59 protein-coding genes and 1 riboswitch (1 of these 60 running past the window's edge) are annotated in these 56,270 nt (G+C 52.1%); of the genes, 19 read left to right on the forward strand and 40 right to left on the reverse strand.

Going from position 1 to position 56,270, the window contains the following annotated elements; all coding sequences use genetic code 11:
* The 6 genes from NP589_RS08475 to aroG all read right to left on the reverse strand — a co-directional run.
* A partial coding sequence (locus NP589_RS08475; RefSeq protein WP_256606592.1) for an SMEK domain-containing protein occupies positions 1-370 on the reverse strand: 370 nt, incomplete at its 3' end.
* Positions 371-411: 41 nt separating this feature from the next.
* Positions 412-618: a DUF2283 domain-containing protein gene (locus NP589_RS08480; protein ID WP_256606593.1), complete on the reverse strand. Its 207-nt coding sequence runs from the start codon at positions 616-618 to the stop codon at positions 412-414.
* A gap of 9 nt (positions 619-627) precedes the next feature.
* Positions 628-948, reverse strand: a complete 321-nt coding sequence (locus NP589_RS08485) for a hypothetical protein (protein ID WP_256606594.1) — start codon at positions 946-948, stop codon at positions 628-630.
* Positions 949-952: 4 nt separating this feature from the next.
* Positions 953-1,153: a (2Fe-2S)-binding protein gene (locus NP589_RS08490; RefSeq protein ID WP_256606595.1), complete on the reverse strand. Its 201-nt coding sequence runs from the start codon at positions 1,151-1,153 to the stop codon at positions 953-955.
* 84 nt (positions 1,154-1,237) lie between these two features.
* Positions 1,238-2,215, reverse strand: coding sequence for a sulfur carrier protein ThiS (thiS, locus tag NP589_RS08495; protein WP_305890965.1), 978 nt, complete (start codon positions 2,213-2,215; stop codon positions 1,238-1,240).
* 3 nt (positions 2,216-2,218) lie between these two features.
* Positions 2,219-3,298: a 3-deoxy-7-phosphoheptulonate synthase AroG gene (gene aroG / locus NP589_RS08505; RefSeq protein WP_256606596.1), complete on the reverse strand. Its 1,080-nt coding sequence runs from the start codon at positions 3,296-3,298 to the stop codon at positions 2,219-2,221.
* Positions 3,299-3,404: 106 nt separating this feature from the next.
* Here aroG and NP589_RS08510 point away from each other — a divergent pair, with 106 nt between their 5' ends.
* Positions 3,405-4,199: an RMD1 family protein gene (locus tag NP589_RS08510; RefSeq protein WP_256606597.1), complete on the forward strand. Its 795-nt coding sequence runs from the start codon at positions 3,405-3,407 to the stop codon at positions 4,197-4,199.
* Positions 4,200-4,415: 216 nt separating this feature from the next.
* Positions 4,416-5,108 carry a hypothetical protein gene (locus tag NP589_RS08515; RefSeq protein ID WP_256606598.1) on the forward strand — a complete coding sequence of 231 codons (693 nt, stop codon included), beginning with the start codon at positions 4,416-4,418 and terminating at the stop codon, positions 5,106-5,108.
* On the opposite strand, the gene cobD is transcribed toward NP589_RS08515, so the two are convergent.
* From cobD to NP589_RS08535, 4 genes are all read right to left on the reverse strand, one after another.
* Positions 5,079-6,098, reverse strand: coding sequence for a threonine-phosphate decarboxylase CobD (cobD, locus tag NP589_RS08520; protein ID WP_256606599.1), 1,020 nt, complete (start codon positions 6,096-6,098; stop codon positions 5,079-5,081). The genes NP589_RS08515 and cobD overlap by 30 nt on opposite strands.
* Complete coding sequence (gene cbiB / locus NP589_RS08525) at positions 6,091-7,008, reverse strand: adenosylcobinamide-phosphate synthase CbiB (RefSeq protein WP_256606600.1); 918 nt, start codon at positions 7,006-7,008, stop codon at positions 6,091-6,093. The genes cobD and cbiB overlap by 8 nt, the downstream gene beginning before the upstream one ends.
* 107 nt (positions 7,009-7,115) lie before the next feature.
* Positions 7,116-7,691, reverse strand: a complete 576-nt coding sequence (locus NP589_RS08530) for a hypothetical protein (RefSeq protein WP_256606601.1) — start codon at positions 7,689-7,691, stop codon at positions 7,116-7,118.
* A 19-nt stretch (positions 7,692-7,710) separates the two neighbouring features.
* On the reverse strand, positions 7,711-9,534 hold the full coding sequence (locus tag NP589_RS08535) for a TonB-dependent receptor domain-containing protein (protein ID WP_256606602.1): 1,824 nt from the start codon (positions 9,532-9,534) through the stop codon (positions 7,711-7,713).
* Positions 9,535-9,653: 119 nt separating this feature from the next.
* Positions 9,654-9,870: riboswitch (cobalamin riboswitch) on the reverse strand.
* Positions 9,871-10,008: 138 nt separating this feature from the next.
* On the opposite strand from NP589_RS08535, the gene fliW reads away from it, so the two are divergent.
* A complete protein-coding gene (fliW, locus tag NP589_RS08540; RefSeq protein ID WP_064006712.1) occupies positions 10,009-10,467 on the forward strand; it encodes a flagellar assembly protein FliW in 459 nt (152 codons plus the stop codon).
* Positions 10,468-10,514: 47 nt separating this feature from the next.
* Here the strand turns inward: fliW and panD are convergent, their stop codons facing one another.
* The 5 genes from panD to pcnB all read right to left on the reverse strand — a co-directional run bounded on the left by panD (position 10,515) and on the right by pcnB (position 14,396).
* Positions 10,515-10,895 carry an aspartate 1-decarboxylase gene (gene panD / locus NP589_RS08545; protein ID WP_256606603.1) on the reverse strand — a complete coding sequence of 127 codons (381 nt, stop codon included), beginning with the start codon at positions 10,893-10,895 and terminating at the stop codon, positions 10,515-10,517.
* A 98-nt stretch (positions 10,896-10,993) separates the two neighbouring features.
* The gene (gene panC, locus NP589_RS08550) at positions 10,994-11,845 is read right to left on the reverse strand and encodes a pantoate--beta-alanine ligase (RefSeq protein WP_256606604.1); all 852 of its coding nucleotides are present in this window, start codon (positions 11,843-11,845) and stop codon (positions 10,994-10,996) included.
* A gap of 4 nt (positions 11,846-11,849) precedes the next feature.
* A complete protein-coding gene (panB, locus tag NP589_RS08555; protein ID WP_256606605.1) occupies positions 11,850-12,659 on the reverse strand; it encodes a 3-methyl-2-oxobutanoate hydroxymethyltransferase in 810 nt (269 codons plus the stop codon).
* Positions 12,656-13,159, reverse strand: coding sequence for a 2-amino-4-hydroxy-6-hydroxymethyldihydropteridine diphosphokinase (gene folK / locus NP589_RS08560; RefSeq protein WP_256606606.1), 504 nt, complete (start codon positions 13,157-13,159; stop codon positions 12,656-12,658). The genes panB and folK overlap by 4 nt, the downstream gene beginning before the upstream one ends.
* The gene (gene pcnB, locus NP589_RS08565; RefSeq protein ID WP_371929658.1) at positions 13,146-14,396 is read right to left on the reverse strand and encodes a polynucleotide adenylyltransferase PcnB; all 1,251 of its coding nucleotides are present in this window, start codon (positions 14,394-14,396) and stop codon (positions 13,146-13,148) included. Before pcnB ends, folK begins: the two co-directional genes overlap by 14 nt.
* A gap of 385 nt (positions 14,397-14,781) precedes the next feature.
* Between pcnB and NP589_RS08570 the strand changes: the two genes are divergently transcribed.
* From NP589_RS08570 to NP589_RS08580, 3 genes are read left to right on the forward strand one after another with little or no spacing between them, the layout of a single operon-like run.
* Positions 14,782-14,961 carry a hypothetical protein gene (locus NP589_RS08570; protein ID WP_064006717.1) on the forward strand — a complete coding sequence of 60 codons (180 nt, stop codon included), beginning with the start codon at positions 14,782-14,784 and terminating at the stop codon, positions 14,959-14,961.
* Between the two features lie 39 nt (positions 14,962-15,000).
* Complete coding sequence (locus NP589_RS08575; protein WP_256606608.1) at positions 15,001-15,426, forward strand: RDD family protein; 426 nt, start codon at positions 15,001-15,003, stop codon at positions 15,424-15,426.
* Positions 15,427-15,485: 59 nt separating this feature from the next.
* Positions 15,486-15,872 (forward strand): hypothetical protein, encoded by a 387-nt coding sequence (locus NP589_RS08580; protein WP_256606609.1) that lies wholly within the window; start codon positions 15,486-15,488, stop codon positions 15,870-15,872.
* 80 nt (positions 15,873-15,952) lie between these two features.
* On the opposite strand, the gene lptG is transcribed toward NP589_RS08580, so the two are convergent.
* On the reverse strand, positions 15,953-17,023 hold the full coding sequence (gene lptG, locus NP589_RS08585) for an LPS export ABC transporter permease LptG (protein ID WP_305890967.1): 1,071 nt from the start codon (positions 17,021-17,023) through the stop codon (positions 15,953-15,955).
* A complete protein-coding gene (lptF, locus tag NP589_RS08590; RefSeq protein ID WP_256606610.1) occupies positions 17,020-18,153 on the reverse strand; it encodes an LPS export ABC transporter permease LptF in 1,134 nt (377 codons plus the stop codon). Before lptF ends, lptG begins: the two co-directional genes overlap by 4 nt.
* 91 nt (positions 18,154-18,244) lie before the next feature.
* On the opposite strand from lptF, the gene NP589_RS08595 reads away from it, so the two are divergent.
* Positions 18,245-19,729: a leucyl aminopeptidase gene (locus NP589_RS08595; protein ID WP_256606611.1), complete on the forward strand. Its 1,485-nt coding sequence runs from the start codon at positions 18,245-18,247 to the stop codon at positions 19,727-19,729.
* Between the two features lie 76 nt (positions 19,730-19,805).
* Positions 19,806-20,261, forward strand: a complete 456-nt coding sequence (locus NP589_RS08600; RefSeq protein ID WP_256606612.1) for a DNA polymerase III subunit chi — start codon at positions 19,806-19,808, stop codon at positions 20,259-20,261.
* 13 nt (positions 20,262-20,274) lie between these two features.
* Here NP589_RS08600 and NP589_RS08605 read toward each other — a convergent pair whose 3' ends face one another.
* The 4 genes from NP589_RS08605 to NP589_RS08620 all read right to left on the reverse strand — a co-directional run bounded on the left by NP589_RS08605 (position 20,275) and on the right by NP589_RS08620 (position 24,496).
* The gene (locus NP589_RS08605) at positions 20,275-20,910 is read right to left on the reverse strand and encodes an FMN-binding negative transcriptional regulator (protein ID WP_256606613.1); all 636 of its coding nucleotides are present in this window, start codon (positions 20,908-20,910) and stop codon (positions 20,275-20,277) included.
* Positions 20,911-21,662: 752 nt separating this feature from the next.
* A complete protein-coding gene (locus NP589_RS08610; RefSeq protein ID WP_256606614.1) occupies positions 21,663-22,013 on the reverse strand; it encodes a hypothetical protein in 351 nt (116 codons plus the stop codon).
* A gap of 634 nt (positions 22,014-22,647) precedes the next feature.
* Positions 22,648-23,169 (reverse strand): YcxB family protein, encoded by a 522-nt coding sequence (locus NP589_RS08615; protein WP_256606615.1) that lies wholly within the window; start codon positions 23,167-23,169, stop codon positions 22,648-22,650.
* A gap of 25 nt (positions 23,170-23,194) precedes the next feature.
* Positions 23,195-24,496: an NAD(P)/FAD-dependent oxidoreductase gene (locus NP589_RS08620; protein ID WP_256606616.1), complete on the reverse strand. Its 1,302-nt coding sequence runs from the start codon at positions 24,494-24,496 to the stop codon at positions 23,195-23,197.
* A gap of 385 nt (positions 24,497-24,881) precedes the next feature.
* On the opposite strand from NP589_RS08620, the gene NP589_RS08625 reads away from it, so the two are divergent.
* Positions 24,882-25,382, forward strand: coding sequence for a septal ring lytic transglycosylase RlpA family protein (locus NP589_RS08625; protein WP_256606617.1), 501 nt, complete (start codon positions 24,882-24,884; stop codon positions 25,380-25,382).
* 119 nt (positions 25,383-25,501) lie between these two features.
* Here NP589_RS08625 and NP589_RS08630 read toward each other — a convergent pair whose 3' ends face one another.
* The 8 genes from NP589_RS08630 to NP589_RS08665 all read right to left on the reverse strand — a co-directional run bounded on the left by NP589_RS08630 (position 25,502) and on the right by NP589_RS08665 (position 34,628).
* Positions 25,502-26,173: a hypothetical protein gene (locus tag NP589_RS08630; RefSeq protein ID WP_256606618.1), complete on the reverse strand. Its 672-nt coding sequence runs from the start codon at positions 26,171-26,173 to the stop codon at positions 25,502-25,504.
* A gap of 368 nt (positions 26,174-26,541) precedes the next feature.
* Positions 26,542-27,486 carry a FecR family protein gene (locus tag NP589_RS08635; protein WP_256606619.1) on the reverse strand — a complete coding sequence of 315 codons (945 nt, stop codon included), beginning with the start codon at positions 27,484-27,486 and terminating at the stop codon, positions 26,542-26,544.
* Positions 27,487-27,630: 144 nt separating this feature from the next.
* Entirely contained in the window at positions 27,631-28,137 is a 507-nt protein-coding gene (locus NP589_RS08640) for an RNA polymerase sigma factor (RefSeq protein ID WP_256606620.1), read from the reverse strand.
* A gap of 1,163 nt (positions 28,138-29,300) precedes the next feature.
* Complete coding sequence (gene guaA, locus NP589_RS08645) at positions 29,301-30,887, reverse strand: glutamine-hydrolyzing GMP synthase (protein ID WP_256606621.1); 1,587 nt, start codon at positions 30,885-30,887, stop codon at positions 29,301-29,303.
* 72 nt (positions 30,888-30,959) lie between these two features.
* Positions 30,960-31,919: a class I SAM-dependent methyltransferase gene (locus tag NP589_RS08650; protein ID WP_256606622.1), complete on the reverse strand. Its 960-nt coding sequence runs from the start codon at positions 31,917-31,919 to the stop codon at positions 30,960-30,962.
* Positions 31,920-31,999: 80 nt separating this feature from the next.
* Positions 32,000-33,466: an IMP dehydrogenase gene (gene guaB / locus NP589_RS08655; protein WP_305890968.1), complete on the reverse strand. Its 1,467-nt coding sequence runs from the start codon at positions 33,464-33,466 to the stop codon at positions 32,000-32,002.
* Between the two features lie 94 nt (positions 33,467-33,560).
* Positions 33,561-34,028, reverse strand: a complete 468-nt coding sequence (locus tag NP589_RS08660) for a hypothetical protein (RefSeq protein ID WP_256606623.1) — start codon at positions 34,026-34,028, stop codon at positions 33,561-33,563.
* 9 nt (positions 34,029-34,037) lie between these two features.
* Positions 34,038-34,628, reverse strand: coding sequence for a CPBP family intramembrane glutamic endopeptidase (locus NP589_RS08665; protein ID WP_256606624.1), 591 nt, complete (start codon positions 34,626-34,628; stop codon positions 34,038-34,040).
* Positions 34,629-34,713: 85 nt separating this feature from the next.
* On the opposite strand from NP589_RS08665, the gene NP589_RS08670 reads away from it, so the two are divergent.
* The 7 genes from NP589_RS08670 (at position 34,714) to NP589_RS08700 (ending at position 41,118) form a co-directional block, all read left to right on the forward strand.
* Entirely contained in the window at positions 34,714-34,986 is a 273-nt protein-coding gene (locus NP589_RS08670) for a YcgL domain-containing protein (RefSeq protein WP_256606625.1), read from the forward strand.
* A 108-nt stretch (positions 34,987-35,094) separates the two neighbouring features.
* Positions 35,095-36,114, forward strand: a complete 1,020-nt coding sequence (locus tag NP589_RS08675) for a DUF2333 family protein (protein WP_064010804.1) — start codon at positions 35,095-35,097, stop codon at positions 36,112-36,114.
* 7 nt (positions 36,115-36,121) lie between these two features.
* Positions 36,122-36,424, forward strand: a complete 303-nt coding sequence (locus tag NP589_RS08680; protein WP_064038212.1) for a DUF4389 domain-containing protein — start codon at positions 36,122-36,124, stop codon at positions 36,422-36,424.
* Positions 36,425-36,430: 6 nt separating this feature from the next.
* Positions 36,431-37,522 (forward strand): DNA polymerase IV, encoded by a 1,092-nt coding sequence (gene dinB / locus NP589_RS08685; protein ID WP_256606626.1) that lies wholly within the window; start codon positions 36,431-36,433, stop codon positions 37,520-37,522.
* A 99-nt stretch (positions 37,523-37,621) separates the two neighbouring features.
* Positions 37,622-39,013, forward strand: coding sequence for a bifunctional glycosyltransferase family 2/GtrA family protein (locus tag NP589_RS08690; RefSeq protein ID WP_256606627.1), 1,392 nt, complete (start codon positions 37,622-37,624; stop codon positions 39,011-39,013).
* Positions 39,013-40,425 (forward strand): hypothetical protein, encoded by a 1,413-nt coding sequence (locus NP589_RS08695; protein WP_256606628.1) that lies wholly within the window; start codon positions 39,013-39,015, stop codon positions 40,423-40,425. Before NP589_RS08690 ends, NP589_RS08695 begins: the two co-directional genes overlap by 1 nt.
* Before the next feature lie 111 nt (positions 40,426-40,536).
* A complete protein-coding gene (locus NP589_RS08700; RefSeq protein ID WP_256606629.1) occupies positions 40,537-41,118 on the forward strand; it encodes a C40 family peptidase in 582 nt (193 codons plus the stop codon).
* Here the strand turns inward: NP589_RS08700 and NP589_RS08705 are convergent.
* The 5 genes from NP589_RS08705 to NP589_RS08725 form a co-directional block, all read right to left on the reverse strand.
* Positions 41,115-41,786, reverse strand: coding sequence for an NAD(P)H-dependent oxidoreductase (locus NP589_RS08705; RefSeq protein ID WP_256606630.1), 672 nt, complete (start codon positions 41,784-41,786; stop codon positions 41,115-41,117). The genes NP589_RS08700 and NP589_RS08705 overlap by 4 nt on opposite strands.
* Before the next feature lies 1 nt (position 41,787).
* Complete coding sequence (locus tag NP589_RS08710; protein ID WP_026147088.1) at positions 41,788-42,540, reverse strand: DUF5765 domain-containing protein; 753 nt, start codon at positions 42,538-42,540, stop codon at positions 41,788-41,790.
* A 175-nt stretch (positions 42,541-42,715) separates the two neighbouring features.
* Positions 42,716-44,923 carry a primosomal protein N' gene (locus NP589_RS08715; RefSeq protein ID WP_256606631.1) on the reverse strand — a complete coding sequence of 736 codons (2,208 nt, stop codon included), beginning with the start codon at positions 44,921-44,923 and terminating at the stop codon, positions 42,716-42,718.
* Positions 44,924-45,480: 557 nt separating this feature from the next.
* On the reverse strand, positions 45,481-45,978 hold the full coding sequence (locus NP589_RS08720; RefSeq protein ID WP_256606632.1) for a disulfide bond formation protein B: 498 nt from the start codon (positions 45,976-45,978) through the stop codon (positions 45,481-45,483).
* Between the two features lie 84 nt (positions 45,979-46,062).
* Complete coding sequence (locus NP589_RS08725) at positions 46,063-47,010, reverse strand: universal stress protein (RefSeq protein WP_256606633.1); 948 nt, start codon at positions 47,008-47,010, stop codon at positions 46,063-46,065.
* A gap of 497 nt (positions 47,011-47,507) precedes the next feature.
* On the opposite strand from NP589_RS08725, the gene NP589_RS08730 reads away from it, so the two are divergent.
* Entirely contained in the window at positions 47,508-48,728 is a 1,221-nt protein-coding gene (locus NP589_RS08730) for a potassium/proton antiporter (protein ID WP_256606634.1), read from the forward strand.
* A 29-nt stretch (positions 48,729-48,757) separates the two neighbouring features.
* On the opposite strand, the gene NP589_RS08735 is transcribed toward NP589_RS08730, so the two are convergent.
* The 4 genes from NP589_RS08735 to NP589_RS08750 are packed head-to-tail and all read right to left on the reverse strand — an operon-like array spanning position 48,758 to position 52,763.
* Positions 48,758-49,462, reverse strand: a complete 705-nt coding sequence (locus NP589_RS08735; RefSeq protein ID WP_064010793.1) for a potassium channel family protein — start codon at positions 49,460-49,462, stop codon at positions 48,758-48,760.
* Positions 49,459-51,063, reverse strand: coding sequence for an NAD-binding protein (locus tag NP589_RS08740; protein WP_256606635.1), 1,605 nt, complete (start codon positions 51,061-51,063; stop codon positions 49,459-49,461). Before NP589_RS08740 ends, NP589_RS08735 begins: the two co-directional genes overlap by 4 nt.
* 6 nt (positions 51,064-51,069) lie before the next feature.
* Positions 51,070-51,783 carry an SDR family oxidoreductase gene (locus NP589_RS08745; protein WP_256606636.1) on the reverse strand — a complete coding sequence of 238 codons (714 nt, stop codon included), beginning with the start codon at positions 51,781-51,783 and terminating at the stop codon, positions 51,070-51,072.
* Positions 51,771-52,763: an SPL family radical SAM protein gene (locus NP589_RS08750; RefSeq protein WP_256606653.1), complete on the reverse strand. Its 993-nt coding sequence runs from the start codon at positions 52,761-52,763 to the stop codon at positions 51,771-51,773. The genes NP589_RS08745 and NP589_RS08750 overlap by 13 nt, the downstream gene beginning before the upstream one ends.
* 407 nt (positions 52,764-53,170) lie before the next feature.
* On the opposite strand from NP589_RS08750, the gene NP589_RS08755 reads away from it, so the two are divergent.
* A complete protein-coding gene (locus NP589_RS08755; RefSeq protein WP_256606637.1) occupies positions 53,171-53,527 on the forward strand; it encodes a hypothetical protein in 357 nt (118 codons plus the stop codon).
* Between the two features lie 77 nt (positions 53,528-53,604).
* On the opposite strand, the gene NP589_RS08760 is transcribed toward NP589_RS08755, so the two are convergent.
* Both NP589_RS08760 and NP589_RS08765 read right to left on the reverse strand, forming a co-directional pair.
* The gene (locus NP589_RS08760) at positions 53,605-54,498 is read right to left on the reverse strand and encodes a PilZ domain-containing protein (protein WP_256606638.1); all 894 of its coding nucleotides are present in this window, start codon (positions 54,496-54,498) and stop codon (positions 53,605-53,607) included.
* 108 nt (positions 54,499-54,606) lie between these two features.
* Entirely contained in the window at positions 54,607-55,197 is a 591-nt protein-coding gene (locus NP589_RS08765) for an LOG family protein (protein WP_256606639.1), read from the reverse strand.
* A 158-nt stretch (positions 55,198-55,355) separates the two neighbouring features.
* On the opposite strand from NP589_RS08765, the gene ribF reads away from it, so the two are divergent.
* Positions 55,356-56,270: the 5' portion of a bifunctional riboflavin kinase/FAD synthetase gene (gene ribF / locus NP589_RS08770; RefSeq protein WP_256606640.1), read on the forward strand. Its footprint extends 30 nt past the window's final position; the window shows 915 of its 945 coding nt (coding positions 1-915); the start codon lies at positions 55,356-55,358; its stop codon lies beyond the right edge, outside the window.

Genomic DNA, 56,270 nt, shown 5'->3' on the forward strand with positions numbered 1-56,270 from the left:
GATTATGCGGGTTTGAATAGTCTTTGCTTTTGAGATTATCTGCATTTTTAGAAATGGAAATAAACTTGAAAGAATAACCTTCGTAACTTGAATTGGTTTTAGCTAAAGAATTTGCAATTTTTTCTCTAGTGGCCGTGGATGAAACCGAGACAACAATCCGATTTATTTCATCAATGAGGTCTATGCCTGGCTCATTGTTGTTGCTAGTCTTTTCCAGACTCCAACCACATAGCAAGTTAAAGAAATCCCTGTAGAATATCTCTGCATGAATATGGCAATCGAGAAGATTCAACCGTCCTCTATATTCTATATTGACAGCAAGCTCAGTAAGTTTGTTGTGTATGAAGTTATAATATTCTGAACGGTTCAAGATGGACTTTCCTTGCAATTGTTACCTTGATGAATGAGACCTTACGCGGCATGCCAACTAACCTGCTCGAATGAAAGCCTCTGAAGATCGACACCTTGTTTGGCATGTTCCACTGTAATTCCGCAGACGTGGCCCACCACATCAACGTCTATCAAAGTGTTATCATCATAATCAAAGGTTTCCAATCTTTCGGCCTTGCAGAATTCGATGTACAAAGTATCCGTAACTTCAAAATAAGTGATTTTCATACTTAGGCCTCAATTGTCAACCTGCTCCAGTCTCGACTTTGCCGCCAGACCAAACTCCGAATCAGGCTCCTTTTCAGCGATACGTTGCAGCACCGATGAACTGGATTTTTCCAATAAACCAATGGCCCGCAACCTTACCGAAGCGTGATGGGCGTTTAGCGCCGCCAGTTCCGTCAGGTAGCTGTTGGAATCATTAAGCAGCTTGAGAATCACTTTTTCCGGGTCTTCGGTAAACAGATCGCGGACCAGTTCGCCGTATTGTTCCTGCAAGCGGATCAAGTCGCGGCGGTCGAGTTTTTTCGGTTCGGTGGGATCGTCGCAGCAGGCCATTGGCTTAGACTTCCTGCGTATGCTCGGCAACGAGCTGGTGAAATTCGAACTCGCAGCCACCGCAGCCGGACGCTGCGCCAGTGATGCGCGAAATTCTTTCCGGATCGACGATACCGTCGGCTAGCAAGGCTTTAATCTGCTGCGTGGTGGTGCCGCTGCAATAGCAAACCACGTCGTTTTCGATGTCTGGCTTGATGGCATTCATAGGGAAAGATCCTGAATGTTGGCTTCACTTTGTTGGGTTACGCCCTATCGGGCTAACCCAACCTACATCTGGATTTTATCGTTCTTACAAAAACAAGCCATCAATCGGCGAAGACGCCGAAGCAAAACGCTTGCGCGGCATCCGCCCGGCCAAAAACGCTTCGCGGCCGGCTTCGATGCCTTTTTTCATCGCCGAGGCCATCAGCACCGGGTTTTTGGCGGCGGCGATCGCGGTGTTCATCAATACTCCGTCGCAGCCCAATTCCATCGCCATCGCAGCATCTGAGGCGGTGCCGACGCCCGCATCGACCAGGATGGGCACCTTGGCGTTTTCGACGATGGTCAGGATGTTATAGGGGTTGCGGATACCCAAACCGGAGCCAATTGGCGCGGCCAGTGGCATAACCGCCACGCAACCGATTTCTTCCAGACGCTTGGCTGCAATCGGGTCGTCGTTGGTGTAAACCATCACGTCGAAGCCTTCCTTGACCAGCAATTCGGCGGCGACGTAGGTTTCGGCAACGTCCGGAAACAAGGTCAGTTGATCTGCCAACACTTCCAGCTTGACCAGTTTGTGGCCGCCTAACAATTCGCGCGCCAAACGGCAGGTGCGGACCGCATCGTCGGCGGTGTAGCAGCCGGCGGTGTTGGGGAGGATGGTGTATTTGTCCGGCGAAATCACGTCCAGCAAGCTAGGCTCGCCGGGGTTTTGGCCTATGTTGGTGCGGCGAATCGCCACTGTGATGATCTCGGCGCCGCTGGCTTCGGTGGCTAGGCGAGTTTCTTCCAAATCCTTATATTTGCCCGAGCCTACCAACAGCCGTGAACGATAGTTTTTGCCGGCCAGCGTGAAATAGTCGTCTTGGCCGCCGCCGATGGCTTGCACGATTTCCAATCTATCGTCAGCTTGCAAGCGCTGGCTGGCGTGTTGGGTAAACGGCAAGATTTCCTTGTTCAATTCCACGGCGATGCGTTTGCCGGTCAAGCCCAAATCGGCTATTACGTCGGCAACGGTGGCGTTCTCGCCGTATTCGCGATTGTCGCCATTGACCTGTATTTTCATGCTTTAAACCTTGTGTGTTGTCGCGGCGCGGCGGCGTTCCACGGCGCCGGCCAGATGATGTAACAATTCCGCGCTGTCTTCCCAGCACAAACAGGCGTCGGTAATGCTTTGCCCGTAAGTTAACGGTTTGCCTTCCTCGACATCCTGCCGACCACCGACCAGATGGCTTTCCACCATCGCACCGATGATGCGGCTATCGCCGCCACGGATTTGACCGGCCACATCTTGTGCAACCAGCATTTGCCTTTCGTACTTTTTCGAACTGTTGGCGTGGCTGAAATCTATCATGATGTTGGGGCGCAGACCCGCTTCCACCAAACCTTCAGCTACTTGCTCGACGCTGACTTCGTCGTAATTCGGCCGGTTGTTGCCGCCGCGCAGGATGATGTGTGCATCTTCGTTGCCGCGCGTCGAAAAAATCGCCGAGCGGCCTTCCTTGGTCAAGGACAAAAAGTGATGCGGACTCATCGCAGCATTGATCGCGTCGATGGCGATTTTGATGCCGCCGTCGGTAGCGTTCTTGAAGCCGACCGGGCAGGATAATCCGGAGGCCAACTCCCGATGCACCTGACTCTCGGTGGTACGAGCACCGATGGCTCCCCAGGAAATCAAGTCGGACACATATTGCGGTGTGATCAAATCCAGATATTCAGTAGCGGCCGGCACGCCGAGATTGTTCACATCGGACAGCAACTGGCGGGCCATGCGCAGGCCTTTGTTGATGTTGAAGCTGGAATTGAGATCCGGGTCGTTGATCAGCCCTTTCCAGCCTACCGTGGTCCGTGGCTTTTCGAAATATACCCGCATCACGATCACCAGGTCGTCTTGCAATTCGTCCATGATCAGTTTCAAGCGCCCGGCGTATTCCACCGCCGCTGCCGGGTCGTGGATCGAGCAGGGGCCTATAATCACCAGTAATCTATCGTCGGCACCGGTAAGAATGTTGTGAATCGCCGCCCTGGTATGCAGAATGGTGGCTGCGGCCTGCTCAGTCATCGGGATTTCTTCGTGAACCTGAATCGGCGCCACCACGTCCTTGGTTTCACAAATTCTTAAATCATCGGTGTTATAGTTAGTTGGCATGACACTCAGCAATACGCTTTCAGTAGATGGATTAATTGGCTATTTTAACCGTTTTGCCTGTCGGTGTTACAAACTAATGCCGAAACCGACCTGAGAAAACCCGGACATGACAGACGATAGACCCATTAAACGCTGCCTGACGGTATGCCTGGCACAATCGTTCGAATTCGCGCAGCTGCGGGAAAAACTGCTGGATACCACCCGCGCGCAACTGTTCAGAAATGCCTTGGTGATTGATTACAAAACCGGCTGCGCGATTGTGTTTGCCTATGGGGTAATGGTGTGCTGGAATCTGAATCTCGATGATCGACGCGCCTTGCAGGATTTGTTGCTGGACTACGCAATCAAGCCCGACGCCGAACCGCAGGAAGATAATTTCAGTTATGAGGTGGGCTGCGAACAGGACCGGTTTCAACACGACCATCTGGAGCTCCAGTCCGCCGATTTCAAAGTACTGTTGGCGCTGTCACACGCAATGGCGCAGTCCATCAAGCTAGCGGCATTCGAAGGTCATGCCATCGACACCATCCGCGCTACCAGCCATTTGCCGCAATCCCTGGCCCGGGAAGGCAAGATCAAGCTGAACCGCAAAACCATGGCCATGATCCGAGGCCAATTGTTCCTGACCAAGAGCGACATTATCCTCAATTACGACTTGCTGGATACACCTGAGTTTTTCTGGGAACACCCCGAATACCAGCATATTTATTCGATGGCCGCCAATTATCTGGAAATCCAGCAGCGCACCGACGTATTGTCAAAAAAGCTTGAGACAATTCACGAGCTGCTGGAAATGCTGGCCGACGAACAAAAGCACCAGCATTCCTCGGCCTTGGAATGGATCATTATCTGGCTGATCGCGGTGGAGATTGTGATGTCGATTTTGGATAAGGTGTTCTAGCAAATCCCTTTACCAGCCTCCCAATTCCGCGCCGCGCTGGCAGCAATCGAGTACTTATCCTTGAAAATCAAGGGTTGACGGTATCGACCAGCTGCAGCCATAATCGGACTAGAGATTGAACTCGCTCACAAAAATATTGGTATCCCCTACGCCTCCACTTAGTCTTGCTGCTAAGCCTAAGAAGTCGTATCACTAAATTTACTTTAAGGACAAACCATGAAAATACTATCTGCCCTATTAGCGACGTTTTTATATTCGGCTAACGCGATTGCGGCTCTTGAATTTACTTTTTCAGGCGATTTCGTGAATTTCACCAGCGGCAACTTTTCCGGCCAATTAACCTTTGATGTCTTGTCGCCGGATTACAATGACTCGGCACCGGGAGATTTGCGGTTAATTTATTCGCACGCCACGTCGTCTTCCGTATTGGTCAACAGTCAGCCATTTGCCGTCGATAACCACGATATCACTCTTTATCTTTTCGACAATGCTAGTGCGTTGACCGAAGAGGAGCTTGCCAGTCGTGGGTTGACGGGGGTTATCGAGCCAAAAGGCTATGACACGGTGACGGTCAGCATGGCGTCTTCAAATAACCAATACTATGAAAACGGGTTGGTATCCGGCGCGGAGTTTTCGCTGACAGCCTTTTTTAGGCAGGATACTTTCGACGCTACCGATCTGGAAACCCATAACTATCAAGACTTGCTAGGGTTGCCGGAACCTCAGTATTTGGTTTTCGAAATTAACCGGAAATTAGGCGATGCTACGGATTTTCGCGGTGTGGGTGTGGTAACGGCCAAGGACTTCCGCTTTAACCCGTCACCTGAACCGGTACCGTTGCCTGGCGCTGTTTGGCTGTTCGGCAGCGTTATCGCCGGATTAGGTTTGCGGATGCGCAAACAAGCTTAATTGCCTGATATCAGGATGAGTCAGCGTCTGCGCCAAACGTTGCCAGGCTGACTCGTCTTTCGGTAAACCGAAACGCACACTAGCCGGCTCCTGAAACAATCGGGTCAGAATGCCTTGTCTAGCCAATAGCTCGTGTAGCTTATATGCCTGCTCATTTTTCACCCATTGAAACAAGTCGCACCCACCGCTCGGCGACCAGCCACAGCCCGTCAATAACTGCTTTAGGAGCTCACCCTGGGTTGCCAGCGACGCAGCATTAGCTGATTGCCAATCTCTATCAGCTAATGCCAGCGCCGCAACATAGCGGCCGGGATGGCTGATAGTCCATGGCCCCAGCAACTCCGCAAGTCTCGCCAACAAATTCGGTTGGGTAATCACGAAGCCGCAACGGATGCCGGCCAAGCCGAAAAACTTACCCACCGAGCGCAATACGATCAAGCCAGGCCGCACAGGTAATGGCGCTAGACTGTATCCGACGGGCAGGCTATCTATAAACGCTTCGTCTACCAGCAGCCAGCCGCCGCGCAGGCTAAGTTTTTCATGCCAACTCAACAGCTGTGGCCGGCTCCATAGACGGCCGGTGGGATTATTAGGATTGACCAGAATCAGAACATCCAACTCATCCAGGTGGTCGTCTATCGCGCTCTCTTCGACTCTGATGACCTGATGCCCGGCTTTTTGCCAGCTGCCGGCATGCTCGGCGTAGGCCGGATGCAGCAGGCCGACCCTCGATTTTGGTCGTAACAAAGGTAATGATTGAATCGCCGCTTGCGAGCCGGCTACCGCCAGCAAGGAGTCGTTTTGGTAGTAAGCCCGTGCCGCCGCGATTAACTCGTCATCATCCTCCGGCAGGCGTTGCCAGCATGCGGCGGGAATGACAGGCACGGGCCAGCCATTGGGGTTGATGCCGGTGGACAAATCCAGCCAGTCGGACAAAGGAATGCCATATTGGCTCGCGGCTTGCCGCAAGCGCCCACCGTGCTCAAGCAAGGCTATCTCCCAAACCGATCAAAATCAGCCACAACAGCAGCGTCCGGCACATCAGCTTGCAGGCGCGCTTAATATCGTCGTTTTCCGGCGCTTGTAGGCCGCCAAACCAGGGCTTTTGTTTTATTTGTCCGTGATAGCAAGCCGGCCCGCCTAGTTGCAGCATTAGGGCGCCACCGCCAGCGGTCATCACTGGCCCGCCGTTAGGACTATCCAATAAGTGCGCTTGCGTCCGCCAGGATTTAACAGCCTGCGCGGTGTTGCCGAGCAAGGCATAACTCAAGGCCGTCAAGCGTGCCGGCAGCCAATTCAACAGGTCGTCGAAGCGCGCGGCGGCCCAGCCGAAATACAAATAGCGTTGATTTTTGTAACCCCACATAGCATCCAACGTATTGCTGAATCGGTAGAGCAAGGCGCCGAACGGCCCCAGTACGACGAACCAGAACAAAGGCGCAAATACCGCATCAGCACCATTTTCCAAAACCGATTCGATGGCTGCCCGCCGCACATCGGCTTCGGTCATGGCTTTGGTCTGACGGCTAACTATTCTGCCTACCTGTTGCCGCGCTAACGGTAAGTCGGCTTCCATCAAAGCCGCATGAACGGCCAATGCATGCTGTTGCAAGCTGCGGGCAGCGATACAAAAATATAAAATCAGTACCTCGACAGCCGTTTGCAGCAGCGGCCAACCGGGCAGAATCAGCAGCCATAGCAGACAGGGCAATAGGACCAACAACACTGCTACACCACCACTGATTCGCTGACGAAAAGCCGATTGCCGGCTGTCTAACAGACGCTTTTCGATAGCAGCTGCCCATTTACCGAACATAACCAGCGGGTGATAGGCATTGCGTGGCTCGCCCAGCCAAAAATCGATGGCGACAGCCAGCAAAATGCTGATGGTGAGATTCATGATTTACGCTGGATAAACAGATATTGCAAAACCGCAAGAGCGGCAAGGAACTAAGTTGACACGATCCCGATAGCGGGGCGATAAAATCGCCCCGCTGGGTTGAATGCTTAGATAGCTTCGCGGGTGGATTTTGCCGTCAGCATGAATTTTACGGCACTGACCAGAGCGAAAATGACCACGCCATAGATCAAGGTAGACGTCAGGTAAGGCGGGTAATACATCGCCACGCGCTCAACATATTGTGTGAATGAGCCGTTGGGATAACGACCGGACAACCAATAAAAGCTGCCGTTGGAAAACAAAAACGCGATGGAGGTAGCCGCTACCAGAGCCATCAGACGTTGTGCGGCAGTGGCTACCGACAATATAGTGAATTTGCGGCACCATTTGCCGCCCAACCACATCGCGCCGTAAGAGCCGATCAGAAATACGTAGGCCTTGGACACACAAAAATCGCTGACGCCGAGTTTAGTGATCGCTAAGTAATCTATCAGCACCGCTTCCGCCAGCAATATGGCGAACAAATAGCGTCCACCCAGCCATAAGCCGGCGAAAAAAAACACCGCCAGCGAAGCGTCAGGTAGCGCAAACGGTGTACCGAAATGGTGAAAACGGGTGGCAGCCATCAACGCCATCAGCGCGACCGCGCCGGGTTTGACAGCCAAGGTTTGATTCAGACTCATAGGGTTCTCCAAAAAAGGTTTAGTAATTGTAATGGATCGAAAAATAGAAGTTTCTGCCGAAGCTGTTATAGGTGTTAACCGTTTGATAGCGTTTGTCGAACATATTATTCAGTTTGGCGCTTAACATCCAATTTTTGTCGATGCGATAAGCGGTGCGCAGATCGGCGGTCATGAAGCTGCCCAACCGCACTGTATTAGTACTGTTATCGAAACGTTCGCCCTGAGCCAGCACGGAAGCGCCAATATCAATGTCGCCGAACGAACGCGAGACATCGTAGGACAAGCTTTCCGTCACCCGACGCGGCAGACGCAAGTTGGTCTGTCTATCTTTGGGCGTCATCAGACTCATGCTCAGCTTATTGTTCCAACCCAGCAACTGCGTGGATATTTCGGCTTCTATGCCGTCTATTTGAGCTTTACCGATGTTTCTCGCCGTGAATGGGGTGCCGCTGAATACAATCAAGTCCTCGATATTGGTGTGATAGCCACGCAATTCCCAATTGACCCAAGCATGCCGGCCGGCAAACCCGGCTTCGAAACTGGTGGACTTTTCCGGCCGTAAACCGGCATTACCAAACCCCGGGAAGTATAGCTGGTTAAAAGTTGGCGCCTTAAAGGCATTACCGAAACTGGCAAAGGCACTGAGGCCGTAATCCCAATTAAACCGCCAGCCAAAATTGCCGGTGACGCTATCGCCGAAGGCCTGGTTTTCGTCCCATCGCAAGGAAGCATTCAAAAAATGCTTATCAAAAACTCGGCTATGCAACTCGGCAAATGCGCCTACATCATAGCGGGACGTTTCCGCGTAACGCGTGGTGCTGTCGATTTCATCAAAACGGTAGTCTGTGCCCAGCGTTAACTGGTGATCCTTATGCAAGGCCAGTTCGTTCAACCAGCTGGCGTTCCAGCGCGTGGTGTTAAAACGGCTGGAGAATAGGCCGTTATGCCGAAACTGATCGGCATCGTCCACGCTTTGTCCTATGCGTAATGTGGACCGCCACATATCACTGAAATTAGCGCTGGCGGTCGCCCCCAGCGTCTGATTGACAAACTCAGTGGTGCTACTGATGGAGTTGTCTATCTCGGTTTCACCTTCGGCCCGCAGGAAAAACGCCTCCAGCTCGGTACCATTGTCGAACCGGTAACCGGCTTTGGCATTCAGACTGGTGTTGTTATAGCCGTCGCGGTCCGGATTATAGCCACTCGCGACGCTGACACCGCTCAAAGCATTGATGCCCTGGCTGCCCAATTGCGCGGCACCTAGGCTATACCACGCTTTGCCCCATTTGCCGTTGACCGCAGCCGAACCATTATACGTGTCGTAAGAGCCGCCGCCGGCTTCCAGCGCGATGTTCGGCCGTTCGCTGCCGCCGCCCTTGCGGGTAAATATCTGAATTACCCCGCCAATCGCTTCCGAACCATAAAGGCTGGATTGCGGGCCACGGGTTATTTCCACACGTTCGATTTGATCGATAGGAATAAACTGAAACGCACTAGTGCCGGTGGTCACCGAGCCAGCCTTAATGCCGTCGATCAGCACCAGTACATGATCGGAGTTAGTGCCGCGCAGATAGACGTTGGTGTCCTTGCCGTAACCCCCGCTTTGCACCATATCGACACCCGGCGTGCCTTTCAGTAGCTCGGGTAGGGTTCTGACCTGAAGTTTTTCGATGTCCTGGCGCGTATAAACCGTCATCGCTGTGGCCAACTCGCTCTGCCGAGTTTCGGTGCGAGTAGCCGTGACAACTGTCTCGGCAAGGTTTATCGCCTCGTCGCCAGTCGCCGCCAACACCGTAAAAGGCGTACTCGCCAGAAATAAAGATCTGTATAAAATGGATTGCATATTGTCCTCTGCGCCCGCCGCGCATCCGGGTGAAAAAGGACAGAGGAAAAACGGAAAACGAAAAAGACGGAGGCAGGCTAGGCATGGACTCAGACCATTCCGTAAACAGCCCTCCGCTGTCTCGAATGATCTTCCGGGCCAGTCTCCGGGCTTATAAGTGGCTTTACGCCTGATCTACGACCTTCCCATGCAAAGCGCACAGTGGCAAAAACGCAGCTCTTTACTTATCTACCGTTGCGGGGGCAGCGTCGGCATGGGCGGTTAAAACCGCCGCACCGACTTCCTGTTTAAGCTTGGCCAAGAAACGGCGCAAACACCTGAAAGAAGCGCGCAATTGTAGGGAGTCGGGCGCGATAAAGCAAGAATACCTGGTCGGTTACCGACAATCCGCATTGCAAATACCCCTTTCCGTGCTATACATTGGTGCATTGATTAATGCTGTTAACTTAGACTTCAACGAATACGGGCGGGATTATGGAAATTCAATCGAAATTGTTAGGCAACCAAGACATCAATCCGGACACTATCATCAATTTTCCGCGTGGCCTACCCGGTTTCGAAGATCAGACCCGCTTTAAGTTATTTCATCAGGAAGGCAGTGAAATCGTCTTTTGGCTGCAATCCGTCGATAATGCGGAGCTAACCTTTTCCGCGGCGCATCCGGCTAATTTCAACATCAATTACAACTTTACGGTAACTGATCCGGAAGAAGCACTGCTGCAAATAGAGCCGGGCGACGAGTTGGTGATTTTAATTCTGCTGCACAAAGACAACGAGCAGGACAACGGCAAGCCGACCATCAAAGGCTCAATCAAATCGCCGATATTGATCAACGCCAACAAACGCATCGGCATGCAAAAAGTATTGGTGGCAATCGAACAAAGTATCACGCTGACCGAAAAGATTAGCGAAATCGACGTATCGGAAGCTTAAAAATACAAACAACCGCCGGAGACTGATGTCACCGGCGGTTGTTTAAATCAGGCGGCCTGAACAGGAATGGAGTGAGTGGAATGGCTAATATGATTGTTGCCGTCGAAATACACCAAAGTCGGCTTGTAGTTCTTCAGTTCCTTCTCATCTAGGCTGGCAAACGCACAGACGATAATCAAATCGCCAGGACACGCCAACCTTGCAGCTGCGCCGTTAATCGAAAACACACCGGAGCCTTCTTCGGCGCGAATCGCGTATGTGGTAAAGCGCTGACCATTGTTAATGTTGTAAATATGGATTTGCTCGTATTCCCTAATCCCGGAAAAATCCAAAATTTTGCCGTCTATAGCACACGATCCTTCGTAATCCAGCTCGGAATGCGTTACCCGCGCACGGTGTAACTTAGCTTTAAGCATGTTTATGTTCATGGTAAACAAGGTCGAATACTAGGGCCGGCGATTATGCCTGAAATTGGAAGCGCTATCAAATTTAAGCATTAGCTTTTACAGGCAAAAAAACCGTAATGTCAGCTACTTGTTTTAGAAAAGTAGAGGTTATCGATTAGACGCGTCTTGCCCAGCCTGGCAGCAGCCAAAACCAGCAGATTAGAGTCGCTAGCGTAGGCAGGCAATAAATCCGCGCTACGACAGATACTGAAATAATCGACGGCAAAACCGGCTTGTTGCAGATTCTGCCGCTGCTGTTCAGCCACCGCCGGATAATCGTCATACCCGGCCAAAATATCATCGCGCGCTGCGCACAAGGCTCGATAGAGCTTAGGCGCCTGTTGTCTTTGTTGTTCGGATAAATAGCCATTGCGAGAACTCATCGCCAGACCGTCATCTTCCCGAACCGTTGCCACGCCTTGGACGGTAACCGGTATATTCAAATCCGCCACCATTTGCCGAATCAGCGTCAACTGTTGAAAATCCTTCTCGCCCAGCAGCAGCAGATCGGGCTGTACCATATTCAATAGCTTGCAAACCACCAATGCCACACCGTCGAAATGTCCGGGCCGGTTGGCACCGCAATGCAGGGCCGACAAGCCGCTGACCGAAATGCCGGTTTGCGTGGCTTGCGGATATATCTCGGTTACAGACGGCAGGAACAGCAAATCGGCACCGCTCGCTAGTAGTTTTTCCTGATCCTGCTGTTCGGTACGCGGGTAACTGGCAAAATCCTCATTCGGCCCGAATTGAGTGGGGTTGACAAAAATACTGACCACCACTTTATCAGCCTGCTGTCTGGCCGTGCTAACCAGCTTGATATGCCCGGCATGCAAATTGCCCATGGTCGGCACGAAACCGACGCTGAGCCCGGCTTGCCGCCATTGCCGGACCATTTCTCTCAAGGCGACGACACTGCTGACTGTCTGCATAAGCTTAATAACTGTGTTCGGACGCTGGAAACTGCACGGATTTAACCGCTTGATGATAATGCCGTACCGCCTCTTCAATGCTGGAGGCATCGGCCATAAAGTCTTTGGAAAAGCGTGGCCGCTTGCCGGTGCTGATATTCAACATGTCATACAACACCAATACCTGACCATCGCAATCGATGCCGGCGCCGATACCGATGGTCGGAATACTCAGACGCTGACTAATTTCGGCGGCCAGTTCGGCGGGCACGCATTCCAGCACCAAAAGACCGGCACCCGCTTGTTCGATTTTTTCGGCATCCGCAACGATTTGCCGGGCTTGTTGCGCTTCCCTGCCTTGTACCTTATAGCCGCCCAAGCGATTCACCGATTGCGGCAACAGGCCTAAATGAGCGCAGACCGGAATGCCTTGATCCACCAGAAAGCGGATGACATCGATCTTGGCACCTTCCAATTTAACCATTTGCGCGCCGCCAGCTTGCATCAAGCTTGCCGCATTCAGCAATGCTTGCTCCGGCGTAGCATAACTGGCAAACGGCAAATCGGTAACCACAAAAGCTCGCTTTCTGGCCGTTGCCACGCTGCGGCTGTGATACACCATATCATTCACCGTGACCGGCAAGGTACTGCCATGCCCTTGAATCACCATGCCCAAGGAATCGCCGATCAGCAGCACATCGATGCCGGCCCGGTCCAGCAGCGCGCTGAAACTGGCGTCATAAGCAGTCAGACAGCTGATTTTTTCGCCGGCTTTTTTCATCACCATCAGATCGCTGATAGTCAGCGTCTTTAAGGCATCAGCATATAAACTCATGAAATTATTTTCCGCAAACCGTCGGGCGGACAAGCTGCCAATAGTTGCGACAACGAATCCAGACCCGGAATCGGCAAATCGCTGCTTGCTACGTCGGCTAAGGGGTACAACACAAACGCGCGCCTGGACAACTCGGGATGCGGCACAATCAGGTCCGGTTCGTTGATAATCTCTTGTGCGTAAAGCAATACATCCAAATCCAGCGTTCTTGCCCCCCAACGCACGCTGCGCAGCCGGCCATGCTGGTTTTCGATTTGCTGTAATTGTCTGAGCAAAGCCAGGGGCTCCAACTCGGTAGAAATTCGCAGCGCAGCGTTGACATAATCGGGTTGATCTTGCGGACCGACCGGTGTGCTGCGGTACAAGGGGGAGAAGGTAATTTCGGTCACGCCCGGCAAGGCGGCGATTTCCAGCCTGGCCCGATTGACATGATCGATAGAGTCTTCGAGATTGCTGCCCAAGCCTATATAGGCCTCGACAGCTGACTTAGCTAGCGTCATTGCCGATGGGAGCCGGTTTGCCTCGCGAACGGTAACGGCCGGTTTTTCGGTTACGGGATTTACCGCCGCCGGATTTTGGCGGCGCGGTCATTCTTTCCCGCTCCGTATCGTCGGCTTCTTGAAAACCAGTCCACCATTCGACCAGCTCCGGATCGGCGCCGCCGGTTTCCGCGCGTAGCCGTAAAAAATCGTAAGCTGCCCTAAATTTTGGCTGTTCCAGCAAACGATAAGGCCGGGGACCGACCGTTCTGGAAAATTTATTCTGCAAGAACCAGACTTCGCGCATGGATTGCGTGATGTGCCGCGGGAGCGCCGTGATCTTGATCTGTCTGGTCAGCACTTCGTTGGCGGCGTTCTGATAGGCCAGCGTTTCGTTTTCGCCGTGGGCGATGCGTCTTTGCGCAGCCAATTGCAAAGGCTCCCACAACAGCGCAGCCAGTAAAAAATAAGGCGTCAGGGTTTTGCCGTCGTTGAAGCGGGTGTCGGAGTTTTCCAAGGCCCTGATCAAAAACAAGCGCGGAAAATCCTGGTCTTCGCTGGCCAGACAGCGGTCGGTATCCGGAAACAAAATCGCAAACAAGCCGTAATGTCTGAGCATCTCGAAGGTTTGCAGGCCGTAGCCGGACAAAAACAATTTGATGACTTCATCGTAAAGACGCGCCGACGGTATGCTCTTCAGTAAATCGGCTTGGGCGTAAATCGGTTTTTCGGTGTCGGGATGCAGCGTAAAACCCAGCTTCACGGCAAAACGAATTGCGCGCAGCATCCGCACCGGATCTTCCCGGTAACGCACTTCCGGGTCGCCGATCAGCCGCATCACCGCCGCCGCATGGTCTTGCATGCCGCCGGTATAATCCACCACGGAAAAATCGCGGATGTTGTAATACAGCGCGTTGACGGTGAAATCTCGGCGCCAGACATCTTGTTCCAACGTGCCGAACACGTTATCGCGCAACAAGCGGCCGTCTTCATGCACGACTTGCTGGTCGGACTCTTCCGACTCCGAGCCACGAAAGGTCGCCACCTCAATGATTTCACGCCCGAAAAACACATGTGCCAAGCGAAAGCGCCTGCCGATAATCCGGCAATTGCGAAATACTTGCTTGATCTGTTCCGGACTGGCGTTGGTCGCCACGTCGAAATCCTTGGGTTCCCGCCCCAACAGCAAATCTCTGACACAGCCGCCCACCAGATAGGCCTCGTAATCGGCTTTTTTCAGGCGCTGCAATACTTTCAGGGCATTTTCACTGATTTGCGCACGGGAAATGCAATGCTCTGAACGCGGATAAATCTTCACGGCACTCGACCCCGCCGACTCATTGACCGGTTCGGCAACTTGCTCAACCGGTGAAAAGATTTTTTTGAAGAAACTAAAAATGACTTTATCCCTTATTTTAGAATGACGTTTGCCAGCTTTTTCGAGGCTTCGGGCGCGAACGTCCTAGCGGGCTTATCATAACACCTCGCCAGATTTAAGCTCAATCAAGCACATTCTTTTACATTCCCTTGTGTTAAATGTAGAATTTCGCCATTCGCCGAATATTTGGTGTAATAACATAAAAATGGCTGTACTTGTCGCCCCTAGGCCGGCGACGGGGAATTTATATCGGAGAGTGGAGCGTATGTTTAAAAAAATTTTACTGGGTTTTGTAGACCAGCCTGTATTTACTAGTCTATTCGTTGCCGATTTCGCGTTGTTGGTGTTCCATAGACCGCCCTTTCTGTTTTCCATTGTCATGATCGGTGCGCTGGTGGGCATGAGCATGTACATGGGGCAAAAACTGGCGATTTTCGAAAAATAATTGCGACAACCCGCTAAATCAAGCATCCCAAAACCCGGCGTGGATTCACCGTCCGCGCCGGGTTTTTTGCGTCGGCTGGCCGCTGCTGGTTACGACGTCTTCTTACTGCTGGCGATATGGTTTTTCGCCACGGCCATCGCTCTACCCTTCAACGCCGGCCAGGCATTCGCCAGCGATCAGTTTTTTTATCCGCTCTATCTGCTGATCATCAGCTTTGTTTTTTACGGCTGGTTTTGGACCCACGGCGGCCAAACCCTGGGCTTGCGCGCCTGGAAAATCAAAGTCAGCACCCTGGACGGCCAATCGCTCAACTGGCGACAAGCCGGCATCCGCTTCATTGGCGGCTTGTTATCTTGGGCTTTTTTGGGTCTGGGATTTTTCTGGTGTCTATTCGATAAAAACGGCCAATGCTGGCACGATTATCTGTCTAAAACCCGTCTGGTTTTTCAGGAAGAAAAGCGCTGACGGCAAAAGCGGATATGCTATATTCGGTACTCGATCAATCTCTCAGCCGGGAGCATACAATGAAAACAATAACAATACTTTTATCCCTGTTTACCGCATTTGCGGCGTCCACAGCCAGCGCCGAAATCAAACTGCAAGACAATTCCAAGTTGCTGGGCAAATGGCAGGTCACACACGAAGCACTCGCCCTTGATCGCGAAAAGAAGCCCTTGCATGTGACGTGGGAGTTTCAAAAAGACGGCACCTTGATAACCACCGGTGAAGATGCGCGTAGCGGGATTGGCGAAATGACCATTCCGATCAAATATAGCGTGGCTGATGGCGTGATCAAAAAACAAATCACGCCAGGCCGGGAAAAATACGAAGATTGCGCTGTGGTGGAAATGGACGACAAAAATGTAATTTTGAAATGTAAATTCCTTTATTTGTTCATGACTCGCAAATAACAGCAGTCATACGTTCGGCCGACTCTCCACGGAACGGAAGCAATCGTTTTTCGTTCCGTGGAGGGGGCATCTAATACCACCTAGCTAACCCGCCTAACCGCGATCACCGCGCCAAAAAATACTAAGGCACTCGGCAGCATCGCCATCAGCATCGGATTCATGTCGTAAACCAAACCGACATGGCCGGCAATCCGGTCGAAGATGTTAAAGGTCATCCCAATCACGATGCCCATCATGATACGCGCACCGGTACTGGTGCCGCGACCAATACCGATTACGAACGGCGCTGACACCATCAACATCACAAAGGTCACAAACGGGTTGATCAAACGGCTCCAGAATGCCAACTCGTAAATTTGCGATTTTTGATTATTCTGTTTCAGGAAGTCGATGTACATGAACAAATCGTAAAGCGACAAGTTGTCGGATTTGACTACTGCCACTTTCAACAAATCCGAGTCTATGCTGGATTTCCACGCCTGTTCGGCTTGGGTGCCGGCAAATATTTGCTGGCGATTGATTTCGGATTGTTTGACGCTTTCCAGACGCCATTGTTTATCGCCTAAAAACTGCGCATGCTCGGCTTGCGTGATGCGGTTGAGTTTATGCGCCTCATCGACATCGTAAATCCGCACGTCGGCCAGCGAGCCGTCATCGAGAATTTTCCGCACGTTGATAAAGCTGTTGCCCTCTCTCAGCCACATCCCGTACTGGGAGCGCATCACCACGCCGTCATGCAGCGCCGTAGTTTTCAGCACTTGCGCGGCGCGCTCGCACGACGGCGCCACGAATTCGCCCACCAGCACCGCAACGCTCACCAACAGCAAGCCCGCCAGCATAATCGTTCTGATGATCCAGGCGACTGATAAACCGGCGCCGCGCATCGCGACAATCTCGCGATTATTCGCCATCGAGCCCACCACGAACAAGCTACCCAGCAAAGCCGCCGACGGCACCAACTCGTAAAACACCCGTGGCGAAGTTAATGTCAAAAACCACAAAATCTGTTTCAAGCCGTAACCGCCTTGCCCCAAATCTTTTAACTCATCGCTGAAGCTGAACAGATTGAACAGCGTCAATAACAATATCACCGCAATCAAGGAGCCCTTGACGACTTCCTTGACGATATAAATGGTCAGTACGTTGATCATGCCAGCTTCTCCTTAAGACTTTGCGACAACCATTGCCAGCCGTACAAGCGCATCAACATCAATAAACCCAATACCAGTAATAAAGCATCCACCCAGAAATATCCCAGCCAGGACGGTAACGCCCCGCTGATCACCCAACTGTGATTGACCCGTTGCAAATTGCCGTAAACGAAATAAATCCCAAAAGCCACCAGCATACTGCCGTATATACCGCCGCGCGGCGATAGCTTGGCTAAGGGCACAGCCAGAAAAGCCAATAAAATGACCCCTAACGGCGTGCTGAAACGATCTTGCAACTCGGCGACATCCCGCAATTCCGGTGACAGCCACAAATTTTCGGTAGTAGTCGCCTCGCGGCCCAAATTCAAAATGGTGACCTTTTTTTCGATCAACACCGCATATTCTTTAAACGTCTCGATGGTGAAACCCTTGTTACCCGGTACGCCTTGAATCCGCTCGCCATTTTCCAACACCAGATACAAGCCGCCGGGCAGATTTTTCAGCCAGCCATATTCGGCATTCACCACACCGGCTTTGTCGCCTTGTTTGTTTTGCACAAACACCTTATGCATGCGGCCTTCGTCATCGACGTTTTCGGTGTAAAAAATCAACTCGCCGTCGCTGTACTCGCTGAAGCGGCCGGCAGCGATGCCGCGAATATCGGCATTTTGTTTATCCTGATGCATCAACTGCTCGGTTTTGGCCTCCGCCCAGGGCGAAGCCAGCATCGATAGCGCCATGCCCGCCAGACTTAACGGTACCACCAGCATGAATATCGCCCGGTAAATGGTAAACACGCTGCCGCCGGCCGACGAAATCGCCGCCATCTCCTGCTCGCGGTACATGCGGCCCAACACCATTAACACCGCCATGAACAGCGCGGCCGGCAAGAAGGTGGTAGTGGCGACGACGATTTTCAAACCCAATAAGGTCATTACGGTATCGTTGGCGATATTGCCCTCGATAGCTTGCGCCAACACTTTGATAAATTTGCGGCTGACGATGATCACCACCAACACCACCAATACGGCTGTGACCGTCTGAAACAGCTCCTTGATTATCATTTTATCCAGCACCGTAAACAGCCGGAAAGGCCGGCCCGCGCTGGGTAATCCTCGCTCAATGCTCAACAACTCACTCCTAATTTCTAAGGTATAATCGAACCACAGACCGCTGCACCCGGCGCAAACCCTCAATCCCAGACACATACAGACTATTCTCATGGACTATTCTATAGAAAGCTCACCCTTAGACAAACTGCAAAGCGACTGTCTGCTGGTCGGAATCTACGAAAATCAACAACTCAGCCCGGCGGCAACTCAGCTGGACAGCCTGTTTGGCGGCTTGCTGACTAAACTCATCGGCCGCGGCGACATCAAAGGCAAAAATGCCGAAACCCTGCTGATTAACAATCTGCCCGACGGCAATATCGCCCGTATCGTGTTGCTCGGGTTTGGCGAGCGCGGCAAGGTCACGCGCAAGCAATACCGTAAAGCCCTGGCTGCTGCGATCAAAACCGTCAAGGACAGCAAAGTCAGCGCCGCCAGCTGCGCGCTGCTGGACATAGACGTCAACGGCGCGGACAGCCAATGGAAAGCCCGGCAAGTCGTCGAGGTATTTAACGACGGCTTGTACCAATACAGCGCCACCAAAAAAGTCGACGACAAAAATCCGCTGCAACGCTTAGCCGTTGTCGCCGATGACAGCCAAAAAGCTCTTGCCGAAACCGGTCTGCAACAAGGCATCGCTATCGCTAAAGGCATGGAGTTGGCCAAACACTTGGCGGATCTGCCCGGCAATATCTGCACGCCCACGCATCTGGCCGAACAAGCCCTGGCTCTGGCCGGAGAGCACGACAAACTGAATTGCGAGATTTTGGAAGAAAGTGACATGGAAGCGCTGGGCATGGGTTCCTTCCTGTCCGTATCGCGCGGCAGTCGCCAGCCAGCCAAATTGATTTGCCTGGATTACCAAGGCGGCGACAGCAACGCCAAACCTATCGTCTTGATCGGCAAAGGCCTGACTTTCGACGCCGGCGGCATTTCCTTGAAGCCCGGCTTGGGCATGGACGAAATGAAATACGATATGTGCGGCGGGGCCAGCGTGTTAGGTTTGATGCGCATGGCGACAACGTTGAATCTGAAGCTGAACATCGTCGGCTTGATTCCGGCCTCGGAAAACCTGCCGGATGGCGCAGCCAACAAACCCGGCGACATCTGGACCAGCATGTCCGGCAAAACCATCGAAATCTTGAACACCGATGCCGAAGGCCGTTTGATTTTGTGCGACACGCTCACCTACGCCAAAAAATACAATCCGGATGTCGTGATCGACATGGCAACGCTGACCGGCGCAGTCATCGTCGCCTTGGGCCGGGTGCCGAGCGGCTTGTTCGGTAATGACGACAAACTTTGCAACGACCTACTTAGCGCCGGCGACACCGCCTGCGATCTGGTTTGGCGCATGCCGGTCTGGGAAGAATATCAGGAGCAATTAAAATCCAACTTCGCCGACCTGGCCAACATCGGCGGCCCGGACGGAGGCAGCATTACCGCGGCGGTATTTTTATCAAAATTTGCCGAAGAATACCGTTGGGCGCATATCGACATCGCCGGCACCGCCTGGCGCACCGGCGCCAACAAGGGCGCAACCGGCCGGCCGGTGCCCTTAGTCAGCCAGTATCTGTTAAACCGCGCCTCGGCTTAACGCCGGGCGCAAGAGGGGCTTTCGCGGCGATCCATGATCAAGGGCGAAAGCCCCCTTCTTTCCGACTTAAAACGACATGACCGAACCCAGTCATTCGCCAGCCCTCCCCGAAGTCAGCTTCTACGTGCTGGCGACGCACGACCAGCAGCAACGCCAGGACTTCGCCTGCAAGTTGATCGAGAAAATCTACCGTAGCGGCCACTTTCCTTATGTCATGACCGATTCGGCGGAACAAGCCGAGCAAATCGACAAAGCCTTATGGACGTTTCGGGCCGGCAGTTTCATTCCCCACCAAATCTATCGCGGCGAAACCCCGGCCTTTACCGGCACCATCCTGATCGGCAGCGAACACATCCCGGACGGCTGGCAAAAAATCGTCGTCAATCTCTCAAGTCTTTACCCACCGACCACGGCCCCGACCGAACGCATTCTGGAAATATTGGATAACAGCGAAGAGTGTAAGCAGGCGGGCCGGCAGCGTTACCGGCATTACCAACAAGCCGAGTTGGCGATCACTACCCACAAAATGTAGGACACGCCGCTAATCACTCGGTGCCATGCGACTGCACCAGCAGCGCCATTTGATTTTGCGCATCCGAGGCCTCTGAGCGCAAGCCCTGGATGACCGATTGCTGATTCTGGTGTGGCTGGTTTTGGCTGACCTTCCACTTGCCTTGCCAACGTTTAATCTGCAGGTTAATCCCGACGATGTTGCCCAGCAGCTTTTCGGTGAATTCAGCGGGCGCATCCGTAACCCGCCAGGGGTGCGTCTGCGAGGCCTCGTGCTTATCGGTTAGTTCGGTGATGATTTGCAGCACTTGCGCGGGGTCGTGGGTGGCGGTGAGCGTACAGTGAGCATGGACAACCGCGTAGTTCCAGGTAGGCACCACCTTGCCTGTTTCGGGTTTGCTGGCGTACCAGTTGGGCGAAATGTAAGTCGAGGGGCCTTGGAAGACAACTAACAACTCTTGTTCAGATTCAATTTGCCACAGCGGATTGCTTTTAGCGACGTGGCCGATAAACTTGCCAAGGCTGTCGGGACTAGCTTCATACATCAGCGGGATATGGTCGGCACTCAGGCCATCAGCGCCATGGCAAATCAGCGTTGCCAACGGAAACCGCTCGATAAGGCCGACCAGTGCGGCGGGGTTGTCTTCTTTAAAGTGGGCAGGACAATACATGGGGTTTGAAGGCAGCCTATTAATAGTAAAGGTTCAATCCGTCACCGGAAGTAGGAGTATCGTAGCCTCGATGCAGCGCAAGCGGAATCGAGGGCATCGGCTACCGATCATCAAACTAACATCGACAATTAAACGGAGTTGGCCTCCGAAACCTCGATTCCATCGAGGCTACTCGCTAATCGTACCTACGGGCTATCGTGAAATCGGGATGGTTTTGTTCCCGTATGCTGCGCCGAGCACCGGAGCTTTTGAACGGAATAGCCCGCAGGGGCGATGCATGGATGCATCGCGTTGGCGAAGGGGCAGGAAGCCCCTTTCGGCAACCCCGTTCAAAAGCGAGGAGCGCAGGGAATAAGCAGCATCCGGGTCGCTTTTTCTTTGGATACTTTCTTTTGGCGATGCAAAAGAAAGTATCTCGGCTGTCGGGCCGAAACCCGACATTAAAACCAACAGTCGCGTTAGCGACACCAAACGCGAAGGCCTATTGACTGCGTGGGCACAAAAACCGTGCCCACCCTACATGGCTTTCTTTTGGCCAAGCAAAAGAAAGTATCGCGGTTGTCGGTCCGCGAACCGACATTAAAACCAGCCGTCGCCTTAGCGACCCAAAACACGAAAGCCTATGAACCGCGTGGGCACAAAAACCGTGCGCACCCTATATGGCTCGTATCGTAGCCCCGATTAGCGAAGCGTGATCGGGAGAAAGAGGTCAATCTTGCGTACGATTACGGTTCCCTAATCGTACCTACGGGCTAAATCTCCCCCCGCATTCTCTTGAGTAACTCTTGACCCGTCTCCACGTTGAAACCCTCGACTGAAGAGGCTGCGAAGTCACTGGCTTTTGCAATCTCAGTTAGGTAAACATGGATTCTATGATCCTCAATATGATCAAGATCGACTCCTTCCTCGAAAGCAATGAAAGACAATATTTCATTCGCCAATGCCACACCTTCTTCTGTTGGCATGCTCGACTCACTGTCATGAAAATAATCTTTTTTTGATTCGCTGGGCAGCCCGGCTTGCTTAAGTGCCCTTAGGCAGTAATACAAAGCCTCTCTCGCGATTCTTCTTGGCCTACTCTCAACTATTGCAAGGATATCCATGTTGAAACCTCAATCTACAGTTCAACTGCGTCAAATAAGTGGCGAGGGAGGGTTTCGATTATGAACTCCTCAGACATTACATGCGCCTTGTCTTGTACTGCTACAGATCTAAGCATGCCTGCGACTGGCGATCCAGGAATAACATACAAAATAGGTCTGAAATCTCGCGGTTCTGCAGCTGCGACGATTTCTAGGATTTCTCGATGTTGATCGGACGTTATAGCGCCAATTCTGAGCTTTATATCTGCACCCCGCTGGAGCCCCGCCCGATTTTGAATAATCTTTGCGGAATGCCGGTCGCCTGCCTGTACCTCTTTATGCAGATTCCAATAAATTTCGCGCGGACTTGAAGTCGGGGGAACGGAATTGTACGGATTTAACCGTGATTGCGGGTCAAAATATGGAGCGCACCATATGTAATGTAGCTTTCCGTAATAGCTCTGATTTATCTGAAATGAGAGCCAAGTACAGCATGAGTAGAAAATAGATTTCGTGTTCACGTCTAGAATCTCGCGACCAAAATTCGTAAATATGTCATTACTGTTTCTTGATCTGTAACAATTAATCAAATAGCTTCCGTATATCGCCCAAGTTTGTAAGGTATACGAAACGTCAGCAAAAACTGCCAGAGCGCTCACCCCGCCCTCTCAATCATCCCCTCAGCCTGCTTAGCAAACGCCTTCAAATCCCCCTTCTTGACCGTCGCTCGCGGAATCACGATCGCCGCATCGATGTCCACATAGATGTAAACATAATCTTTATGTTTTTCCACCCGCAACATGTCTTTCCAGGGGGTTTTGCTTTTGCCGCCGGGGGCGCGTTCTTGCAGGAATTCCGGCTCGATGCTCAGCCAGTGGATACCGAACAGGGCTTTTTTTTCCGCTTCAGTGTATTTATCGAAAAACTGCCGGCGCAAATCCATTTTCATGATAAACGGCGAGGCGAACGACCAGGCCAGCGCCAGGATGGTGATGTAGGCGGTGGTGGTCATATCCACGTAATACACGTAATAAAACAAGCCGATGGCCATCATCACGCCGGGCGCGAAGATGCGGTTTTGGCGGATTTTTTTCTGCATTTCCGGGTCTTTTTTCAGCCTTTCCTCATTAAAGTGGACCAGGTCTTCTTCGCGGAATTCGTATTCAATTTCTAACATGTCTATCGCTCGGTGGAGTTGTGGGTTAGTGCATTTTCATTTTGGCGTGGGTACTGCGCCGGAACACGTTGGATAAGGTCAACATGGCGGTGCGGAAGTAGCCGTGGATGGCGACTTGGTGCATTTTGTACAAGGACAAATACACGCCATAGGCAATCAAGCCACCGACACTGACCGTGCCCATCAAACTGCCCATCAAGCTGCCGACCGTGCTGAATTTACCCAGCGACACCAGCGAACCGTAGTCGCGATAAACAAATTTCGCCGCCGGTTTGCCTTTCAGGCGGTTGACGATGGTTTTGGCCACCGTGGAAGCCATCTGGTGGGCGGACTGGGCTCGCGGCGGCACGTTACCGCCGTGGCCGACCCATTCGCAGGCGGCGCAGTCGCCGATGGCAAAAATGTTGGGGTCGCTGGTTTGCAAGGTCTGATCGACCACCAATTGATTGATGTGATTGGATTCCAAACCGTCCAGATTTTTCATCCAGTCCGGCGCCTTGATGCCGGCAGCCCAGACTTTTAAATCCGCATCGAAGACTTCGCCGTCGTAGGTGTGGACTTCGGTTTCAGTCACTTCCGTAACTTTACGGCCCAGTTTTAACTGGATGCCCAGCTTGATCAATTGCTCCTGGGTAGCTTGCGACAGGCGCGGCGGCAGGGCCGGCAGCAATTGGGTGGCGGCTTCGATGATGGTGATGTTGACGTCTATCGAGCCTTCCAGGCCATAGGTGGCCAGCAATTTGGTCACTTCGTGCAGCTCGGCGGACAGTTCCACACCAGTGGCGCCGGCGCCAATGATGACAATCGACAACGGCTTGTCGCGTTGGCGGCTTTGATTGGCGTAGGATTGAATGTAATAGGTCTCGACCAGTTGTTTTTGAAAGCGGAAGGCTTCCTTGGTGGTATCAATGAAGCGGCAGTATTTATCAACGCCCTTGATACCAAAGGTATTGCTGACACTGCCGACCGCCATTACCAAGGTATCGTATTTGAAGCGGCGTTGCGGGATGATCTCTTCGCCTTTTTTATTGGTAATCGCGCTGACGATGATTTCCTTGCCTACCCGATCCAAACCTTCCATTTTGCCGAACAGGAAACGGAAGTGGTTGCTGTGCGCCTGAGCTAGGTATTCGATTTCCTCGGCCTCGGCCAAGGTGCCTGACGCCACTTCGTGCAGCAAGGGCTTCCAGATATGGGTTGAAGCGGCATCCAGTAAGGTCACTTCCGCCTTGCCGGCTTTGCCCAGTTTGTGCCCCAGTTCCGTGGCCAACTCCAGCCCCGCCGCGCCGCCGCCGACAATCAAGATTTTATGTAATTCACCCGCCATGTATCTTCCCCTCAAGTGCAGTTTGCCGCGTCGGCAAACAAAGAAATCGCTATCCCGGCCTTAGTTGTCTATTTCCTGATGCCGGCATTATAACTAAACCTGTCCGGGCTGGCCGATTTTGACGGGATGGACGCGCGTCGGTTGCGGTCTGTTATTAACCCGGCCCTTATATTCCCTGGACTCGTCATTCCCGCGAAGGCGGGAATCTAGGATAGCCGCTGGACTCCCGCCTGCGCGGGAGCGACGATATTTAGGGGCCGGGTTAATAGCCTGAAGCCTGTAAAGGTGCTGGCAAAGCGAACGGATTTTAACGAGAACTTCAAATTATGATTAGATATTGTCTGCGCTGCGGCGCTATATAAAGTTCGCACTGTGGAGCTATCGAATGCCGCGAAACCAACTAGTCCAGATGCTTGGCAATCCAGGCCTTTTGCTGGTTTTACTCGGCCTGCTGGCGGGCTGCGCATCGGAGCCGCCGCGAGCTCGCATGCCGGCCCAACTGCCTACATATCAAAGCAACGCTGCTTACAACAGGCCTTACACTGTTAAAGGCGTCACTTATTACCCGCTGGCATCGGCGAATGGTTATCGGGAAACCGGCCTGGCTTCCTGGTATGGCGCGGAATCGGGCAATCGCACCGCCGACGGCAGCCGTTTCGATCCGCAGGGCTTTTCGGCGGCGCATAGAACCTTGCCGATACCGTCGAAAGTCCGCGTCACCAATTTGCGCAATGGCCGCTATGTGGATGTGCTGATTAATGACAGAGGTCCGTTCAGTCCGAATCGATTGATCGATCTATCGCAAGGCGCGGCCAAGCAAATCGGCATGCGCGGGATGACAGAAGTGGAGGTTAATTATCTGACAGCCCCGTCCGATGTTGAATAAGGATGGGCAGTGAGGCGAGTGTTGGCTGGCGCAGTTGCGCGACCAAACCCGGTCGAAACAATTGGCCAGCCAGAGTCCGCAAACCCGCACCTAAAAGACAGGAACGGGTTTGCAAACCTTTAATCCACTACAGCGAGTAAGGCCGGTGTTTGCCGTTTGGTAAGCCTAAACAGCGCAAACATCGATCCAAATAACCAGAATGCGCCGGGAAGCGGTACGACTTGAACAGCCTGATTGTTGAGGTTAGGGGCAAAATCGGAAATTTGCCCAAAACCGCCAGCCAGAGTACCATCGCGCGGCCAGAGATTCCAGGTGTAGTCGGTCTTGGCGAAACCGTTAGACGGCAACAGACTACCAGCAATATCGGCAATCAGTTGCTTACCCTGAATCGTGGCGGTACCGGCAGCCAAAACGGTACTGCCAGAGGTAGGCGCCAATAGATTCACCGCGCCGCTCCCGTCTATATTAAAACGCACTACCGAATCAAACAGCACATTCGGTAAACCATTCGCCGTAAACCGCCCGGTACCGGCACCGCGATCAAAGCCCCAAATGTAGAAGCCGGACGGCGAGCCGCCAACGTTACCGGCAAATGTGCTTTCGAAATGAAAAATGTCGCTGGCCGGGTTGTAAGTGACCGACGCGCTGATCACATCCAGATCGCCGGTCTTACTGCCGAAATAAGTTGCCAGATAATCACCGGCAGCGTCATTAACAACACTGGCGTCAGCTTGCGTCGCACCGATCAACAATACGGCGGCAATTACTGTTTTTGCAATGTTTAATCTCATACTTCCATCCTCTGTCGATAAGATCAATAAGGTGCAACTAACCAGCGGCAAGCCTCCGGTTAGCTGCGGTTTTTGTTCCACAAGAACATTTGCTGTTGCGTCGGCATTGACCAAATGCCTATTGCGAATGCGGCCGCGCCTTGAGGCAACTTAGGGGCATCGCTCAAAGTGAACTGCATTCGGAGGTGAATTCCGCCAAGCAGTCGCCAGGTTCACTGTGTTTGAAATTTATTTTTCGGCCGATTGCTCGGCGGATAATTTGAGCGATGAACTGACGACAACTTTCAAGCGGGTCAAAACGGCAATTTGCCGGAGGCGTTAAACGCCGCCGATACCGCACGTAACGGACCTATCTATCAACTCGTCGCTTAGCGGTGCAGCACGATTAGATATTCGCCAAACCGGGTGGAACGCAATTGCAGAGAGGTTTCCAAGGCCGCCAGCACCGACAGGGCTTGGTCGGTACGAAACACACCATTGACGCGGCGTTGGGCAAGTTCGGCATCGTTGATAAGCAAAAAACCGCGATGATAGCGGTTCAACTCGGCAACCACTTCGCCCAAGGGCCGATTCTCGAAGACCAGTTTGCCGCGCTGCCAGGCGGTAACGGTCTGGCTATCGATGTTTTGCAAATTGCCCAGCCCGGATTCGGCGCTGTAGCTGATTTGCTGGCCCTCGACGACTACGGTATGCAGTGCTTTGCCGTCGGCTTGTTCCAGGTCTACCGCCACGCTATGTTGAGTAACGCTGACTTCGGTCTGCCCGTCACGCAGCCGCACGTTAAAGGCCGTACCTAGAGCGGTGACACTGCCATGCTCGGTATTTACCCGAAACGGCCTGGCTGTGTCCGGGCTGACTTCAAACCAGGCCTCACCTTGCAGCAAGGTTAATTGCCGCTGTGCGCCGTCGATATTTACATCCAATGCGCTATTGCTGTTCAAATGCACCGTCGAGCCATCGCTAAGATGTACGTCACGCCGCTCGCCGAAACCGGTATGAAAATCGGCGCGCAATATTGTCCACAAAGGATTAAACAACCACAGGGCCAGACAGCCGCCCACCAATGCAGGCAGCGCCCACTGCCATGACCGAAAGACTGGTTTGGGTTTGCGTATGGCTGGAATCTCTATTCTTGGCGCTACAGAATCCAGCACTCCCCATAATTCGCGCAACTGCTCATAAGCCTGACGATGCAAGGGATCAGCGGCCAACCAGCGGCTAAACTCGGCCTGTTCAGTCGCGCTAAGTTTGCCGCTATCCAGCCTGATCCACCAGTCGCGGGCTGCGGCTTTAATCTCGGCGGAGACTTTCATTGCCTATATCCGTTTAGAGCCGACATAGAGCAACGCGTCCCGCCAGATGAGCGATAAAGGCTAAAGATTGTCATCGGGAGCAATTCAGGGTTGGTGGCTTGCCATTATAGGACGCATAACCCGGTGAAAACAGGAGTGAATCGGCTAAAGATCGTCGAGTTCTTGCAAGGCGGCTAAAGCATTGCGCAAATGTTTTTCCACCATATTGCGGGATATGCCCAAACGTTGGGCGATTTCCGCATGACTGAGCTCCTCGAACTTGCGCAGCACGAAAACCGTCCGGCATTTGGCGGGCAGGCTATCGACCGCCGCAACCAAACGGTCCAAACGCTCGCGCGCCAGATTGATTTGCTCAGGATCGATGCCGTCGCTTACCAGCAAGGATGCGTCAACAGCATCGTCGTTTTCTAAGTACTGATTACGAGTATTCCGGCGGCGTTCGTAATCGGTAGCCAGATTGGCGGCAATGCGATGCAGCAAGGCGCGCGGGTTATCGGCCTGTTGCCACAAATTGCCGGCAAACATACGCTGGTAAGTTTCCTGCACGATGTCGGCGGCGGTATCCAGACAGCCACAGCGTCTAAACATGACCCGGCGCAATTCCTCGTCGTAAGTCTCAATCAGGCGGGAGATGTGGAGAGCATTGCTCATGGTTAGGGTATGCGGTTTTGGTGTCGACAAACGGGCGAACAACCAAGATTCATGCCAGAGCAGTGCGATACCGGTATTTAGGGCATTTAGCGGTAAATTGATCAATATTGCCGAAGCTGGACGGCCTTAGTAATGCGGGATATGCCCTGCTTATGAAAGTTATTTAACATAGTTAATTAAAATCTACCGCAGCGGTAGTACTTAAATTCGAGCAAGAACGAGCAACAGCAACACGATTGAGGTTAAACGTATGTAATACATTTAAAACTGTAATCGTATACTTCCATCCCTGTAGCGATGCCCTTACAACCGCCTACACGATCCAGGCCAACTCAAACTGCGACTGTGTCGGAAATAAGACAAAAACCTGAACGGGAATATAGCTTTTGGAGCTAACTGTCTGACAGGCAACTAAGTTATGGTGTTATCCACAAAAGCTGTGGATAACATTGTGGATAAAAAGTTTTTCCTCGCTCTAAATGCCTAATTTTTGGGGCCTTTGCTTAGATTGACTCAATTTTAGACAAGAGTTTATATAATTTAAAATCAATAACTTACATAACAATATGCTGGCATTGGAGCCTCCAGCCAGACGTTCTTTGGCCGCTGGCAGTGTCAAGTAGTTTTTTGTGAATAATTAAAATTAATCCCTTGCATTTTTGCCCAAATACTCTAGCCGTTTTCCACCTAAAAACATTCCAAATGTGCCTGCCATCATTCATGCAACTGTCATCAAATACCTATCAATTCCTACACCAAACGCGAGCTGTTTATTCTGTGGCTTTAACCAACGTTAACATCGCCAACAAATCCTGAATGGGCAGCGCAATTACGAAAAACTCAAGAAAAGGGGATGTCAACATGGACAAGGCGATACAAAGCCATGCCAGCTAAACCCCGAGCGCAACAATTGCTGGTTGCTATGAGAATTGACGACATTTGTCAGTAAGGACTAATGAGTGGTTAAGCAGCGTTTTTGTTAACCTCACCTCGGCGCAGCTAACAAAATTGTTCACACATCGCAAAAAAAAACCGATAGTCAAAACCATTGACTATCGGCTTGGGAGAAACAATGAATAAGCTATTACACGGAGCAAATTTTCACGCCCCGCGACAGCAATGACCGGAAGCCATTTTCAAAGTTCCATTTTAATTTGAAGTTACTACTCCCACTCTATCGTCGCGGGCGGTTTGCCGGAAATATCGTAGGTGACGCGGGAAATGCCGGGTACTTCGTTGATGATTCGACGTGAGATCAAATCCAGGAAGTCGTAAGGCAGATGCGCCCAGCGGGCGGTCATAAAATCGATGGTTTCTACGGCGCGTATCGCAATCACGTAGTCGTATTTGCGCCCGTCACCCATAACACCCACCGATTTGACCGGCAGGAACACCGCGAAGGCCTGGCTGACTTTGTGGTACAAGTCGTGCCGATACAGCTCTTCGATAAAAATCGCATCGGCCTGACGCAGTAAATCGGCGTATGGTTTTTTTACTTCGCCGAGGATGCGCACGCCCAGGCCCGGACCGGGAAACGGGTGGCGGTGGATCATATCGGCCGGCAAGCCGAGTTCCAGTCCGAGCTTACGCACTTCGTCCTTAAATAGTTCGCGCAGGGGTTCGACCAGTTTCAACTTCATGTTTTCCGGTAGGCCACCGACGTTGTGATGCGATTTGATTAGATGTGCCTTGCCACTTTTGGCGCCGGCTGATTCGATGACGTCAGGATATATGGTGCCTTGTGCCAGCCATTTGGCGTCGGTGAGTTTGCCGGCTTCTTCGTCGAAGATTTCCACGAACAGGCCGCCGATGATTTTGCGCTTTTGTTCGGGGTCGTTAACGCCGGCTAAGGCTGCCATGTAGCGCGCTTCGGCATCGACACGTATCACCTTGATGCCCATATGCTGCGCGAACATAGCCATGACCTGATCTCCTTCGTGCAAACGCAGCAAGCCGGTGTCGACGAATACGCAGGTCAGTTGCTCGCCGATAGCGCGATGCAGCAAAGCCGCCACCACCGAGGAATCGACGCCGCCGGATAGGCCCAAAATCACTTGGTCGCTGCCGACTTTTTCGCGGACCGCCTTGATGCTGTCTTCGATGATATTGCTGGCATTCCACAAGGCTTGGCAGCCGCAGATTTCCAAAACAAAACGGCTCAAAATCCGCCCGCCCTGTTTGGTGTGGGTCACTTCCGGATGGAATTGCAGCGCGTAGAAATTTTTGTCTTCGTCGGCGATACCGGCGATCGGCGCGCCGTCGGAACTGGCGATCAGTTTGAAACCGGTTGGCAATTCGACGACGCGGTCGCCGTGACTCATCCACACATCCAATAAGCCGAAACCTTCCGGCGAGGCATGGTCTTCTATGTTTAGTAACAATTTGGAATGGCCGCGAGCGCGAATCTGCGCGTAGCCGAATTCGCGGTGATCGGACGATTCCACTCTGCCGCCCAACTGCTCGGCCATGGTTTGCATGCCGTAGCAAATCCCTAGTACCGGCACGCCCAACTCAAAAACGATTTGCGGCGCGCGCGGGGTGTCGCTGCTGGTCACCGTTTCCGGGCCGCCTGACAGGATAATGCCTTTGGGTGCAAAGTTTTTGACCTCGTCAGCGTTGCAATCACAGGAATAGATTTCGCAATACACGCCAATTTCGCGGATACGGCGGGCAATCAATTGGGTGTATTGCGAACCGAAGTCGAGAATCAGGATCTTGTCGGAGTGGATGTTGGTCGCGTGGGATGACATGACGGGAAACCTTTCAAAAATGTAGGGTGGGCTGACTAGCATACCCACCGAAAAATCTAAATTACGAGCAGACTACAAGCCTCTATACAACTGATCGAGCAGGCTTTTATTGTTTTCGAAACCTTTTACGTGCCGATTTTCGAACAGCGAACGAGTCATACGTTTGATAAACCGTAAATAGGGAGCCGCGCGCATGTAATGCCGTAAATTGGTATGGCCGCGCACAATCGCAGTGATCCGCTCGGCATTTTCCGGGATACCCCAGCTGGCGGCTTGATCGGCGACCGGCTCGGCTTTTTTGAAAAACAGCGTGACATTGCCGCCGTCCTCGGAAAACACATGTCTATCCTCAACTAAACCAGCTTTTTCGCCCATACGCCGCAGTGTCGCCAGATTAAAATTGTACAGATGTGCCTCGTGAAAGGTGCTGCTTGGCGATTGACAGGTGGCTTCTATATTGGGCACTTCGACCACTAACACACCGTCGGCTTTCAACAGACTGCGTAACTTGCCCAGCACAAAAAATGGATCTTCGGTGTGTTCCAGTACGTGCCAAATAGTGATCAGGTCAAAGCTGCTCTCTTCGAACTGCGCGTCTTGAATAAAGCCGAACTGTAAATTCAAATCATACTGTGCAGCCGAATATTGACCATAACCCTTGTTAGGCTCTATGCCGTGCAGGTCGTGCCCTAGTGATTTAATTAAATAAGCAAACTCGCCGCCGCCGGTGCCCACGTCCAGCATGGTTTGCGGTTTGTATAGCAAGTGCTTGATTTTTTCATGCCTGGTAACAGCGACTCGGCCGGCGCGCAAGATATGCTTGGCTTTGGGGGCATACGTGTTTTTGTATTCCAGCCGATAATCTTCTTCGTAAAACTGACGAGGATCGTGCGGAAACGGATCGCTCCAGACCAGCCCACAGTCTTTACAGATTACGGTACGCAACTCGGCGCCGCTGCGGCTGCGCATGGATAACACGGCAACGTGGTTGCCGCCGCAAAGATTGCATGGAGTTGAGGACGTTTCGGACATTGCGATGGATTTTGGTTGTTTTCGGTAAACAGGTCCGCACGAAATTCGCAGACCTGATAAGTAAAAACCGGTGACCGGTTTTAGTTCATATGATAATTCGGCGCTTCCTTGGTAATCGTCACGTCGTGGACGTGGCTTTCGCGCATGCCGGCACTGGTGACGCGCACAAACTGGGCGTTCTCATGCATCGCCGCAATAGTGCTGTTGCCGGTATAACCCATGCTGGAGCGGATGCCGCCCAGCAGCTGATGCACAATTGCCAGCACGCTGCCTTTGTAAGGCACTCTGCCTTCGATGCCTTCCGGCACCAATTTTTCGACCTGTTCGGTATCTTCCTGGAAATAGCGGTCGCTGGAGCCTTGCTGCTGCGACATTGCGCCCAAGGAGCCCATGCCGCGATAAGATTTGTAGGAGCGGCCCTGGAACAACTCCACTTCGCCCGGTGCTTCCTCGGTGCCGGCGAATAATCCGCCCAGCATCACCGCATGCGCGCCGGCCGCCAAGGCTTTGGCCACATCGCCGGAATAACGGATACCGCCGTCGGCGATTAAAGGCACACCGCTACCTTTCAGCGCATCGGCGACATTGCTCACGGCGGTGATTTGAGGCACGCCGACACCGGCGACGATCCGGGTAGTGCAGATAGAGCCAGGACCGATACCGACCTTGACGCCGTCGGCACCGGCTTCGACTAATGCTAATGCGGCTGCGGCAGTAGCAATATTGCCGCCGATGACCTGAACTTGCGGAAAGTTTTGTTTTACCCAGCGCACTTTATCCAGTACGCCCTGGGAATGACCGTGAGCGGTATCGACGATGATGACATCCACACCGGCTTCCACCAACGCGCCAACCCGTTCTCCGGTATCCGCACCGGTACCGACGGCCGCGCCGACGATTAGCCTTTCCTGTTCGTCCTTGCAGGCTTGCGGGTTGTCTTTGGCTTTTTGAATGTCCTTGACGGTAATCATGCCGCGCAAATGAAAGGCGTCGTTGACGACCAGCACTTTCTCAATCCGATGTTTGTGCAGCAAATCGATGACTTCTTTATGTTTAAACGACTCGTGGACGGTAACCAGCTTGTCCTTCGGCGTCATAATTTGACTGACGGCCATATCCAGTCGAGTTTCGAAACGCAGGTCGCGGCTGGTGACGATGCCAACCAATTCTTCGCCATCAACCACCGGTACGCCGGAGATGTTTTTTGCGCGGGTCAAATCCATCACTTCGCGAACGGTAACGTTAGGCGAAACGGTGATCGGATCTTTGATGACGCCGCTTTCGTATTTTTTTACCCGTCTGACTTCCGCCGCCTGCTGCTCGACAGTCATATTCTTATGGATGATGCCGATGCCACCTTCCTGAGCAATGGCAATAGCCAGGCGGGCTTCGGTAACCGTATCCATCGCGGCGGATACCAGCGGAATGTTCAGTCTAATTTTGCGGGTCAGTTGGGTTTTCAGTTCGACTTCGCGCGGGAGTACGCTGGAGTGGGCGGGCACCAATAAAACATCGTCAAAGGTGAGAGCTTCTTGAATGATTTGCATAATCACACCGGGTGGCTAATCGTAAATAAGCCAGCCATTGTACAACCTAACCCGCGTTCCGAAAAATCGGAAATAGTCAATGGTATTTAGGTCTCTATTTGTTTTCGATTGAGAGCGCTGCCGCGATGGTCAAATATTCGCTGGGATTGGGCTTATGCAGAAAAATCCCCAGCACGCCCATCACACTGAAAATATATAAAGTGTTAAATCCGTCGCCCAAAATAAACATTGCCAAACCGGACAAGCTGACAAACTCGATCAAAGCTTGCGTGATGATGATGGTCAACAGATAGCGTTGCCTGGCGGTTTTTGGGCCCGGCATGGTCTGGTTTAGCCGCAGCAGGATGTGCCGCAGCAGCTTGGTGAACGGAAACAGCAAAATCGCCAGAGCGTAGAGCACACTCCTGATCAGTACTCGCTGCGCTTCGTCAATCCCTATTTGCAGTTCGTCGGCCCACAAATGACAGACCAGGTTATAGCCCAGCACCGTCAAGAGCATGGCGGCACAGACGAGCCAATGCGGCCTAAGATCGCCGGCTGATAACTGGGCTTGAGCGGACATCGATAACTCCTAATTCGTGCGGTTGCGGTAATCGCGGAGGATAACAACAAACGCCACAAAATCATAAACAGCATGAATCACCATCGGCATCAATAGATTGCGTTCGCCGCCATAGTCCAACATCACCCCCATATACAAGCCCATCAACATGGCTAAAACCGCGTAAAGCGGCGTGACCGCATGCACCAATGCAAACAGCAGATTGCTAACCCACAAGCCTACGCTCGCGCCCCAGCCATTTTCCAGCCAAGGCTGTAAAAAGCCGCGAAACAGCGCCTCTTCGGCAAAACCGGCAATAGCAGCCAATATCAGTAAATCGGTCCAATGCCTATAGGCCAATCTGGCCCCCAGGGTTTCCAACAGTAAATCGCGAATCTTTTGGATCGGTGGATAGGTCAGTTGCTGCATCGCAAAAAACAGTATTAACAGCGGCGCGGTGGCTAATACGCCGATGCCCAATGCCGACTCGGAAAACTCCAGACTGGCGAATGGATCGAGATCGGCAAGCCAGCCTAGAGCCAGCGCCAATACAGCTAGAGAACCCTCGAAATAGCAGGCAATCCTGAAAAAAGCGTTTGAAACGGCGGGCTGGTTTTCCATGACATTGGGCTTTAGGCAAACGGGGCTGAAAATTCTAAACAAAAACCATTAGAATTGGCAGCATTAGCGATCATGGGTCATCATCATGCAATGTTTTATCTATAAAAGCCTTAAAAAAGACGAACTCTATTTGTACCTGGACAAAAAAGACGACTTTTCCGCCGTGCCGGAAGCCTTGTTCAAAAGCCTTGGCCGCTTAACATTTGTTATGGAGTTACAGTTAAGCCCAGATCGGAAATTAGCCAGGGAAAATCCGGAAAAAGTCATTGCCAGCCTGCAAAGCAAAGGCTTTTTCGTGCAATTGCCACCGACATTGATCAGCGCCATGCCAACCAGCTCGGACAAGCAACTGCACTGAAATCGCGCGCGCCATATTGGTATATCCGTGCTAACATGCTCACAAAAAATCTTTATCGGAAAGCACGGTTTTTGCTCACTTATTTAGTCAGACCAGGATACGCACCACATGTCAGATAATCCATTAGCTTACGAAGACGCAAAGTCTAAGGGCATACTTTGGGGTTTTGGTTCGCTGTTAGGCGTCGTTCTGATTGTCATGATGGTACTTGGCGAATGGTGGAGCCGCGAGCCCGAGCAATTCAGCGTTCAGGACGAAGCCATTGAGCGTATGAATGTCACCCATACCGATCAAATGCCGATTGGTTACGTGTACGCCAACACACTGGCGCATATCGCCGACGTGATTCTGTTCAAATCCGGCGGTTACCTGTCCAACGACGTGGCCCCGCCCGGCCTGTTTTGCGATAACATTCAAAACTTCGAATACGGAGCGCTGGTCATGTTGCGCGACGGCACCACAGCATTGCGTAACCATTTCGCCCGCGACCAATCACAATCCGCGGAAGATCCCGATTTGGCAAAAGCCGAACCGTACTTTTACTACGAACGTAACTCCTGGGCCTTGCCGTCCACCGAATCGGAATACGTAAAAGGTATCGAAGCGCTGCACGCGTACATGGTTCGCCTGCAAAACCCGTCCTCCACTTCAAAAGCCGCGCAGTTCCACTCCAGAGCGGATAACCTGTGGCAATATACCGAGGTTGTCATCAAACGACTCGGCGGTCTTTCGACCCGCTTGGCGGCCAGTACCGACAAATTTTCCGGTGCGACCCACGGCGACCCATCCAATCCAATCGACATCAATATGCCGACCATCGGCCAAACGCCCTGGATGGAAATCGATAACGTATTCTACGAAGCGCGCGGCTCCTGCTGGGCGTTATTACATATTCTGAAAGCCATCAAACACGACTTTTCCGACATTTTGTTGGATAAGCGGGCGATGAACACTTTGGACAATATGATCCAAGCCTTGGAAAATGCCTTGTCGCCAACCTTGAGCCCGGTGGTATTGAACGGCGACGGCTTCGGTATATTCGCCAACTATTCGCTGGCGATGGCCAACTACATTGCCCGCGCCAACGCCGCTGCGCTGGACTTGCGGGACGTGATGAACAGAGGTTAATGCCATCATGCAGGAACAAATTAACGAAAATCTGAAAAAAATCGAGACCTGGAAACGCATCATTTTCATGCTGATTTTCGCCGCCATCGACAGCTTGGTGAAGCTGTTGTTGTGGCTGGTGATTTTATTGCAGGTCGGCTCGGTACTATTCACCGGCGACGTTAACGCGAACATCCTCAACTTCGGTCGTAGCCTGTCTACTTACCATTATCATATCTTGCTGTTTTTGACCTTCAATACCGAGCAACTGCCGTTTCCATTTTCCGATTGGAACGAAACCGCTAAACTGGAATTGCTCGGCAAGCAGTAAACCTCCATGGAAGCAGCGCCGCGCAAAATCATCCATATCGACATGGATGCATTTTATGCGGCGGTTGAACAGCGCGACCATCCCGAATATCGTTATAAACCCATTATCGTCGGCGGTAAGCCCGATTCGCGCGGCGTAGTTGCCACCTGTAGTTACGAAGCCCGACAATTTGGCGTACATTCGGCCATGCCTTCCGCACATGCTTATCGACTCTGCCCGCAAGCCATTTTCGTTAAGCCACGTTTTGATGTTTATCGGGAAGCCTCCGAGACCATCCGAAGTATTTTCGCCCGTTACTGTGAACGTTTCGAACCCTTGTCGCTGGACGAAGCCTATCTCGATGTTAGCGATAGCGAGCTTTACCAAGGCTCCGCGACGTTGCTGGCCAAGCACATCAAACAGGAAATACGCCGGCAAACCCAGTTGGTAGCGTCCGCCGGCATTTCCTACAATAAATTTCTCGCCAAAATCGCCTCCGACCTGGGCAAGCCGGATGGCTTGTATCTGATTACGCCCGAACAAGGTCCGGCGTTTGTGGAAAATCTGGCCATTGGCAAATTTCACGGCATCGGCCGCGCTACCGAGCAGAAAATGTATGATTTGGGCATTGTTACCGGCAAGGATCTAAAACAACTGCCGCTGGCGGAATTGCAGCGGCATTTCGGCAAAGCCGGCCAACATTATTACAACATTGCCCGAGGTATTGATCCGCGCCAGGTCAATGCCAATCGAGCCCGCAAATCGGTAGGTATCGAAACCACGTTCGATCACGACATCGCCGACCAAACCACCATTCTGCGTTATTTACAGGACTTGCTGGAAAAAGCCCTCGTCAGATTGGCCGAAAAACAGATGACAGCCTATACGCTGACCGTGAAAATCAAATATCAAAATTTCGTGCAGATCACGCGCGGGCGAACCTTAGCGGAACCGATCAGCGATAGCCCGACTACTAGACTGCTATTAACCGATTTACTGAAAAATACCGGCATCGGCACCACAAAAGTGCGACTACTGGGCGTTACCTTATCGGGTCTGGAAAATGGCGACAGCCGCCTGCGCCAATATAGGCAAATGGATTTGTTCGACCTGGGTTGAAACAGCTTAGCCTTAATAGGGTGCGCTGAAACAGGCCTGCCCCAATCTTGTCCGCATTGATACATTCACTCTCATTTATTGGAAGCTCAATTACCAAACATGTTCAATCAGTTAAAAATTGCCGTCCTCATTCCCTGTCATAACGAAGATGTGTCTATTGCCAAAGTAGTAAGCGACTTCAGACTGGCTTTGCCGGATGCCGCTATTTACGTGTTCGACAACAACTCCATCGATAACACCGTCAGCGAAGCGCGGTCGGCAGGTGCGATGGTGCGCCATGAAACCCAGCAGGGGAAAGGCCATGTCGTACGCCGCATGTTTCGGGATATAGATGCCGATTTTTACCTGATGGTGGACGGCGACGACACCTATGACGCCGGTTTGGCACCGGACATGATCAAGTTGGCCATGAGCGGACCTTACGATCTGGTGAATTGCATCCGTCGGGAAGCCGGCGATGCGGCATATAGGGGCGGACACCGCTTCGGAAACCGGCTGCTGACCGGCGTGGTAAGGCAAATTTTCGGTAATAGGATTCTGGATATGCTTTCCGGGTATAAGGTATTTTCCCGGCGCTTCGTGAAGTCCTTCCCGGCACTGTCCACCGGCTTTGATATTGAAACCGAACTGACCGTGCATACGCTCGAGCTGTCGATGCCCGCAGCACACATCGAAGGCGAGTATCGGGGACGCGCGGAAGGCTCGGAAAGTAAATTGCGCACCTATCGCGACGGCTGGCGCATCCTGATGCTAATTATCAGATTGGTCAGACATGAACGGCCCATGGTGTTTTTTGGGGTGATGGCCGGTTTGCTGGTGGCATTAGCCTTGCTGCTGATCTGGCCCGTAATCGTGACTTACCTGGATACGGGCTTGGTGCCTAGATTCCCGACAGCCTTTCTTGCCATGGGCATTATGCTGCTGGCGTCGTTGAGCATTTTTACCGGCACCATTTTGGATACGGTGACGCGCGGGCGTAAGGAGTTGCGCATGCTGACCTATTTACAACATCCGCCACCGGTCTTTGTGCCAAACGCTTTTGCCGATTCTGCCACTATCCGATCTGCGGACAATACTGTTTTAACTGCTGGTAACGACGATCTATTCGGGCAAATGTGGCGCTTCGGACTGGTCGGCGTAGTCGGCTATATTGTGAATGCCGGCTTGGTAGAAGCATTAGTGCTAAACATGGGACCGCTACGCGCGCAAATGCTGGCTTTTCCGGCTGCCGTGACCGTCACCTGGTGGCTTAACCGCCGCTTTACCTTCGGTGCCAGCCACCACGCCATGCATCACGAATGGCTGCGTTATGTGCTGGCCAATATGCTGGGCTGGACTGCCAACAACGGCGCTTATTTATGGATGATTTTCAGTGTACCCCTTGCTTACCAGCACCCCGCATTGGCTGTTGCAGTAGGCTCATTGGCCGGGATGGTATTAAATTTTTCGGCTTCGCGATTACTCGTTTTTAAAAAAATTCGTCAAGCCTGATGACAATTGCCCAAAGAATACATGCGTTACCGATCGAATGGATGTTCATCGGCGGATTCCTGATCCATTTCGGCATCATGTATCCGGGCTTCATGTGTTACGACGCGGTCAATCAAATCCTTGAAGCTCGCGAAGGCCTCTATTCCGATTGGCATCCACCGTTAATGGCGATTATTTGGCGATTCACCGATCGCATAGTGCCAGGACCGGCGGGTATGTTGTTTCTGCAACTCGGCTTGGTATGGACAGGCGCCTACCTGGTGTTTCAAGCCTTTTTTAAACCCTACGGAGCCAAGGTTGCCGCACCGTTGCTTTGCATTTTATTATTTTTACCGCCCTTGCTCGGTATCAGCGGCGCGATTTTGAAAGACGTGCTGATGTGGGGGGCGCTATTTACTGCTTTCGGCATCGCCGGACATATAAAAAACCAACACGAGCAAACCCAGCAGTTTGCGTTTCTGTTATTCGCGCTGACAGTAGTGGTCTTATGGTTAGCCATTCTGATCAGACACAACGCATTTTTTGCGACAATCCCCATACTCAGCTTTGCCATATATCGCTTATATCCAAAACATAAGCTATTTGGTTCAGTCCGTGCTGCTATTCCCGGCGTTGTGTTGGCTCTTGTCTTATTTGTAGCAACGGGAGCGATTAACAACCGGCTTGCCGACCGACATAGCCATCCCTGGGTGGCCAACGCATCGTTTGATATTTCAGGCGTTATCAAACGGCTTGAGGATAAAGACCGGCAACAAGCGATTTTCGATCAACTTGCCGGCGCTTTGAATTCAAAAGGCTCTGTCGAACCTTTGCTAAAAGCCTATACACCGCTGTATTGGCGGGAAATTTTCCGGACCAAGCCGCCCACGTTAGAACTGCCGAAAAATTCAATGGAATCGCAGATCCATGGCTTTGCCAGCCTCTCCGACCAGCAACGGCAAACGCTGCATAAGCTGTGGATACAGACCATACTCGCTGAGCCGATTTTATGGGCGCGTCACCGCTTGGCGGTGTCGAAATATGTCCTGGGCTTGGTGCCGGATAACAGTTGGAGCCCGGTGATGATGGCTAAAGATTTTCCCAGCGATTTAGAGCACGTTTATGGCGCCCATCCTCAAGCCACCAGATTACAAGAGCAGCTTGAGGCAGGTATGACCAAGTATGTCGAATACTGGTTTTTTCAACCCTGGCCTTATTTTGTCCTGACAATTTGTCTATTTTTTGCCGCGTTGTTCCGGCAATTGACGGCTAATATGGAAGTCATTTGCCTAGCTTCCAGCGCCATCCTACATGAGTTAGGTTTGATGTTGGCGGCGCCATCGCCCGACTTTCGTTACTCGCACTACATGGTTTTTTGCAGCTTGCTCAGCTTCCTGCTTCAAGCCCGTCCTTGGATGGCAAAACCCGTATGATCTCCTGCTGTTGATCTTGGAGAGTTAGTGTTTCCTGGGTAGTGCAAGCATTGCCTGTTAGCGATAAACAGCGAGCGGGCTGCGAATAGCCTGTCTATAATAGGCAAATTGATGAATTTGTTACCGATAACACCGATGTCCATGTGTCTTTCTCACCGCCGCGCTTTGTTACTGCTGGGTCAGATATTGGCGGCTATCTTGCTTAGCCAGCTGACCGGCTGCGCCACTAAAGAAAAAGCGCCGCTGACGGTATTGCCGGCTTCCGAAGGCGGTAACCGGATCGCCGCCAATGACGCACTGCAATTGCAAGGTGCACCTTATGTGTATGGGGGTGAGTCGCCCAGTCAGGGCTTCGATTGCAGCGGTTTGGTGTACTACGTCTATAACCGTCAGGGGGTGCGCCTGCCGCGGGACACTCAGTCGCTGGCTCGACAATTGCCGGCGGTGCAGCCGGAGCAAAGACAGCCGGGCGATTTGTTGTTTTTCACCACCGATCGGCCGTTTTCGCATGTCGGTATTTATATCGGCGGCGAGCAGTTCGTGCATGCGCCCAGTAGCCGGACCGGCCAAGTGATGGTCTCCGATCTTAGACAGCCGTATTGGCGGGAGCGCTTTATCGGGGTGCGCCGTCCCGTGGCGCGTTATTCCCTGTCGCTGAACGACAGCGACAAGCCGAGCTGCTGGTTAAACTAAGCCAGCCAACGCACCACCGCATCGCGTTCTTGCCGAGTCTTCGGCCGCGCCGGCGGATTTTTCCGGTATCCAAACGCCACCATATAAGCCGCGGACCAGTGTTCTAAATTCACGTCGGCGTTTTCCGCCAAGATCCGCTCCACTTCCCCGCGCTCGAAACCTTCTATCGGACAAGAATCGATCCCTATCATCGCTGCCGCTGTCATCATATTAGCCAGCGGCAGATAAGTTTGCCGGGTGGCCCAGTCGGTCAGGGTACGTTCGGAGCCAAGAAGGTCAAAATCGCTGCGCTGGAATTTTTCGATCAAGCCGCTACGCAAGCTGATGATGTCTTCCGGAAACTGCTGCACCTCGCGCATGACGTGTTGCAGATAAGCGCTGTCGTAGCGCATGAAATGGCTTTTCCGTACCAAGGTCAACACCACATGGCTGGCAGTAGGTAGCTGCTTTTGTCCGCCCCAGGTAACAGGCCGGAGTTTTTCGCGTAAATCCGGGTTTTGCACGACCAGAAATTGCCATGGCTCCAGCCCGAAGGAACTGGGTGAAAGTCTGGCAACTTCCAAAATGAAATCAAAATCCGCGCCGGCGATTTTGCGCTCGGCGTCGAACTCCTTACAGGCGTGACGAAATTGATAGGCGTCGAGAATATCCTGCTTACTAATGGTCATCTTACAAGCTATCGCCTACTTCACGTTGATAGAACGGCCATTTCTTCACATGCAAATGCTTTCTGATTGGCGTTTTGATCACCGATACGCACAGCGCGATAGAGAACAGGCACCATACCGCGCAATACTCGTTCGGATCGTTGGTGGTAACGTCGGAAATCCAGGGCCCGATTAAATAATGGAAAGCTACGAAGCGCCAGGAACCATACATGATAGGCAGATAGAACGCCGCCAAAATATACGAAAACGCATGCAAGCCCCAGTTGAAACCCAGCAGCCAAGTCACCGGTTGCGACATCAAACCGTTTAAAGGCATTTGCCAGGCGATATGCCAATCACCGGACACCGAGCAGGTTTGCACGCCGCAAAAACCCTCGGTACCTGGGACGCAGTCGCCGGCCCATGCGAACGGATACATCTTGATCAACATCGCCAGCGAACTGATCGCACACAAGGTATAAACCGTGGTTCTGATCTTCAGTTTGACGCTTTCCGGAATGAAGTACATTGCCACCATGTTCACGAAAAACGGCTGGAAGGCGATATGCAGATAACCAAGCAGCGTCAACACCTGATTGTTCGGGTTATCGCACAGATTGATGTACACATACGTTAATGCCTGCAACAGTTCCATCAAGGCAAAATAGGTTAATGGAATCCACAGTTCCTTGGATTCGCCTTTGTAGGCCACATAAACAGCGGTCGTTAAACCTGCGGCAGCCAACACGCCTGACGCTTCTCCACTCCAACACATTGAAAAATACCTTCTTTATTTTAGTTATAGGCATAGGCATCTAGTTTTGTAACCGTGCAATCCAACGGCGCTTAATTTACTGATTCAGATGTCTATGGGTTTTGCTACGATCCGTCGTAAAGGGCGGGAATTATTACATAAACCGGACTAAATCGCCGGATTTTGGCGGATCAGACTAGTACAAATCCACCGGATCGACATCCAGCGACCAACGCACCTTTTTGGCTTCCTTCAAGACATAAATGGCCGGCAACAAACTATCCAGCAGATGATGCAGCTCTTTACGCTGCGGACTCTGCAATAGCAACTGGTAACGAAACAAGCCCGCACGCCGGGCCATCGGCGCCGTCACCGGTCCCAAGACCTGCACTTTGCCGGGATTTAGCTCGCCGATTATCCGGCAAACCGCTTGTAAAAACTGTAGCGGTTCCTCGGCTTTGCCGGCTTGCACCCTAAGCAAAGCCTGATGGCCGAACGGCGGCAAGCCGGCTTGCCGCCGCTCTTGGAGGGCGCTTTGGGCGAAAGCCCGATAGCCCTTGCTTAGCAAGGTATCGAGCAAAGGATGTTGCGGATGGCGGGTTTGCAATATCACCTTACCGGGTTGATCGGCCCGACCGGCTCGACCCGCCACCTGCACAATCAACTGTGCCAGTCTTTCGCTACCGTGGAAGTCAATACTGAACAGACCGCTGTCTATATCCAGAATGGCTACCAGCGTTACGCCGGGAAAATGATGGCCCTTGGCGAGCATTTGCGTCCCCAGAATAATATCGACCTCGCCATCGTTAATCAGCTCCAGGTAGTGTTCCAGCGAACCCTTGCGTTGCGTGGTGTCTCTATCCAGGCGCACGATCGCCTTGTCAGGAAATAAAGTTTCCAGGGTTTGTTCGATACGTTCCGTACCCAAACCCAGCGCCTGCAATTCGCCGGTTTTACAGCCGGGGCACTGCTTGGGTAAGGGTTGTTCACTGCCGCAGTGATGGCAACGCAGCAACCGGTCGGCGGCGTGAATCACCAGATTGGCATCGCAACGCCGGCAGCGCGAGACCCAGCCGCAGCCATGGCAAATCTGCACCGGCGCATAGCCGCGCCGGTTAAGAAAAATCAGGGTTTGTTGTTTCTTGGCCAATGTGGCTTGGATTTCTGCCAGCAGCGGCTCGGACAGTCCGGCTTGCATTCGCTTGTTGCGAATATCCAGTAGCTGAAAACTCGGCGCAGTGGCATTGCCGGCCCGATTAGGCAGATGCAGTAATTGGTAGCGGCGCTGCGCGACATTTGCCATGCTCTCCAGCGACGGCGTTGCCGAACCCAATAATACCGGGATACCCAAACCCTTGGCCCTGGCAATGGCGACATCGCGCGCGGAAAAGCGAAATCCTTCCTGTTGTTTGAAGGAGCTATCGTGCTCTTCATCGAGAATAATTAAGCCGGGGCGCGGCATCGGAGTAAACAGCGCGGAACGGGTACCGAGCATAATCGCCGCTTCGCCTTGCTGCATACTCAGCCAGGCTTGCAAACGCTGGTTATCGGTTAATTTGGAATGCGTAGAGACCATATTCACCGCAAAGCGCTTTAAAAAGCGCTGCTCCAGTTGCGGCGTCAGGCTGATTTCCGGCAGTAAAACCAGGACTTGCTTGCCCTGCTCCAACACCTTGGCGATGATCTGCATATACACTTCGGTCTTGCCGCTGCCGGTAACGCCCTCTAAAAGGGATACGGCAAAGCGACCCAGATTGCCAATGACGGCATCGATAGCTGTTTGTTGCTCCGGATTGGCCGACAAAGCGGTCTTGATAAGGGTTGCTGCAATCCCAGGAACAGGATTTTGTTCCATCACAAGACCCTTATCGAGCAAGGCTTTCAGCGCCGGCTTATAGGTGTTGAGCGCGCTTGCGGTCATCGCACTACCGGTAGTTTGCAATAAGGCCAGCAGCGCTTGTTGCTTGGGCGCGCGGCGCAATTGTTCCGGGGAAACCAGCCGGCCTTGCGGGCTGAGGCCGAAACAGGGCTGCCGTTGCAATAAGGCCGGCCGGCCTTGACGCAAGGCCACCGGAAACGCCGCGGCCAGCACTTCGCCGAGCGGGTGGTGATAGTAACGGCTGGCCCAGCGCAACAGGCGAATATCGGTTGCGGACAATAGCGGGTCGGTATCCAGAATGGCGATAGCCGGTTTGAGTTTATCGGTATGGACGCTGGAGTTGTCCGCGACAGCCATCAAAACCCCCACTTGCTGACGCTTACCGAAGGGTACCAACACTCTGACACCCGCTTGCAATTCGGGCCAACTAACGCCAACCGGCGGCAGATAATCGAATAACCGGTCCAGCGGAACTGGCACAGCAACTTTCAAAATTAAATTGCCTGGAGTGTCACAGTTAGGCATGTCTTGTGATGTGTTTTTGATATTAGGGCGCTAAGTCGTTAACAGGATTGAGGAATCTGAGTTACCCACAAAAGCTGTGGATAACTCTGTGGATAGGCTTTTGAGAGAATCGCTTAGTGTCGGTTTTTATTACACATTTGTTAAATTGTGCAAATTTAAGTCAGCGGATTTGCCAATTAAAAATCAATAACTTAGGCAAAAAATTAATCTGTGTTAAATATCGCAGGCCCTAGTGTAATGCCGCGCAGGCCATGCCCCGTTTTTGTGCATAACCTGTTGCGGAGCTGTATCGATTCGACGCTGTAGCGGCCGGAATTTGAACAAAGGGTGCCTTGAAAAAGTCTGGCCCCCAATTCTACGAGTATTACCGATTTTTCCAGAAGCCCGGTTTTTCGCAACGCTAATTAGCACTGATCGTTATGCCAGTCACTAAGCTAAATAACCAATGCTGTTAGTGACCTTGTAGGTGCGAATTTATTCGCATTATGGGCGCCACCACCCAAGGTCGAATAAATTCGACCCTACTACAAGTCCAACTATTAACTTAACGGCGTTGCCTAGACGGCATCGGCATCATTTAAAAATTGCAGGCATGCCCAACCTGCCAACGACAAAAACGCGAACAAGGTCCAGGCCGGAATACTCAGGCCCAGCAAGGTCCAATCGATCTTCGCGCATTCGCCGGTGCCGGTCAGCATCAATTTGATGGTGTCGGCCAACGGGAAATGTTGAAACACATATTCCAGCCCCGGACTGCATTCCGGCACTTCTTCGGGCGGCAGATGTTGTAACCAGACATGGCGGGCCGAAACACTGGCACCAATCAGCGCCGCAGCCGCACTGCACAGCGCGTAAACTTTGCGGCCGCGATTATGCAAGCCGGCGATTAAAAAAATCACGCCTGTCGCCAGAATGGCCAACCTCTGCGAAATACATAGAGGGCAAGGCTCCAACTCTTCGACAAATTGTAAATAGGCGCCAACCGCCAACAGCGAAGCGCAGGCAGCAAACCCCAGAAAAAAACCAATACGTGGACTTAATTTTAAAAAATTCATTTTCTATGTCTTGAATTAATGGAGCGAATATTTGGATACCGCTAATAATATCGGATTTTCGCAGAACTACGTCCAATGGACTCGTCATGCTAAAGGAGAAACAAAGCCGTCCGGCTTGACTGCGAGTACCGAGCAGTGGATACCGTTAAGGATGACTTCGGCAGTGTTGCCGATGATCAGGCCTTTGATACCGGTACGCGCGACTGTCCCCATCACGAGTAAGTTTACGTCAAGCCTAGCCGCCAAAGCGGGAATATCGTCCCGTGCGTTCCCTCTGACCAGATGCAGTCGTGGCGATAAGTAATTGTAAGCCTCATCGCCTATCCAATGCCGTAATTTGACTGCCAAGTCATCGAGTCCGGACTGATAGCGGGCTCTTTCGGCTTCAATCTGTGTTTCGACGGTTTTATAGGGAATTTCGCCTGCCCACGCGCTCAACATCGAGTCCCAAACATGCACCAGATGTAATTCCGCGAAATCGGAGAGCGCCAGCGAGCTGGCGAGTTCCAAAATTCTGCGGTTCAAGCTGTCGTCTGCCCGGTCCGCGGACCAGGGATCGAAATCGACGGCGGCCATAATTTTGGCATAATTGGTTTTTTCTGCCGGCCGCATCAACCAGACCGGGCGCGGACATTTACGCAACAAATGCATGTCCGTACTGCCGAACAAATGGTCTTGAATACCCTGGCCGCCCCCCGCCAATTTGATGACTAAGTCATGGTCGCCATCCAATGTCTGACCTACGATTTCGATAAATGGGCTGCCAACCCGGATTTGCAAATCAACGGGATTTACGCTGCTATAGCCAAGCACTAACGCCTCTAGCTTATGGCGTTCCTGCTCGCGCAACTGCATGTCGATCTGCTCCGGGGTAAAAAGATCAAGCAAAGCCCCCAGACGCGGTTGTTCTAGGACATGCAAAAACGTCAATCTGGCTTGGTTGTTTTCCGCCAGAGCGATCACCCGCGCAATAGCCAGACGCTGATCGACGGCAAACTCCGCGACATACAGGATGTTTTTGAAACGTTTCATAGCCATGGTATTGAGATCATAGAAATAGCCGAACCGGTTCCATTCCGGCTATATTGTCCAGGCAATCGAACTCGCTATTTTGGTAGCGGATGCGCGCCTTATGCGAAATATTGCCGTTTTCAGCATGCTGATGCAGCTCCGCTCCAGCATTAGACTTTACCGCGTCGCGCTGAGCGAGGCAATCGCCCCTGTTTACCGGCACGGAACAATTCGGCGTGGGATATAAGGCGCGATTTCGAGCGGGACCGAAAAGGCCGGTCCGGGCTTGCAAGGATGCTTATTTACCCAGACATCTAAATTCTACTTTGTCAGGTAAGAAGGAAGTCCGCCATACCCGCCGGGAAGCGGGAATCCATGCCGGAATGACGACCTTCGGCAATGTGATACCCGTATCTGACAAAGTAGAATTAAGCACGATGAATAATTTTCTAACCCTCACCCGCGCATAAATTGCAACCATCAATAGACCATGAATTCCGGATTACAGAGAATCGCCCATGCCCTCCATTGAATTAGTCAGCCTGGTTGGCGCCAGCTTGTTATTAATCAGCGTGTTTTCCAGCAAACTGGCCAGCAAAGTGGGTATTCCTTCGCTGCTTTTTTTTCTATTGACCGGCTGGCTGATTGGCGAATTCGGTGGACCTGAACTTCACAGCCCGGAAATTGCAAAGTTTATCGGCGATTTTGCGCTGATTTTTATTTTGTTTACCGGCGGTCTTGACTCGCATTGGCCCAATATTCGCCCGGTTTTGTGGCAGGGATTATGCCTCTCCACGCTAGGCGTGTTTATCACCATGCTGCTACTGGGCAGTTTTGCCTGGTTTATCCTCGGCTCGTTCAGCACGTTTTCGCTGGGGGTGCACGGCATCACGCTAACCCAGGGCCTGCTGCTGGCCGCCATTGTCTCTTCCACGGACGCAGCTGCGGTGTTTTCCGTGTTGCGCTCCAGTCAAATCGTTTTAAAAGGCAAATTGCAACCGCTTCTGGAACTTGAATCAAGCAGCAATGACCCGATGGCAGTGTTGCTGACGGTCACCTTGCTCAACTATTCGACCGGGGGCGAATCAGCCTTTCTGGAAGGCGGTATGTTTCTGGTGCTGCAACTGCTGATAGGTGTGGGCGTTGGGTATGGCGCCGGTCGTTTCATGGTCTGGTTGCTTAATCGCTTGGGCTTAAGTTCGGCCGGCCTGTATGCCATCGCTTCGATAGCATTGGTGTTGCTGACTTATAGCGGCGCTACATTTATGCATGGCAATGGCTTTTTGGCCGTTTACGTGGCCGGCATTGTGGCGGGGAACCGGGAGGTTATCCATCAGCACTACATCAGTGCCTTTCACGACAGCTTCGCCTGGCTGATGCAGATCATCATGTTTTTAACCTTGGGCATGCTGTCGGTACCTTATCGCGCCGAATTGTCTTCCTTGGCCAGCGTTGCTGTGGCGATCAGTCTGTTCCTGATGTTTGTAGCCCGTCCGGTCAGTGTATTCACCAGTTTGTTCTGGGCCAAGATCGGTTTTAAGGAAAAGCTGCTGGTTTCCTGGGTGGGCCTACGCGGTTCCGTACCTATCGTACTTGCGACTTTTCCGTTGGCAGCCGGCATCAAAGAGGGTGGAGAGATTTTTGTCCTGATCAGTTTTATTGTGGTGATGTCCGTGTTGATACAGGGTTTTTCGCTAGCGGCTCTGGCACGCTGGCTGGGACTGGCGGAGAAAAAATAAAATCGGTTAGGTGCTAGTCCAAGAGCGGACTAAATTTTACAAAACTCATTTTCGACGTCTTTCTTAAATGCTCTAATTTCCCGTGAGGGGCCCAAAATCACCAAAATATCGCCAACACTCAGACGGCGGTCGAATTCCTCGACCACAAAATGCAGCTGTTCGCTGACTTGTTTATTGACGATACCTATCAATATCAAATTGTACTGCGAACTTAAATGTAGCTGTGCGACATGAGCATTCTCCAGATAGCTGTTTTCCGGGATCGTCACCTCGGCCAGATGCAGATCGTGTCTGCCGAATACGGTGTGATCGAAAATATCATTGATATCCGGCCGCTTCAGCATATCGTGAATTTTGCGCCCGCAGATTTCGTAAGGGTCGATAATCTTGTTGGCACCGGCCGCGATGAGTTTTTCCGCCGACTCCGGACTATCGACAATGGCGACGATATTCAACTCCTTATCCAGCGCCCGCGCCGACAGCGTCAGAAATACATTTTCCGAGTCCGTGTCGAAAAAGCAAAATAGCGTATCGATGTGCGCGCCTATGCCGATCAGCTTCAAATCGTCGTCGCTACGAAAATCGATATTGGCGGTTTCAAAACCGTTTTCCCGCGCCAGCGCTGCTTTGATCGGATCATGATCGATGACGGTGATTTGATACAGCTCTTTGTCCAGCCGGCTAATGGCCTCGAACGACAGCCGGTTGTAACCGAAGACGGCGATGTTTTTCATTTGGGCTTCCTGCTGAATAAACGGCGTTGTTCCACCTGGTCGCGAAAATGATCGATGCCGTACTTGCGGCCCAATAACACCAGCATGTCGCCGTGCCGCAAAATAAAGTCCACTTCCGGATTGAAATAAAAATGTTGCTGCTTAACCTGGTATTTATTCTTATGTTTCAAATGAATCGGATTGTCGCTGATCACACCCAACAAGGTGAGCTTGCGCTGCTGTAAATCCAGTTGACCGATTTGTTGATTATCCAGAGGCGACTTTTCGCTGACCAATACCGACTCCATCACGGTCTCGGTTTGATTATGCAAAATACCGGATATGGCCTCGAAAGCAACGGGCTGCCCAACAAATTCCGCCGCCAGCAAACCGGCAATCTCAAACGGCCTGATGACGTTATCAGCCCCAGCTTGGTAGAGTTTATTGACATTATCGTGGCGGTTGGCGCGGGAAATAATCCGCAGGTTTTTATTTAAATGCCGGCTGGTTAGAGTCACATAGACGTTAATCACATCGTCGCCGGTAATGCACAAAATCGCGCTGGCGCCGCGGCATATACCGGCGTTGATCAGCACTTCATTATTACTGGCATCGCTTTCTATTGCCAGATAACCGCGTTTCTTAGCTAACTCAATCCGCGCCGGCACTCTATCGATGATTAAAAATTTCTGCCTGTCATTGTGCAAATGCCGGGCAATCTCCTGTCCGACCCGACCAAAACCGCAAATGATGATGAAGTTGTCGTAGCGGTCCAGTTCGGCATAAGTTCTGGTTTCGCGAACCGACAGCATCTTCTCGCTGAACGCGGCGATCAGGATGGAAGTGAAGAACGACAACACACCCAAACTGGCCAGTATCAGAAAAATCGTGACCCAGCGCCCGCCGGTGGTCTGCGGGGTTATGTCGCCAAAACCCACTGTCGCCAAGGTAACAATGGTCCAATAAAACGCGTCGAATAAATTATGAATACCGCTGTTGGTTGCTTGATATTCGAACATGTAAATCGACACGCTGGCGATAAACACCAAAAAGCAGGTGAAGATCAGCAGGGTCATCAACTCGAAGCGCTTGCTGGCCAGGGCGTCGGCAAACAATTTAGCGCTATTGGAGTAACGGAATAACTTGAACAGCCGGAAAATGATGAAGATCCGCAAGATCGCCAGCGGCCGATAACTGGGCAGAATAGCCAAGATGTCTATGATCGCAAACGGCGAGGTTATGTATTCCATGTCCCTGACGAAGGCTTTGCGAAATACCCCGAGCAGATTGAAATCCAGATTCAAATACAGCGCTTTCTCGTATTCCTCGATGATGACTTTATAGGTATCGGAATAAATCCAGCCCCGCAGGCAATATTCGACAATGAACACCATCAAAATCGCCAGCTCGAAATAGCCGCCCATCTTGCTGTCTTCGTGTTCTATGTCGTAAATCAGAAATATCACGCTCAAAATCAGCAGGCCAATCATCGTCGCATCGAAATATTTCTTTTTCCGACTATGGCTGTTTTCCAGCAGGTCGTAAAAAAACAGCTTGGCTTTTCGATACCAATCGGCGGATTTAAGGTAATAAGCGCAATAAACGATGAGTTTGGCTAGCATCTGGGATTATTTCTTAAATTCGATCACTTTGCTGGATGGGTTTAAATTGATTTCGTCGATGACGCTGTGCGGGCCTGCTTGCAGGATATAAGAAATCGCATCGGCAACATCCTCAGCCATCAAGGCTTGGCCGGATTGTTTGCCGGGTGCGAACGACAATGTATCAAAAAACGCAGTATCGACCATGCCCGGATTAACCAAGGACACCCGCACCGCGCTTTTGCCGCACTCGTCGCGCAAAGCCTGGCTAAATCCGCGCAATGCAAATTTGCTGGCGCAATAGATGCTGCCGTTGCGGCTGCCTTTTAAAGCCGCTTCCGAACCGATATACACCAGATTGGCGTGTGTTTTTTGCTTTAGTTTCGGTAACAGCGCTCGCGTCAGGCAGGCCTGTGCGGTGAAATTGACGGTCATCAAGGTTTCGATTTGTTCGAAGGAAAATTGCTCCAGACCGCCGAATTGGCCGTAACCGGCGGCAAATACCACCGCATCCAAATCCGGGAAATCATTTTGCAGCTGTTTGGCAAACAGCGGAACGCCGGCTAATTTAGCCAGATCCAGCTGGACGCCGACAAAATTGGGGTGAACTTTGGTAAACCGCCGGCAATCTCGGGACGTGCCAATGACTTGGTGACCGTGCGCCAGCAGTTGTCGCGCAATCGCCCGGCCAATGCCGGAGCTGGCGCCGGTCACCAGTAGCGTGCGCTTTAAAGTATGCATGGGAAAAATGCGCTTTGCGGAATGTATTCCAGCAACATTTGCGAGCAGTCCGCCATCATCGCCTGTTCCAGTTCAGCGCGGTAAGACACCATGCCGGACGCGGTTTGCAGCGGGCTGGCGAACAGCTTTTCATCCGGGTACAGCTTGTGGATTTTTTTGAAGTATTGCTCGGGTAATCGAAACACCCCCAGACTGACCGAATGTAAAGCCTGAGCATCGATCATAGCGAATACTTGTTCAAACAACGCCCGGTATTGCTGCCGATAGTCGTGCTGATAAATTAAAGGGTCGAAACGCAAACCGACCTGCCAGCCTTGCTGCTGCAATTTGGCGGCGGCTTCGATGCGCTTGGTTACATTGGGTGCTTTGGCTTCCACCTTATCGGCCACCGCATCCGGCGAGAGGCTAAACGCCACCACGCAGCGCGGCACCACCTCGCGATTCAACAGACTTCTAATCTGCGTACTCTTGGTGCGCAGTTCCAGCCAGGCGTTGGGCATGTCGGCAAACACTGGCAAAAACTGCTCGGCAAAATCGGTGACCGGCTCGAAAGCCAGGCTGTCGCAATCGTAACCGGAGAAAAAATAAACATCCTCATCCGGGGTTTGCAAACAGGTTTGGCGAATCTGCTCTTGAAAATCCTCGTAATTTACAAACAGCACGTAATTGGCCGACTGGTACATGCCCTGCAAAAAGCAATAACGGCAGTCGTACAAGCAATTAAGCATGTGCGAAAAATAATAATTGCGCTGCCCACCGATGCCGTAACCGGTGGGCGCCGGCAATACGAACTTTTGGTATTTTTCCGCCAGAATCAATGCCGGATGCTGCTTCTGCAAACGAAAGTTTTGCGCCTTGGGATTAAACACCTCGCCGTACCGCTCGCAAGCCACCGTCCGCGCTTGCGGAAAACGCCGCCGAATCGTCGCTACGCGCGGATGCTGCTCGATAGCGGATTCGATGTATAGGGTGTCGATCATGATGGATGAATGCAGCAATAGGCGGTTGGGCATTATAAATGATTGCCGCACAGGGCGTGGTGACCGCGATAGGGCGCCGGCTTGCGCCCTAGAAAACCGAGAATCGGGGCGCTGCGGCAACTTGTCGCAACCACCCATTGCAAATGGTCCGTTGTCGACGCGCTAAATCCGTTATGATGGTCCCTGAAAAGCAATAATGTTTTTCAATTGGACCCAGTAGGAAAAAAGATACTTCCAATCAGCATGGATTTGCTCCAAGCCTTTTGTCGGCAATTTGCCAAAAGGTGCTGTGCCGGTGCTCGTTCGCGACAAACTTAGACAGTAAGTTTCCGGTACAAAAAATCTATTCTGTGATGACGTGTTTTTTAGGGCATTGGACCTATTAACCATCACATGAAATCTACTTAATGAAATTATTTACAAAAGCAGTGTTAACCCTGTCATTGGCAGCGTCTTTGAGTCTGGCCAACGTATGCGCATTTGCTGCTGAAGAAGCACCAGCTGCCGCAGCGCAATCCGGTACCGCCGGCATTATCTCTCACATAGAAAAAGCGCTGGTTGAAGTCGGCAAAAGCGATTTCTCCGCTGCGCAGATTCATCTGAAAGCCGCCAGAAACAGTTCCGAAGCGATTGCCGGCAGTTCCGAAGCCGCGAAAAAAGCTCACGCATCTTTGATGCAAGGACAGATCCAGTCTAAAGCCGGTAACGTAGCCAAAGCTACTGAAGAATTGACCAAGACTATCGAACTGTATAAAGCGCTTTAAAGCTTGAACAGGGCTGGGCTGTTACGTCGGTCCAGCCTAAATTCTAGGGAAAACCACACCCCTAATAAGCAACACAGTCACATCCCAAAATAGGCATAGCCGGTAACGGCTATAACGCCGATTGCAACAATCTTGATCTTATCCACCAGCGCTTGCTGACCCCAAAAGTAAAAACAACTGGCTTTTTTGCGGCACCAGAAAGCTATCAGGCTATTGCCGGCCCGCCGACAGTTATGCGGCACAATGCGCCAAAGAAAGTACAGGCCGATCAGGCCGATCGTACACAGAATATAAAAAACGATGACTTGCGTAGCGTGTGTATCGGTATGGAATGCGTGTTCTATGACATGGTCCAGATTGTATTCCGCATACTCGAAGATCAAGTGTATGACGTGTAAAACAACTTCGAAAATATGATGGACGAAGCCCATTAACAGCCCGAATGCGGCATCCGGCATCGCCAGGACGAATAAGACCAGGCTCAGCAATGCACCGTTCACGGCCCACTGCTGTTTTTTATTCCTGTCGATATGTTGGCTTAACAGTGCCGTATCTTCGGGCGTCAGATTGATGAATTGGGCGCCGATTAAATACGGATAACGGTCGTTTTCGTAAGGGTTGCTGGGTTTGCAATACACCACCTTACAGCAGGTCATGATTGCCGTCATGCTGGATAACAGCAATATCCGCAACATCAGATAATCGCCGGCTTGCAAAGGGTCTTTCGAGGTAAACGCAATACCGCTGGCGCTGATATTGACGTTGAGCGTATCGTTTTCCCGGCTTTGCGAATCGGGCAGCGCATGAGGCGCGGCGGCATCAGACCGATCGCTGTTACTCAGCAAAGCATCGAAATTTTCCGGCGCTTGCATGTGCCCATCCCGATCAATCTTTCGATAGAAAAGATTGGCTTGTTCATAGATGCGAAAAGCCACTCTGCGATTCAATTTCTCGCCGTTTACCTTAGCCATATTCATCAAACCCTAAAAATCGCGCGTTACACCCTGTCGATGATAGTCCAAGACCGCGAACTCTCAATCCGAATAAAAAATATCTCAGACGCAGACCGGTATGCCGGCTCAGGTTTGGTCTTTGTTCACCCAATGTTTTACAGCAGGCGGCTGATAATTGACATAGCGGTCCAGCAATACTTGCGGATCGGCCTCGACCATTAACATGCCACGGTGATGCGGCTTGACGAATTGCTCGGCAGCAACATGATCCAGAAAGTTGATCAAGGCATCGTAATAACCCGCCACATTTAACAAACCGCAGGGCTTTTGATGAAATCCAAGCTGCGCCCAGGTCCAAATTTCAAATAGCTCCTCCAGCGTACCGATACCGCCGGGCAGTGCTATAAAGCCGTCCGCCAGTTCGGCCATCAGCATTTTTCGTTCGTGCATGGATTGGGTGACGTGCAATTCGGTCAGATTGGGATGGGCGACCTCTTTGTGCGCCAAGGCCTTGGGAATAACGCCAATCGCTTGGCCGCCGAGTTTTAACACCTGGTCCGCGACCATGCCCATGATGCCGATCCCGGCACCGCCGTAAATCAAGCGGATGTTACGGCTGACCAGCGCGGCGGCCAAGGCTTGCGCGGCCTCGCCGTATGCCTCAAGCCGGCCGGAACTGGAACCGCAATAGATGCAGATGCTGTTTATCGATGTCATGTCGGTGGTTTGCCGGGTAACTTGGAGGGCTTATATTCGGTGGAAAACCGTGATGCGGCAAGACGAATTTTAGCGCCGCCAAATGCGTTGGCCATTGCCGGCATGGTCGCTCACCGGCTGTTACTGATAGAATTAGTCTTTTTAGTCAGACAGCCATCATGCGCTTAATTCGGGGTTTGAATCATCTTGAGCCGTTACGCGACGGCTGTGTGCTGACCATAGGCAACTTCGACGGTCTGCATCTTGGACATCAGCTGGTGATCGAAAAACTGGCCGAGCACGGCCGGCGTTTGCAGTTGCCGACCGTGGCAATGGTCTTCGAACCCCAGCCTTTAGAGTATTTCCTCGGCGACCACGCGCCGTCCAGACTGACCCGTTTGCGCGAGAAAACCATTCAGTTTGCTAAACTACCGGTCGACGAATTACTGGTGTTGCCTTTCAACCGCAGCCTGGCCGATTGCGATGCCGAGCATTTCATTCGCGACATTTTAGTCGAGCGCTTGCGAGTCAAACATTTGGTGGTTGGCGACGATTTTCACTTTGGTAAGGCGCGGCGCGGCAATTTCGCACTGTTACAGCATCGTGGCCAGGAATACGGTTTTGAAGTGGAAGATAGTCATTCTTTCGAACTGGCCGGATTAAGAGTCAGTAGCACACTGATTCGCGATGCCCTCGGCGAAGGCCAATTGGAGCAAGCCAAACTCATGCTGGGCCGGGATTATTCGGTATGCGGCCGGGTGGCGCACGGCGACAAGCGTGGCCGGGAGTTGGGCTTTCCAACCGCTAATGTCAGAATGTTCAGGAAGAATACCCCTATTGTCGGCGTGTTCGCGGTGACGATGACCGGCTTGAATGGCAGCGAACACCAAGGTGTCGCCAATGTCGGCACGCGCCCCACCTTCGACGGTGGCGCTAAAGTGGTCTTGGAAACGCATTTATTCAACTTCAATCAGGACATTTACGGTCATTACGTTGAAGTGCATTTTAAAAAGAAGCTGCGCGACGAAATTCGTTTTGCCTCGCTGACCGAGCTGAAACAGCAGATACACCACGATGTGGAGCAGGCTCAGCAG

Source organism: Methylomonas rosea (assembly GCF_024505055.1).
GTDB lineage: Bacteria > Pseudomonadota > Gammaproteobacteria > Methylococcales > Methylomonadaceae > Methylomonas > Methylomonas rosea.

Coding starts and splice junctions, on each gene's coding strand:
- NP589_RS08480 (WP_256606593.1), bottom strand. CDS start 618: ATGAAAATCACTTATTTTGAAGTTACGGATACTTTGTACATCGAATTC.
- NP589_RS08485 (WP_256606594.1), bottom strand. CDS start 948: ATGGCCTGCTGCGACGATCCCACCGAACCGAAAAAACTCGACCGCCGC.
- NP589_RS08490 (WP_256606595.1), bottom strand. CDS start 1,153: ATGAATGCCATCAAGCCAGACATCGAAAACGACGTGGTTTGCTATTGC.
- thiS (WP_305890965.1), bottom strand. CDS start 2,215: ATGAAAATACAGGTCAATGGCGACAATCGCGAATACGGCGAGAACGCC.
- aroG (WP_256606596.1), bottom strand. CDS start 3,298: ATGCCAACTAACTATAACACCGATGATTTAAGAATTTGTGAAACCAAG.
- NP589_RS08510 (WP_256606597.1), top strand. CDS start 3,405: ATGACAGACGATAGACCCATTAAACGCTGCCTGACGGTATGCCTGGCA.
- NP589_RS08515 (WP_256606598.1), top strand. CDS start 4,416: ATGAAAATACTATCTGCCCTATTAGCGACGTTTTTATATTCGGCTAAC.
- cbiB (WP_256606600.1), bottom strand. CDS start 7,008: ATGAATCTCACCATCAGCATTTTGCTGGCTGTCGCCATCGATTTTTGG.
- NP589_RS08530 (WP_256606601.1), bottom strand. CDS start 7,691: ATGAGTCTGAATCAAACCTTGGCTGTCAAACCCGGCGCGGTCGCGCTG.
- NP589_RS08535 (WP_256606602.1), bottom strand. CDS start 9,534: ATGCAATCCATTTTATACAGATCTTTATTTCTGGCGAGTACGCCTTTT.
- fliW (WP_064006712.1), top strand. CDS start 10,009: ATGGAAATTCAATCGAAATTGTTAGGCAACCAAGACATCAATCCGGAC.
- panD (WP_256606603.1), bottom strand. CDS start 10,895: ATGAACATAAACATGCTTAAAGCTAAGTTACACCGTGCGCGGGTAACG.
- panC (WP_256606604.1), bottom strand. CDS start 11,845: ATGCAGACAGTCAGCAGTGTCGTCGCCTTGAGAGAAATGGTCCGGCAA.
- panB (WP_256606605.1), bottom strand. CDS start 12,659: ATGAGTTTATATGCTGATGCCTTAAAGACGCTGACTATCAGCGATCTG.
- folK (WP_256606606.1), bottom strand. CDS start 13,159: ATGACGCTAGCTAAGTCAGCTGTCGAGGCCTATATAGGCTTGGGCAGC.
- NP589_RS08570 (WP_064006717.1), top strand. CDS start 14,782: ATGTTTAAAAAAATTTTACTGGGTTTTGTAGACCAGCCTGTATTTACT.
- NP589_RS08580 (WP_256606609.1), top strand. CDS start 15,486: ATGAAAACAATAACAATACTTTTATCCCTGTTTACCGCATTTGCGGCG.
- lptG (WP_305890967.1), bottom strand. CDS start 17,023: ATGATCAACGTACTGACCATTTATATCGTCAAGGAAGTCGTCAAGGGC.
- NP589_RS08595 (WP_256606611.1), top strand. CDS start 18,245: ATGGACTATTCTATAGAAAGCTCACCCTTAGACAAACTGCAAAGCGAC.
- NP589_RS08600 (WP_256606612.1), top strand. CDS start 19,806: ATGACCGAACCCAGTCATTCGCCAGCCCTCCCCGAAGTCAGCTTCTAC.
- NP589_RS08605 (WP_256606613.1), bottom strand. CDS start 20,910: ATGTATTGTCCTGCCCACTTTAAAGAAGACAACCCCGCCGCACTGGTC.
- NP589_RS08610 (WP_256606614.1), bottom strand. CDS start 22,013: ATGGATATCCTTGCAATAGTTGAGAGTAGGCCAAGAAGAATCGCGAGA.
- NP589_RS08615 (WP_256606615.1), bottom strand. CDS start 23,169: ATGTTAGAAATTGAATACGAATTCCGCGAAGAAGACCTGGTCCACTTT.
- NP589_RS08620 (WP_256606616.1), bottom strand. CDS start 24,496: ATGGCGGGTGAATTACATAAAATCTTGATTGTCGGCGGCGGCGCGGCG.
- NP589_RS08625 (WP_256606617.1), top strand. CDS start 24,882: ATGCCGCGAAACCAACTAGTCCAGATGCTTGGCAATCCAGGCCTTTTG.
- NP589_RS08630 (WP_256606618.1), bottom strand. CDS start 26,173: ATGAGATTAAACATTGCAAAAACAGTAATTGCCGCCGTATTGTTGATC.
- NP589_RS08635 (WP_256606619.1), bottom strand. CDS start 27,486: ATGAAAGTCTCCGCCGAGATTAAAGCCGCAGCCCGCGACTGGTGGATC.
- NP589_RS08640 (WP_256606620.1), bottom strand. CDS start 28,137: ATGAGCAATGCTCTCCACATCTCCCGCCTGATTGAGACTTACGACGAG.
- guaA (WP_256606621.1), bottom strand. CDS start 30,887: ATGTCATCCCACGCGACCAACATCCACTCCGACAAGATCCTGATTCTC.
- NP589_RS08650 (WP_256606622.1), bottom strand. CDS start 31,919: ATGTCCGAAACGTCCTCAACTCCATGCAATCTTTGCGGCGGCAACCAC.
- guaB (WP_305890968.1), bottom strand. CDS start 33,466: ATGCAAATCATTCAAGAAGCTCTCACCTTTGACGATGTTTTATTGGTG.
- NP589_RS08660 (WP_256606623.1), bottom strand. CDS start 34,028: ATGTCCGCTCAAGCCCAGTTATCAGCCGGCGATCTTAGGCCGCATTGG.
- NP589_RS08665 (WP_256606624.1), bottom strand. CDS start 34,628: ATGGAAAACCAGCCCGCCGTTTCAAACGCTTTTTTCAGGATTGCCTGC.
- NP589_RS08670 (WP_256606625.1), top strand. CDS start 34,714: ATGCAATGTTTTATCTATAAAAGCCTTAAAAAAGACGAACTCTATTTG.
- NP589_RS08675 (WP_064010804.1), top strand. CDS start 35,095: ATGTCAGATAATCCATTAGCTTACGAAGACGCAAAGTCTAAGGGCATA.
- NP589_RS08680 (WP_064038212.1), top strand. CDS start 36,122: ATGCAGGAACAAATTAACGAAAATCTGAAAAAAATCGAGACCTGGAAA.
- dinB (WP_256606626.1), top strand. CDS start 36,431: ATGGAAGCAGCGCCGCGCAAAATCATCCATATCGACATGGATGCATTT.
- NP589_RS08690 (WP_256606627.1), top strand. CDS start 37,622: ATGTTCAATCAGTTAAAAATTGCCGTCCTCATTCCCTGTCATAACGAA.
- NP589_RS08695 (WP_256606628.1), top strand. CDS start 39,013: ATGACAATTGCCCAAAGAATACATGCGTTACCGATCGAATGGATGTTC.
- NP589_RS08700 (WP_256606629.1), top strand. CDS start 40,537: ATGAATTTGTTACCGATAACACCGATGTCCATGTGTCTTTCTCACCGC.
- NP589_RS08705 (WP_256606630.1), bottom strand. CDS start 41,786: ATGACCATTAGTAAGCAGGATATTCTCGACGCCTATCAATTTCGTCAC.
- NP589_RS08710 (WP_026147088.1), bottom strand. CDS start 42,540: ATGTGTTGGAGTGGAGAAGCGTCAGGCGTGTTGGCTGCCGCAGGTTTA.
- NP589_RS08715 (WP_256606631.1), bottom strand. CDS start 44,923: ATGCCTAACTGTGACACTCCAGGCAATTTAATTTTGAAAGTTGCTGTG.
- NP589_RS08720 (WP_256606632.1), bottom strand. CDS start 45,978: ATGAATTTTTTAAAATTAAGTCCACGTATTGGTTTTTTTCTGGGGTTT.
- NP589_RS08725 (WP_256606633.1), bottom strand. CDS start 47,010: ATGAAACGTTTCAAAAACATCCTGTATGTCGCGGAGTTTGCCGTCGAT.
- NP589_RS08730 (WP_256606634.1), top strand. CDS start 47,508: ATGCCCTCCATTGAATTAGTCAGCCTGGTTGGCGCCAGCTTGTTATTA.
- NP589_RS08735 (WP_064010793.1), bottom strand. CDS start 49,462: ATGAAAAACATCGCCGTCTTCGGTTACAACCGGCTGTCGTTCGAGGCC.
- NP589_RS08740 (WP_256606635.1), bottom strand. CDS start 51,063: ATGCTAGCCAAACTCATCGTTTATTGCGCTTATTACCTTAAATCCGCC.
- NP589_RS08745 (WP_256606636.1), bottom strand. CDS start 51,783: ATGCATACTTTAAAGCGCACGCTACTGGTGACCGGCGCCAGCTCCGGC.
- NP589_RS08750 (WP_256606653.1), bottom strand. CDS start 52,763: ATGATCGACACCCTATACATCGAATCCGCTATCGAGCAGCATCCGCGC.
- NP589_RS08755 (WP_256606637.1), top strand. CDS start 53,171: ATGAAATTATTTACAAAAGCAGTGTTAACCCTGTCATTGGCAGCGTCT.
- NP589_RS08760 (WP_256606638.1), bottom strand. CDS start 54,498: ATGGCTAAGGTAAACGGCGAGAAATTGAATCGCAGAGTGGCTTTTCGC.
- NP589_RS08765 (WP_256606639.1), bottom strand. CDS start 55,197: ATGACATCGATAAACAGCATCTGCATCTATTGCGGTTCCAGTTCCGGC.